This window comes from Methanobacterium sp. (genome assembly GCF_016217785.1).
Taxonomy (GTDB): Archaea; Methanobacteriota; Methanobacteria; order Methanobacteriales; family Methanobacteriaceae; genus Methanobacterium.
The window spans coordinates 230,687-288,357 of the sequence record NZ_JACRGA010000005.1; the positions used below are offsets into that span (position 1 = coordinate 230,687).

The window sequence follows — 57,671 nt, forward strand, 5'->3', positions numbered from 1 at the left end:
CCAATGTTGGATTCTTTAAGGGATTTGTCAATGATTTTTGTTCCCAGCATCTGGTATCCTCCGCAAATACCGAAAACAGGTATTTCACTGGACAAATCGCTGATTTCATCGGCAAGGCCAGCTTTACTTAGGGCCACCATGTCGCTGATGCTGTTACGTGTTCCTGGAATAATCAAAGCATCCACATTACCTAGTTCTTCTCCAATCTCAATAAGTTTCACACCCACTTCGGGCTCATATTCCAGGGGATCAATATCCGTGAAGTTGGAAATCCTTGGCAGCCGTATTACTCCCACTGTAATTCTCCCACTGCTACGGTACTTACGTTCTGATAGGGATGCTGAATCTTCTTCAGGAAGTTTAAGCCCGGGATCGTAGGGTAACACTCCCAGCACAGGAACACCCACGATATCTTCGATCTGCCGGATTCCGGGCATTAAAATATCAAGGTTACCCCTGAACTTGTTTATGATGATACCTTTGATCCTTTGACGGTCCTCAGGGGGTAACAGCTGGAATGTTCCAGCTATAGATGCGAATACCCCTCCTTTATCGATATCTGCTACTAAAATCACGTCAGCATCAGCCAGGCGGGCGATCTGCATGTTAGCCAGATCCACGTCCAGCATGTTTATCTCTGCAGGTGAACCAGCCCCTTCCATAACGATTATATCGTAATCATTTGAGAGAGCATCCAAAGACTCCTTGATAGCTCGCAGGGCCTGTTCTCGGAAGTTATGCTGGTAGTGGTAGAAGTTCATGTCTCCAGCCGGTTTGCCATGTACAATAACCTGGGATGTGAAATCCTCTTTGGGTTTAAGTAGAACTGGATTCATATGGTGGTGGGGTTCTACTCCGGCAGCTTCAGCCTGCAGCACTTGTGCCATGGCTATTTCCCTATTTTCCTGGGTGGTGAATGAATTCAGGGACATATTCTGGGATTTGAATGGACTAACGCGGTATCCTCTCTGGGAGAACATTCGACAGAGTGCAGCCACCACCACACTTTTCCCTGCATTTGAAGCAGTTCCCTGAACCATTATGCATTTAGTTTTATCTGAGGATGCCATTTTCTATCACTTTTTCCCATTTAGTTCCCATTTAGGTTATTTTAAGTATACCTAGTGGAAATTTCATTTATTTAATTCTATTTCTATTTCATATCGCAGTGATCAATTTTTATCATATTACAGTGATCATAATTTGTAAATACTTTAGATTTAGATGTAAAATACTTTAGAATTCAAGTGATCTATTTAACTGGTGATGCAACTAATTTTCACTAACTCTTTTAGTTTAATTAGGTAACTCTTATATTAGAAACTTTTAATTACAATGAAAAGATCAGATTTAATGCACCCAAAGCAAATGTTCTTATATAAGTTTTACTATATTCATTAGAGTATATACTATTATAAAAACAGGTTGATTTTTTATAAATCTAAAATTATGGAGGTTACAAAAGCCTATGGCAAATTATAACCCAGATTCTGAGGTTTCTCCCGATGAAACCCCTAAACTTAGCAGTTACAAAACTTCAGGAGACATAGAGGTCCCTGATAGAATCATAGATCAGATCATTGGCCAGAAAGAGGCCGTAGAAACAGTTAAAAAGGCAGCAAAACAGCGCCGTAACGTTCTTTTAATCGGAGAACCTGGTGTTGGAAAATCCATGCTTGCTAAAGGAATGGCTGAACTATTACCTCCTGAAGAACTTCAGGACATATTAGTATATCCCAACATGGAAGACAACCACAACCCCCTGATAGGTGTAATGCCTGCCGGTGAAGGAAAAAATGTGGTGACCAATTACAAGGTCAAGGCCAAAGGACAGGAAGAACGTAAAAACATGTTCATGATCGCCATAATCAGCCTGATCCTGGTTATTGGTTTTGTGATGCAGCAGTTCCTGGCAGCAATCATCGCCGCAGGTATAGTCTTCCTTGCCCTGCAGCAGATGAAACCCCGCAGTACGGTGATGGTGCCCAAACTTCTTATAAATAATAACAAAAGAAACATGGCTCCTTTTGTGGATGCCACCGGAGCCCATGCCGGAGCCCTTTTAGGAGACGTTAGACACGACCCCTACCAGTCTGGAGGACTGGGAACTCCTGCCCACGAACGAGTGGAAGCAGGTATGATACACAAGGCTAATAAGGGAGTGCTTTACGTTGACGAAATAGGGTCTTTGCAGATGAAAACCCAGCAGGAACTATTAACCGCAATGCAAGAGAAGAAATACCAGATTACGGGTCAGAGTGAGACCAGCAGCGGTGCTATGGTCCGTTCTCAGGAAGTTCCCTGTGACTTTGTACTGGTAGCCTCTGGAAACTTGCATGTCCTGGAAGGAATGCACCCTGCACTCAGAAGCAGGATAAGGGGTTACGGTTATGAAGTGTTCATGAAGGACTCCATGAAAGACAATGACGAAAACAGGGATAAATTGGTTCAATTTGTTGCCCAGGAAGTTAAAAAAGACGGACGTATCCCTCACTTCAGTAAAGAAGCCGTTGCTGAGATAATTCATGAAGCCCAGCGTCGTGCTGGTAAAAAAGACTCACTAACTCTTCGACTAAGGGATCTTGGTGGTCTGGTAAGGGCAGCTGGAGACATAGCCAAGGGAGAAAAGGCAGATTATGTGACAGTGGAACACGTACTCAGTGCTAAAAAACTGGCCAGAACCCTGGAACAGCAAATCGCCGATCGTTACATTGTCCAGAAGAAACGTTACCGGGTCTTCAAATCTGAAGGTGGTGAAGTGGGCAAAGTCAACGGTCTTGCTATAATCGGTGACCGTAGTGGTATTATAATGCCCATAGCTGCCGAAGCAGCACCAGCCCAGAGTAAAGATGAAGGTAAAATCATAGCCACAGGAAAACTGGGAGAAATCGCCAAGGAAGCAGTGCAAAACGTCAGTGCCCTGGTTAAAAAACACACCGGAACCGACATCTCCAATTATGATATACACATCCAGTTCCTTCAGTCCTATGAAGGAGTGGAAGGAGACAGTGCAAGTGTATCTGTGGCCACTGCAGTTGTATCTGCCCTGGAAAACATACCAGTCGACCAGTCAGTAGCTTTAACCGGATCTCTAAGTATTCGTGGTGATGTGCTTCCTGTAGGTGGAGTAACTGGTAAGATCGAAGCTGCAGCAGAAGCAGGAATACGCAAAGTATTAATTCCCAAATCAAACATGGAAGATGTCCTCATAGAAGAGCACTACCGTGAAAAGATAGAGATTGTACCTGTGGAAACTCTAAGTGAGGTGCTGGAACACACCCTTAGTGGTAAGGGTAAAAAAAGCCTCATGGACAAAATGCAGAAGATCACAGATATGGTCCCTCATGGAATCCTGCAAAAACCTGCAACCCATTAAGAGAATAAAAAATCAGGATCAAACTGGTTTTTTAGGGGGGATTAATTCCTCCTTTTAAAATTTTTTATAAATTATTTTTATAAATTGTTTTTAAACTGTTTTTAAGATTAAATAAATTTAATATTAGAATTATATGTAAATAGATTACTATAAATGACAATAACAACATAATCTATATACAGAAAAGTAAATGTGGATGTTCTTGATTATTTCGGCTATTTTTAAATACTAATTTTATAGCGTTATAATGAGATAGCCTGATTTTACTTGCATGAGTTGTTAAATTAATTTAGAATATTTCTTAATAGAATATTTTACTTGATATAACAAGGAAAATTACTAAAGAAAGGATAGAATAAGGAAGATACCATGGAAAGTTTATTATTTGAAGATTTGAAATTATCCCGTGAAATGAAACGAGCTATTGCAGATATGGGATTTGAAGAAGCAACACCCATACAATCACTGGCATTACCTCCAATATTAGATGGGAAAGACGTTATTGGTCAGGCACAAACCGGAACAGGTAAAACAGCAGCATTTGGAATACCTGTTTTGGAAAAACTGGACCCATCCAGTAAAGGTGTGCAGGCAGTTATCCTCTGCCCCACCAGAGAACTTGCCATTCAAGTGGCAGAAGAGATTAAAAAGTTATCAAAATATAAGAAAACCACAGTTTTACCAGTTTACGGTGGTCAACCTATTGAAAGACAGATTAAAGCCCTGAAAAGAGGAGTTCAAATCATCATTGGGACTCCTGGAAGGGTAATGGACCACATCCACCGTCGCACACTCCGTATGGATCAGGTGAAGATGATAATCCTGGATGAGGCCGATGAAATGCTGGACATGGGTTTTAGAGATGATATTGAATTCGTACTGGAACAGATACCTCAAGAGAGGCAAATGCTCCTTTTCTCAGCCACTATGTCTCCTCAAATCCTGGGAATAACTCGAAAGTACCAGAAAAATCCGGAAATGCTCAAGGTGGCTCATCAGGAAATCACTGTCCCTGAAATCCAGCAGATCTATTTTGAAGTTAAAGAACAGATGAAACTGGATTTATTAACCCGTCTTATAGATATGCATAATCTAAAACTGGCACTGGTATTCTGTAACACCAAAAGAAGAGTTGACCGTCTGGTGAGCAACTTACAGACCAGAGGATACTTCGCTGATGGACTGCACGGGGATATGAGTCAGAACCAGCGGGACAGGGTTATGAACAAGTTCCGAAAGGGTCAGATAGAAATTCTGGTGGCTACCGATGTGGCGGCCAGGGGAATAGATGTTGATGATGTGGAAGCAGTTTTCAACTACGATGTACCCAACAATGATGAATACTACGTCCACAGAATAGGCAGAACCGGCCGTGCCGGTAAAACAGGACAGGCATTTACCTTTGTATCTGGAAAAGAAATCTATCAGTTAAGGGATATCCAGCGATACACCAAAGTCCGAATCGAACAACACAAAATCCCATCCCTCAGTGAAGTGGAAGAAGTCAAAAGGGACCTGTTCCTGGAAAGACTTAAAAAAGAGATGGATGAAGGGAAAATGGATCGGGAGATTCACCTTGTAGAAAGATTAATGGAAGAGGATTACAGCTCAGTGGACATTGCTGCTGCCCTTCTGAAGATCTACGTGGGAGAAAAGGACGATTCCAGCAAAACTTCTGATTCTAAATATGAAAACACTGGGGCACAGCCAGGAATGGTAAGGTTCTTCGTTAACGTGGGTCGTAAACAGAAAGTCAAAGCTAAAGACATAGTAAAGGCAATTGGAGAAGTATCAGGACTCTCTTCAACCAGCATTGGACGTGTTGATGTTCTGGATAAATTTTCCTTTGTGGAACTTCCCCAAAAACACGCCCGAGAAGTAGTGGGTGCTTTACAGAGAAAGGGAATAAAAGGACTCAGAATAAACATGGAACCTGCAAATAAGAAGATGTAATTTTCGCAAAATTCTTCTTATTTCATTAATTCTTTTTTTACACACAATTCTTTATATTATTAATATTTTTACAATTTAAATCCATTTTTTAATTTAAATCCATAAAAAACCATCAAAAAAAACATCTTATTTTCATTCAAAATTACAAAATTTCAAAATTAATATTATTCAAATTAATATTATAAATTACAATATATTCATTAAAATTTCATTATAATTGCATTTTGTTGTGTTTCTAAATCAATCCAGAGTTTTAATTAGGGTAAGAATATTTTTTCCATCTTTAAACTGATAATGAACACTGTCCGTTACGGTTTTTAGGAAATGAATACCCAGACCTCCTGGAGATCTTTCTTCCAGGGGTGCTTGTAAATCAGGTTCATCTGCTTCCAGAGGATTAAAAGGTTCGCCCCGGTCCTGTATCTGGATTATGATCTTATCATTTTCTTTCCAGATGGTGAGGTGAATGGGGCCAGTTTGGTGGGTGTAACCATGCAGGATGATGTTGGAGGCTACTTCATCCACTGCCAGTTGAAGCTGAAAAACACCCTTTTCACTTAAACCCAGTTCACGGGTACTTGAAGTGATAAAATCAGCTATGCTGGTCAAATTCTCCAGATCTGAATTCACATTGAGTTTGAATTCATTACCCATTTTACATAACCCTCCTCAAAACCATAATGGTGATGTCATCAGCCTGGGGTGTGCCAGATGCAAAATCATAAACAGTGTCAATAATAAGTTTCTTCAGATCCTCAGATGACATGTCCCTATTATCTTTTATGAGTTTAATCAGTCGTTCCTCACCGAACTGGTCTTCTTGTTGGTTTATGGCCTCTGTAACCCCATCAGTGTATAAAACCAGAAGATCCTGAGGAGACATATCTATAGTTTTCTCCCCCATTTTAAGGCCCTTCATAGCTCCTAAAACCACACCTCCCGTACTTAATCGGATGATTTTCCCATTTTCATTTCTTAAAAGTAGTGGAGGGTTATGCCCTGCATTTACAAAGGTGAGTTTGTTTTGGGAGCTGTCCAGAATACTGTAAAACAGGGTTACAAACATGTTGGAATGAGGTTCTTCGTTAATGAAGTTATTAACGCTTTCTATCATTCTACCCACCCCTGGGTTGCGGCAAGCTTTGGCTCGGAGAAGTGTACGTGAAAATGCCATGAAAAGGGCTGCGGGTATTCCTTTACCAGAAACATCTCCAATGGTAAGTCCGGTTTGTTCACTGGAAATGGGTATGAAATCATAAAAGTCACCTCCCACCTCCTGGGCAGGTATGCTGCTGGCTGCCAGGTCATAATTCTCAATAAAGGGTATGGTGTGGGGTAGGAAACTTTCCTGAATTTGTTGAGCTATTTCCATTTCTTTTTTCCTTCTTTCAAGTTGAGCTGAGAGTTTATCCCTTTCTTTTTTGGTGGCCCGTTCCTTTATGAGGTTGGTGATCATAAAGGCAAAAATGAACATTCCCACTGCGTTGGCCAGTATCATGGGAATGTACAAGTCTTCAACCACTTCCAGGGCCTGGGCAAATGGAGATGCCAGTATGAGTGCCAGTATCATGTGGAAGGTTTCAAGTAAAATGGAGAACAAAACTGCCCCCCAGATGCCAATGAAACGTTTTTTGTTGGCGAGGTAGATGATACCTGCAAATAGTCCTGCCAGGATGGTGGATAATGAGCAGGGAATGCAGGTGAATCCGCCCATGGTTAATCGATGCAAACCTCCTATCAACCCTGCCCCGAGGCCAACAATTGGCCCTCCAACCAGTCCCGCTACCATTGGACCTAGATCACGTACATTGGCAATAGCCCCGAAGATATTAACTCCGGAATATGATCCATAGATGGATATACCTCCAAAAATTAAAATCATGATTAACTGGTTTCTGATGGTTAATTTACCATCAAGAACCTCGGTGAAATATTTGAGCCGTGTTAAGAGGTAGGCTATAACCACGATGACACAGACTTTCTCCACCAGATCAGTAAAAAGGCTTATGCTCAGGGAGTCCATGGAAATCTTATTCTTTAATTTTTATGGGGTTGGCACTCAATTTTTATGAGATTGGCAGTCAATCTATAATATGTTTAGAAACTAGCAATAGCCCCATCTTCTGAATCATAAATCTGGAAGAGCTGTGTAAAACCAGCAATCTCAAAGACTTCCATAACATAGGGTTGCAGGGAAGACAGTTTCAGAGTACCTCCCAGTTTATTCAACTTTTTAAGGGATGAAAGCATCACCCTCAGACCGGAGCTACTTATGTATTCCACTCCCGAAAGATCAGCAACCATCTTTATCTTACCAGAATCAATAAGCTCATCCAACTTGTTTTCCACCAGATTGGAATTATAGGCATCCAGCCGACCATTTAAAAATACTATTTCCACATCATTTATTGTTTTTTCTGTGATTTCCATTTCCACACCATCCAATAAATAGTTAAACCACTGTTTATACTCTTTTAGAAAGATTAACTTTTTTCTATTTTCTTTTTTATATTTTAATAGGATAACTCTATTTTCAAAGGATAACTCTATTTTCATAGGGTAACTCTATTTTTAAGGGATTACTTATTTTCATAGGGTAACTCTATTTTTAAGGGATAACTTAACCTTCTAAAGGATTAACTTAAAATTTTTAATCATCCTGCACGATAATGGTTCTTCCATTCACCCACCACGTAGTTGAATATTTCCTGGGCAAATTCTGAGTAAACATCCACGCTTTCAGGATCAAAGGCTACATTGTTTAGGTGCTGCAGGCGAATTGAATCTCCATCCAGATATTCGGGCATGATACCGCAGAAGAAAAAGTTCATTTTCTCAATTTCTGGGCACAAAATAGCAGTACCCGGGTCTTTTAGAGGTAGATCCAGCACTATTAGTTCAATTTTTCTCTCTTTCAAATCCTGGACCTGTAGTCGCAGTTCATCAATAAAGTCCACTCCGAACTCTTTAACCCTCAAAAAGGCACTGGCCATTTCTGGTAAGATATGGGAGTGAATATGGGAATGAGGGGCCAGATCCACCTTGGCCGGATCTGCTTGTTTGAAAACTCGGGGTAATTCAGTGTGTTTGTAGATTTTGTTAATGATTTCCCGGTGAGTGTTGGGCAAAAAGACAGTCTCTTCCCTGTCCGGAGCCACAGGCACATAGAAGAGGGCTACAGTTCGGCGGATATTCGCTATTTCGGTTTTCATTTTCTTGAAAATCGCAGTGGGAGGGGAGTGTGCCAGTACAAAACCAGTTTCCTTAGCACCCATCTTAACATTAGATTTTTGTGATGCCACATGAACGGTCACTGCCCGGCTATAAAGGCCGAGAAGGCCTTTTGATACCACTTCTTCCATCATCATCTTTTTCATCCGGGGAAAAAGTCCTCTTCCCCGATAGCGGGGATCGACTGCGGCCAGGGCAGATTCTCCCACATGGTCTTCAGGGGTTTCTAGGAAAACTCCCAAATGGCCTATGATTTCATCCTGTTCATTGACCGCTACACAGGATGTTACCAGTCCTGATTCTATGAGGGAAGCAAATTTTTCAGGATAGTAAATATCTTCATGGGGATAAGTGTAGCCATAAACCCGGTATATCAATCGTGCCAGGGACACAGTTTCATCCGGACGCATCATACGTAGAATAACTTTTTCAGATGCAGGTGCCAGTTCTACTTCACTGGACAGGCTTTTAGTGTTAGATGTTTCAATGTTATTGACAGATTCGAAGGGGAAATTTTTAACCAGTTCCACTACTTTCCCTCTTTTCCCTAAATATTTACTCCTAATTTCATCAGTACAGGCTCGCATTAGTTTTACACCAATGTCCGAGGGTTCTTCATCATTTAAGCGCTGGAGATTGAAGGGCATGCCTTGGTCTCGCACCGTAATCCGGAAACATGTGGGTTCACGATGAATTTTAACCTGGTAATAACCCTCTTCACCGGGTTCGTAGGCGTGTTCTATGACATTATGGCAAGCTTCTTCTGTTGCCAGTTCTAAATCCCTCACTGAAGCTTCATCAAGACCATATCTGCATGCAACATCCCGCACAGCACGTAAAACTATGGGAAGCAATTTCAGTTCAGCCTTGAACTTTAATGAAGCCAGAGTCTCTTTATCTACTTTATCTTTATCAACGGTATCAGAGTCCATGACTAACCCTCATTGAATGTATTGAATATGAAACATGACTTATGCTTGATTTAGAAATTGAATGCGAAATTGTTTTAAAGGATGTGAAAAAAGATGCAAAAATGAATATTAAGTAATTAAAATTGGTAATTGAATAGAGTTGAAGTGTAAAATTCAGTAAATGTCTTTTTATAAAAATCCCAAAAAAAGTTATTTCAAAGAAAAGTTCCTGTTTTATACTCCCCATACACATATTGTCCTTAAAAATAGGTTTCATCAAGACAACCCCTCCATATATTTATTTTGACCTATGTTTTATAATATAAGTTTTGGATTCCCTGCAGGATAAGAGACCAGTACTCAATAAATATGCTGTTGAGGAATATGTTGTTAAACTTGTATCTTAAAGCCCCCACACACAAAACTGGAAAATAATTTAGAAAAATGAATGAATAAATATAAAATAAAAATTGGACAAAATAGGGGTAAGTTTACACCGGAATCAGGTATCAGGTTCTTCAGGGGGAATTTCTTTTATTCCTTCTTCTTTTCCTTTGGCTAATATGCCTATTAAACCACCTATAATGCCCAGTATTCCACTAGTGATAAAGCTAATCACTGCATTTTCTGCAATAAACATCATAGTCCCTGGGAGGAAGATAATGGCCGCTATTAAAGAACCCATCCCTCCTGCAAGGCCCCCATTTACAACACCTTCTTTATAGGCTCCACCAGCCCAGTATGCTGCTATAAAACCCCCAATTACTGGTGCAAAAATGCTTGTGAATGTAGAAACTGCGGTATCTAAAGACAGGAAAAGAATTCCAATTGTTTCCAGTACAATTGTTGCCACAAAACCAATAGCCACTGCTGTCCAATTGACCATTTATTTATCCCTCCACCCTATTTTTTTTTAAAATAATTCATGGATAAGTTCATTATCTGCCTTTAACCAGTATTCCAATTGTTCCTCCGATAATTCCCAGTATAAGACCAATTATGAATCCTAGGGCTAGACCACCAATAAATGCAGTGAAAGCTCCTAATAAAACGAATCCCAGGAGAGCTCCTCCAAATGCACCTGCAATCCCACCGTTAACTGCACCATCCTTGTAGTCTCCCCCGGCCATATACGCTGCAACAAAACCACCAATTATGGGGGCTAAAATACCTAAAAATGGCACAAATATGCCAATTAAACCAATAATAATAGTTAAAACAATCCCTATAATTACCGGGGTCCAATCTGTCATTTTTTTCACCATTAACTTTTCATCTTGTATGGTACAATCAGGGGATTCATAGAAGTATATGGGGGGTATTTATTCATTAATTTTATCCTTTAAGGGGTCATCTAATTTTATTTCAATGCATCCGCCACTAAACTTGCCACAGAAACATTACTCACTTCAGATTTAAGGGTGTCTGTTCCCACCACATCGTCTGCTCCGGCAGCGAATATCTTAAGCAAGGCATCACCCACCAGTACCGGGTGCACACAGCTCACCACAATCCTACTGGCCTGATGTTCTTTCAGGATGCTGCAGGCATTGACAATGGTCCCACCGGTACTGATAATATCATCGATTATAACTGCATCTCTACCCTCAATATCCAGATTTTTGGGTTTAGTTTCCACTTTCTCCGGCGATAGCCGTATTTTTTCCAGATGATCACATTGACAGTTAAGTAAACTCGCAACCTCCTGGGCAAAGCCCAGAGCGCCTTTATCAGGTGCTATGATCACTGGATCTTCCACATTGTCCTTAACGTAATTAGCAATGGCGGGCATGGCTGACAGATTATAGGCAGGGATTTTGAAAAGGTCACAGATGCTTTGCTCATGAAGATTTATACTGTAGATGGAACTAGCACCTGCAAATTCTATTAACTGGCAAACCACCTCTGCAGAGACAGCTTCACCATAATTAAAACTTTTTTCCTGCCTACCATAACCAAAATAGGGGATCACGGTGCGTATGTTAGTGATGCCCATGTCACGAATGGTTTTCAATATCAGGAAGAGTTCCATGAGGTTTTCATCCTGGGGGTAGCCAGTGGACTGCACCACTACCACTCCCTCCTCAATTTCTCCTTTAATTCTTACGTAACGTTCTCCATCAGGGAATTTTCGACTTTCAAGGGGACAAAGTACATCACCCATCTCTTGGGCAATGTTTGCGGCTAGTTTCTGGGAAGAAGATCCTCCTATTATCATTAAAATCACCATAAATTAATTAAAATATTACTAAAGATTTCGAATAGCTTATTTCAACTCCCTGGGCAATTAATGCCATGGGAAGAAGCTGCCAGTTTTTTACTTTCACTTTTAATTATTTGTTAACTTTATTAATAAGCTTCCCATAACATAGGTTAAATACAAGCTTAGAGAGGTAGTCCAATGCACGAATTATCCATGGCCCAGGCCATAGTGGACACAGTACTAGATGCTGCAGAGAAAAATAACGCCACAGAGGTAGTGGAAGTCACTATTGAAGTGGGAATGCTCACCATGCTAAATCCTGAGCAGTTAAAATTCTTATTAGATGTTATAGTAGAGGACACACTCCTTGAAAACGCAGAAATCATTATCGAAGATGTTCCAGTGGAAATTAATTGTCGTGGCTGTGAATTCACAGGACTGGCAAATACTGATGGTTCGGACCATTATCTGGCCATTGTGGTGTGCCCTGAGTGTGGGGAAAGGAATGTGGAAATCTTAACTGGAAAAGAATGTAATGTTAAAACCATTAAAATAGAGAAGAGTGATGAGGATGCATAAAGTTGCAGAAGTGGAAGTTCAACACGATATAATGGTGGCCAACAAGAAACTGGCCCGAAAAAATCAGAGAATACTGGATAAAGACCGTGTTTTTTCAGTGGATGTTGTGGGAGCCATAGGATCCGGAAAAACATCCCTTATCGAAGCCATAATTGATGCTGTGGACTATAAAATCGGTGTTATTGCAGGGGACGTTATCAGTAAATACGATGCAGGTAGGTTTGAAAACCATAACGTGCCTGTGGTGGGGTTGAACACTGGTAAAGAATGCCATTTAGATGCGCACCTGGTGGAACATGCCCTCCATGACCTGCCCCTGGGTGATATTGATGTATTGTTCATTGAAAATGTGGGTAACCTCATCTGTCCAGTGGACTTTGACCTGGGCAGTCACATGCGAATGGTGGTAATCAGTGTCACTGAAGGAGATGACACTGTGGAAAAACATCCACTGATCTTCCAGGATGCTGATCTGGTGGTTATCAACAAGGTGGACCTGGCTGATGCAGTTGGTGCAGATGACGATAAAATGGTCAGTGATGTTGCGGAGATAAACCCGGAAGTACAAGTTATCAAGACCAGTCTTAAAACTGGAACTGGGTTTAATGATGTTATTGAAGCTATTAATGGTTTCATTAACGATAACTGATTATAGTCTATAATTGGAGTAAAGTCCATAATTTGAGTATAAAGTCTATAATTGACTATATCTAAACGATAGTTAATTATTAGATTTAGTATATTGGTTGATTATAAAAATCAATAAAACAATATCAATTAAAAGAAATTTAAGGATCTAAAAATCAATTAGTGAGCTGGTGATGGGTTGAAGGTATGGATCGACATAGTTAACTCCCCCCACGTGCGGTTTTTCCACAGTATAATCCGCTACCTGGAGGATCAGGGTGAAGAAGTTTTCATAACCGCCCGCCGTTTTGGTGATGTGCACAGACTCCTGGATCTATTCGGGATTGAGTACCACCTGGTGGGATGGCACGGAGTGAGTCTGGAGGAAAAGCTCATCCGCAGCACACAGAGAGCTTACGAGCTTTCACAAATTATAAGCAGGGAAAAACCCGACGTCGCTGTTTCCAAACACTCTATTGAACTTCCCCGTGTTTCATATGGTCTTAAGATCCCCAGTGTTTATGTTCTGGACAATGAACACGCCATAGCTGCCAACAAACTCACATTACCCCTTTGTGATAAGATCGTCCTACCCGAAGTGATTGAAAAAGAGGCAGTGGTTCGTTGTGGTGCCGATCCAGACCACCTGCTCCCTTACAATGGCACATCAGAGATTACCCATCTGGTGGACTTTCAGTACAATCCTCACATATTCCAGGACCTTAAATTAGACCTTGAAAAGGAAAAAACAATACTTATGAGGCCTGAACCTGCATTAGCTTCCTATTTGGATGCTGATTGTAGGAAAACTGTCCTGTCTCCAATTGTTGAGGCACTGGAGGATCAGGCTAACATTCTGGTGATACCTCGCTTCCGGGAACAGCAACAGATATTCGAAAATGATGACCAGATCACTCTGATAAAACCTCCCGTGGACACTTTCAGCCTTATGAAAGCCTGTGACCTGGTTATAGGGGCTGGCGGAACCATGAACCGTGAAGCCGCTCTTCTGGGAACTCCGGTGATATCCTGTTATCCAGGACAGCTACTTTCTGTGGATTCTTACTACATCAAAAAAGGGCTTATGAAACGATCCACACGTTCTGAAGAGATAGTGGGAATGGCCAGGGAACTTCTTAAAGACGACCACCACTATTTGGAACTTTCAACTGATGATCTGTTTAAAATCATGATTGACAGTATTTACCAGTCTGCAAATGGTGAAAACAAATAATCATTTATGAAATCAAATGATTATTTGAGAATAAATCTTAATCTAACTATTTTTTTGTTTCACAATCATTCGTTCATTTTTAACTTAGTGGGATGTTTCATCCTTAATTTTGTTGAAATATGAAATAGAGTGTCACTTTTATTATCGATCATATACTATTCAGATCATATACTATTCATATTCTAAATTAAATCAGATTGAAAAAATCGGATTTATATTATTTCAAAATAAAAATCAGTGTTTAATTAGTGGACTGGCCGGGATTTGAACCCGGGGCCTCCGCCATGCCAAGGCGACGCTCTACCAACCTGAGCTACCAGCCCTCTAATACAGTTATCTTTTCCGGTATTTAAACTTAATGCTGTTCTTTAGTTGGAAAAGTATTACTATGGTTATGATGAAAGTAGATATTGGTGCAGATTTATTATTGAAATGCCAATACATTCACATCTAATGCCTAAAATTTATCAAAAATGGTGTTTGAAATGTTGTTAACTGATAAGACCATGGAATTCTCGTTATTTTTCCTGTTAAAGAATATAATGGGTCCATGGGATGATAAAGTGCTAGTTTCTATGATCATCTGATCTCTTCACAAAAGCTTTTAAATACATACCTTATAAGTATATAGAAATACGGATTATACATTAAAGATTATTAATTAATGTAATGAACGAGAATTATAAAAACTAACTTAATACGGTTGTTACTAAAAATTGTGTGGAAATATATTCAGATTTATCCATTAGAATTAATTCATAACTCATAGGTATAAATAACACATTTATACTCCGGATATGATTTTTTGTGAATTTTTAAGAATATAAAAACTATCCTTTTAGTAAATAAAGTCTGAAATTGGAGGAATTATATAATATGGCTTTAATTGCTCAGAATCACCTACAGTACATCATCGAAATTGCGGTTATACTTCAGCTGATGGTTTTCTTCATATTGAACCTGGCACCCATGGGTTTAAACCTGGTTCTCCTGGTGGCCATGATCGTAGCGGCAGGATTTGCCTTAATGTTTGGAGTAGACGCCCTTTTCCTTTTCATACCAGGATTCACTCACTCAGAATTCACCCATCCATACGGTCCCCTGGCATTACTGGCAGTGGTAACCATAATGGCGGCCATTCCCATGATGAAAAAGTCCGGCATAAACACCAGAAGTCTTCAAATATACATGGGAGGGATTATACTCTTCATAACCATAGCTGGAGGATTAATGCACCGGTCTTTCCTTTTACTATGGTTATTCGGACTTTTCATAGGATTCTTCATAATTTCCAAATCTTTCCGCCAGAAATCAATGTTTACAGTCAGAAGGATAACCCTAGTGGTAGTGGCGGCCCTGGTTGGTTTCGGATCCCTGGAAATACTCTCAAGGGTACTGGACATGAGTGTGCTCAGCCCACTTCTACGACTTTCCAGGATAGAAACCTATGCCACAGCCAGTATTGAAATGGTGCTTAAAAACACCAGCCTCCTTGGACATCAGTTAGGATCCTGTTTCTGGGGGGATGCCTGTCTCGGGGGCTCCGATGGATACATATCCCTTCCAGTGGCATTAATCACATTATTCGGCTTACCGTTCCCCGTATTTTATGGGATACTGGTAACTAAGAAAGACGTTATTGATTACATGCTCCCAGGTATCTTCGGTGTGGCTTTTGACTTTGGTTACCTGTTCCTTGTATTTTTACTGGGATGGTGCATCCTGGTGATGTACCTGGGATTCAGAATACTCCGCACCTACCGTAGACGTCGAGAAAATGGGGACAAAAGTTGCCTGGGGAGAGAAGCCCTGCTAATAGGATCATTAACTGCTTTCATTGCCCAGGGAACTCTTGGATTGTTTTTAATGAACCGTTCCATTAATGGAACTGCTCTTTTAACCTTCCTGTTGTTGAGTGCCCTGGTGGTAGGACACGTGGTACTGGTTAAGAAAAAATAGTATTGACAAGAAAATTGAGGAATACACTATGAAAAAAGCCATTATATTATTGGGATGTCCTGAATCACCTTCACAAACCCCCCTGACAATTTATGCTGCTCATAAGTTAACTGGGATGGGATACCAGGTCACAGTGGTCAGTACACCATCAGCCAAGAAACTGGTGGAAGTATCTGACCCTGAGGAATATTACATACAAAACAAGACAGACATAGAATCCTGCCTGGATGGATTGAATCCGGGTGATTATGATTTTCTTTTAGGATTTGTGGCTAAAGATGCTGCAGTAAGCTATTTTGTAACATTTTACCACATCCTCAATACCAAGAGCCTGGCACTGGTGTTCCACCGTGACCAGGAAAAACTGGATAACTTTGAAAAAACGGTCAGGGAGAACACGCAGGCGGATATTGCATCTGCAAGAGCATACCACAACCCCACACCCCTCAGGGTACGTTTGGACCGAGCACTGTTGAAACTGGAAAATTCTGATGAGCAATCCGGCGAAGTTGAAAAGAAGATGGAAACTCATAAAGAGGATGAACCTAACAAAATGAATAAACTTGATAAACCGGAGGATTCCTGATATGTTTTGCCTTGACACTTACCTTCGTGAATCAGAAGACTACGAGATACACATGACACGATCCGGGTTCAAAGACTGTGCTCGTTTCATAGAAAAGAACGCCCCGGAAGTAGTCCATGTCAATCCTGGGGAAAAAATAGTGGGAGCCCGTATCATCGGAATACCCCCAGTACCCATTGGTATCAACGAGGAAAAAGGTACCATAATACTCCCTTACACTAAACCCTGCTATGGGACAGCAACAGTTGAGGTACCGGTTCCTCCTGAAGAACGGGAGAAAATAAGGGCTGTTAAAATAGATTAAATACTATCTTTAGAATTCTCCGTTATAATTTACTACAATCTAAAGACTATTTAATGCATAAGTAAATAAATTATTACTTAAATCTTAAACATTAAATTAAATTTATCGCACATGTTTAAAAAATTAACCTTTAATTGACTTAACAAAAATAAAATAGGCTTATTTAGTATAGGATCAATATTATTTGAGTTTAATAACGATCTTTGATTCTATCTATTTCGCTTAAATATTTGGATATTAAATTTTTAGAAGTTGGTATTTCACTTTCACGCGCAACAAGTTCAATAAAAGGTGAATCTAATAATTTTCTTAACAATTTAAGTACTCTTTTCAAATCACGCTTATCATTGTTGAAAAATCGATTATTATTTTCTTTTAGATATTTTACATAAGCTTTGATTTTAGTAGGAGTACAACCATTTTTTTTAAGTTTATCCCACCCAAGTTGGTTGTCATGTTCTACGTTCCATTCTAAATATTTAGTTACATTTTCATGCAATGCTAATTTACTAAGTATTTCTATTTCTTTTGAGAACTCTTTTCCTATATATTCATAGTAAAATTGAATAGTATCCAAAATACAATCCATAGGAAGAACATTCCCTATTCCCGTATAAACAATTTTATTATTTTTTTCAATAGCTTGATATTCATGAACTATACCTATTAATTTAGATTTAATGCCATTAGTTCCTTCTAAAATTATGGGACTACCGCTGTTTCCGGGGGATACTTGTGCATCTATACTAAAGTCATTACTTATGCCTTCATATAATGATTTTATATCGTGTATCACTCCATTATTAGCTTTTGCATAATCTACCTTTTCAAGACTATCTGGATAACCAATACAATATACTAAATCGCCCTCTGAAACATTATTTGATTCTAAATCATCTTTTTTTAAAATTTGAGTTTTATAATTCAAAAAATGAATATTTACAGCAATATCTGTTTTAATTAAAAATATGCAAATATCGATTTCGTCATCGGGATGGCAAAAATAATTGAATATGTCACAATTTAATTCATACTTTTGTTTAGCTCTGGCAGCATCAAAATAAAACTGGATACTGGCATTTTTTAAATTTTTAGCTAAATGTTTATTAGTTACTACAAAACTGCTAAATCTATGTTTATTATATGCATGAGGCCCTATAAATAAGAATCCTGTTCCATTATGACTTTTACCTGATGTATCAATTCCTTTAAATAATACTGTAGTTTTAATAAATCTTTCATTCAATCCCATAATAATCATTTAATAATTCTTTGTAATTCATATTTTCATTCAGTGAAATAACAAATTCTATACTTCAAAATAGTTTAGTAAGTTATATTGCTTAATATCATTTAAAGATTCAGTTAATTCTTTATTGCTTTCATTTTTAATTAATGAAATACTTATTAAGTCCAGAAAATCATTTTTATCATTTATTATCATTAAAATGATGGATATTCTTAGATAATCAATTAAATAATTTAGTAGTTTATCTATTCCACCATATTTATCTAAGAATTCGTTATGCATCGTTTTTGAAATATTTTCGCCATGGGCATATTTATTCCTAACCCGAAATCCATCATACATTCTTTCTGAAACAATCTCAGGACCATAATTATTCATTAATATTTTTCTTATATCTTTGGCTTCACTATTTATCAATGAATCAAAGAGCCGGGCAATTGTCATTTTAACTTTATAAGATCCCCCTTCTTTATCTCCTTTTTTCATAAAAAGAGCTTCAAAACTCATTATAGTATCAACTATCTGTTTTTCAGAATTAAAATCAGAAACTAAAGCATTAGAAAAATGTTTATAAGAAATTTTTAAGTGCATAAATTCATCAGAAAACAACTTATTAAGGTCAATATCACTATTTATAAAATTTTTTAAAGGTTCTATAAGTTCATTTTCAAGAACATAACTCGATGATTGTAGATAATATAATTGAGATATATTATTTAAAAAATTATTATCTGAAAAAAGGAAGTCACGCCTAAAATTCTCATTTAAAATAGCATCTGATTTAAAACTATATCCAATAAAATTGATATTCCCTTTCTTAAAAAGTCTAAAAACAGCTAAAAAATACCTAATAATATTTTCAATGGGTAAATGCCCATTAAGCACTTCATAACCTCGAAATACTAAAATAGCAGATGGTGCTACCATTTGAGATTTAGAAAAGGGATTATCAATAAATTCCATATCACAATCTTCTTTTCTGGGCTTTAAAATTTCTAAGTCATCATTAATATTTATTTTATTAGATTTTAAAATAATGCCATTTAATTTAATAGTTAATTGACACTTAAGAGGTTTTCCCTGCAGTTCTTTCACAGAAATGTTGATTAATTCCTTAATATTCTCTTGAAATTTATTTAAATCATTTAATTTTAAATCATTGTCGCTTAACTCTAAAATAATTTCAATAACTTTTTTTCTAAAACCATCCAAAAATGAATCAGAAAGTATTGAAGTACTATCTAGATTATTTTTAACAGCATTCTTAACAATATTTGATAGTTCCATATATTTTTTAATAAACTGCTCAACACTTTTTTTAGCTTCTTTAAATTCATTGGAACCATTAAATTTTTCCAAAACCAAGAAATCAATGAAATGTTCGTCTATTTTTTTAATTCTATGCATTTCCCATCCAAAAGACTGATTATCATAATCGAATTTGTTTGTAGAATGATGAATATAACCTATTTTCAAAATATTATCTTTGGGTAAATTAGTGATTATTTCATTAATTGTATTTCCTAATCTTTCTAAATTCTTGCTTAATTCCTGCTCCATTAAAACACCACAATAATGTTAATAGAATGATCTCAATTATTATGAATGAGTCTTATTATGTATATTAATTCTTAACAGAATAAGGTTTTAATTTTTTTTAATCTAATGAAATAACTTAGGTTCTTTCGGTATCTAATATCCTTTTCTAAGGTGTTTCTATTTATTAAAGCTTTTTTGCAATTTTTTATATTCATTAGACTGTAAAAATTCTTCCATAGGATTTTGGTTATTTATCATAACTTATAATTTTCTAAAAACTTTTATATAATTTTGTTCAGTTATTACTCACTTATTAATAGTATTTATATCATTTAGCGGTTTTGGAGAATCCAAAAATAAATATTATAATTCTATTTTAAGATAAACTAAGATGTTAATGTTTTCAATATTGTTTAATGATTTATTTCATTAGTAATAAGATAGAAATTAAATTTGATAATCTTTAACCTAAACTTCAATTATCAAAAATAATTTAATTAGTATTTATTGGAAAATAAGATTATAAATTATTTAAATCAAGAAGGAGATATAAAATGAATTCAAATGATATTATGCCTTTTATTGCCCCATTTATATCAGGATTGGCATTATTAATTTCTATAATAAGTGTTTCGTACTCTTATTACCAAAATAGACGGTTTATCGAGGTTACTATTTTATCTGATACTGTAAAACAAGATACTATAATTAAATTAGTAGCATATAATCCAGGATATAGATCCGTAGCATTAACAAAACGTCAAATATTAGCAAATAATGAAATTAAAATTGAAGAGGGAAGTTTCAAGCTTGATGAAGTATTTTCTACTCGCATAGAACCCATAGGTGCTTTGAGAATTCCTTGTGTGCTTAAAGAGGGGACTGTTGATGTATATCAATTTAATGCAGAAAGAATTGCTACTTTTTTACGATCTAAAGGTTTATCTGGTGAAGTTCAACTTTCAGGTTATTATGAACTACCTCGAGGCAATATTTACAAAAGTAATACTCTTAATTTTAATTTAGACGATTATCCACAACATAAATAAATCTAAAATTGAAAAAACTATAAATTAGAAAAAATTTTTATTAGTTTATTGTAACGTGAATGTTTATTTTCGGTGTGAAAATATTTAATAGATTATAATAATAAAAATTTTTACTTATTTTTATCTAAATATTCCGCAATTGCTTGACGAATATGAAAACTTACCGGATTATAAGTTTTTTCTGACAATTTTTTTAGCTCCTCTATTATTTTTGGAGGTAATTTAATAGTAATTTGTTCCATTTTATTTTTTGATTTAGGACGACCTCTTTTAAGAGTTTCTGGCATAATTTTCACCTAAAAATATTAAGTTTTTATAATTTATAAATGTTTTTAAATATTTTTTGAACTTCGTAAAATCCTATATATGGCGAAATAAAAATTATTTAGAAATTTAATTTAAATTTAGAAATAATTAATTTTGTGAGATCAATTGCTCTATAACCGTTCCAATTTCAATTAAATTATCAAAAGGAATATACAATTCATTGGATAAATTATCTAACGATGAATTTTCTATTTTTGTAATATAACTTAAAATAATGTCACTATTAGGATCATTATCTCCATTATTAAACTCATTTATTAAAAATTTTTTAATATTTAGAGTATTTTCTTTTAAAACACTTAATTTATTGTTCAAAGTAGCCATATACTTATTATATAATTTAATTTCATAATTTTGAGATTCTTTAAGCACTTTAATTTCATTTAACCATCCTATAATCATTTGGATCTCTGTTAATATTGTAATGATTCCCGTAAGTTTTAAAAACGGTGAATTTTGAAAATTAAATTCTTCTAAATGACTTAATAATTTTTTATCAATTTTATGGGGCATTAGAGCCCAAATGTTATCTTCAACTCGCCCTTTTACTATATCCATAATTTGATTAGAACTTATCTGATAGCCCCCATCATAGATAGATTTTCGATGATATAGTGGTATTATACAAAAAAAGTCGGCAATATCAATAATTTGAGTTAATTTCTCAATTATCATACCAAAAGCATCATTAAGGATTTCGAAATCTTCGATAGAATAAGCAAAAGACAAATATCTTAGAGGAGGATCAAAATAAATATCCTTTGGAAGGATAATATTAATACCTTCATTTTCTAGGGGTTCAAGAGCATCACGAGCACGTTTTAATAATAAATCACGTTTTTCACCTTTATTTACTTTTATGTATCTCTTTATATCGTTAGGCGGGTTTATTGATGGATTATTAAGCCACATTGGTGGACTAAGAATCCATAAGCTCAATAAATCACATAATAACTCATACTCTTTAATTTCATTTTCATTTAAGAATTGAAAATTGAAATATATGGGATAATTATCAAAAATAGGTCTAAAAACAGTTTTTAGTTCTTTTAAATATTTAAAAACGTCTTGAAAATTTAATAAAACTAATTTTCCAATTTTAATATCTCCAGAGATTATATATTCTGGAAGTTGATTAAAGAAGTTTATAAAACTACCCGACCACTTTTTAGCTAATTTGAAATTCTCTTGTATCTCTTTTGACGCTTGAGGAGGAAGATCGACCTCATATTTGACTATATTGTCTAATATAGACATTAAGTCATTATTTTGGTAAATTTCTTGAAAATTATATTTTTTCCTTAGAAGTAAGTTTATTAACTGTCTAGAAAATTGTTTTACAAATTTTAGAGTATTTTCTCTAAGAATAAACCATGATTGTTCAAATATATAGAAGCTATCGGGTAAATAATGTTCATCAAGGATTCTGCCTAAAACTGCATTTTTATTAATATCACTCTCAAAAGGCAATTTTTCTTTAGACATATTAGCTATAGTATCATCTTCTGGAGGTATGAATTCAAAAGGTAATGTCCACTTTCCTTTAGACTGATACTCTTTGCAAAAAGGAATTGATGATCTTAAACCTCGAAGCCTAGACATTTTTTGTTCATAAATATCAGTATCATCTGGAATAAACTCCATATAAAGGATATTTTCATTTATTTCTAATTTAATACATTCTAAATTAAACTTAAGATAACCAATTATGGATTCTTGATTTTCTGAAACCCAATTGCAATAGGTATTCTTTTCATATCTGTAAAGACCTTGTGCAAAACAACTAAATTCATTTATTGATTTTTCAAAAATATTAGAATGAATTAAATCATCTTTAACAAATGGCCAAACATCCATTTCAAGTTCACATAATGAAAACCAATCAAGTAATATACCTACTTCCTTATAATTATCATTAAACTGTTTAGGATCAATATTTTCATTTATCCGTATTAAAAAATCTTTGCATAAATCTAATCCTCGAGGAACAATTTTAGCACGTTCTGCAATTTCTTTTAGTTTGTAAAAATTTTGACCTTTATCACCTGCAGAATCCCCTAATTTTTTCAATGAGATATCTATGTCAGTAAATTCACAAAATTCAACATGCATAAAGGTAATAGCCGGAGAACCCATAAAATCATAACCTTCATCAAAAATATTTTCATTTATTAAAAAGAATTTTCGCTCTCCAGCTTCGAAAATACCTTCTAAAATGTATAAAATATAATTAATATTCAAATCCTTTTCTGCAATCCCATTTAAAAATGTTTTTTCATTCAAACCTTCTTTACAAAGAGCGTTTGAAACAAATTTTGAAATGTCTTCAGATTGTATAGCATCAAATGTTTTTAATCCTGTTTCTGCTAATCCTGGATAGTATTCGTGAAGTATTTCGGTAAGATGCTCTGAACGAACCCAATGATGTCCTTTAATTAATTCACCTTCGATTTCAATATATTCATTTAATAAAGATTTCAATAACTCTTGTTTATCATCTCTTGATTCAATATTATCTAATAATTTCTTAATACGAACCGGAGTTCCTAAAGTATTGGCTAATGAACTTCTTCTTAATATTTCAATTTTGGACTGATCTTCTCCAAGCCTTGTAAATTCTCTGATCTGATCTCTTAGTTTTTCTTTGAGCATTTTACCTTGAGTAATTAAATAAATATATTCTAAAAGTAATTTAGGTTCGTCTATTTTTTCATATGCGTGTTCTGGTGAATTAATTTCTTGATTAACTTTTCCCTCTAATTTAAAAACTTTATAAATTTCTTTAGCCTCTTCAAAATTTAATTTAGGTTCTATAACCTCATATTTTGTAGTACCTTCCTTTAAGAAACGATACCAATCTTCATTACGGATTGTTGCCAGAACATTTATCCCTAAAGAAACACATTCTTGGATTATTAATGATGATAACCTTGTATGTGACCCTATGTCATCAATCAATAATAGAATAGGTACACCTAAACTAGTTCTAAATTTAAGATAATTACGAACAAGCTCAATTTGTTCCCTGTTTTCAGCTAATCTCAAAATAAAAATATTTTCCTCAGGCCAAAAGCCATATGCATATCGATATAAAAGAGCAGACTTACCTTGTCCACTTGAAGATTTAATAATACAAATTTTGGCCGTAGAAATAGCTTTATTTATTTTATCTAACCAAAATTCTCTTTTAAAATCAGCTCCAGCCACAATATGCCCTGGACGAGTTTTTTTACCTTCAAAAAAATCAGATACTTTTTCATCTTTACTCCAATTTATCCTGCCAATCAGTCCTTGTCCATAAGCTTTTATTTTCTCTTGGAATTCTGTTTCTTTTGATATACTCTCTGTAATATTTAATTTAATCTCATTAAGATCTGATAATGTAATTATTTTACGATCTTGAGCCCATTCTAAAAATTTAGCAATTAAAACTAATATATAAAAATTAACTGATTCTCCTATCAAATCAAAATTATCAGCAGTTAATAACCTTATTTGGTTTAAAATATCTTTTTCATCTGTCTGTATTATATTTAATTTTTGTAAAAGTTTATTTACTTCCTCAAAAGATAATTTTAAATCTTTAGACATTTTTCTAATTTTTCTTGAAATATGTTTTTGTTCTCCAGAGGGCAATGAATCTAAATTAATTAATTTTTCAACATTTCCATCCACTTCTGCCCCTATTATTAAAGAAAAATTAGAGTTTGGTTCTTTTTTAAGTACTTCCATAAAATTTGGAATTATCTCTTTGAGTTTACTCCAATTCCATTTATTTATAGATGTTTTCACTTGAATATATTCATTTTCTAAGCTTAAACCTATAAGATCTAAATCTTCAATCCCTTCAGGTCTAATAAAATTAATATTATTTGTATAAAGATCAAAAGAACGTAATACTGAATATAATATCTGAAATCTAATGCCCCGAATGTTACTAGCTCCATGATATCTCATTTTAAAAATATTGTCGAGACTACTCCCTAGTTCTTCTTCATTGGATTGCATTTACACACCAATTTTGAATTTTAATTTAACACAATTTATACTTTAACTATTAAAAACAGAAATAACCTCTAATTTAAAAAAAAGAAACTAAATTAAAAAAAGTTTATAATTCTTTAATCCCCAAACTCGATAATCTCTTTTGGTTTCAAATTACTCTCCCAGTCCCAGAAGTGGGCTTCCCCCTTGGAAATCCGGAATACAACCAGTTCGGGACCTTCTGCAGTGAGACCGAACTCACCTAAAAAGGGTCGGTCAGCTAAAACTTTCTTTTTAACTTCCACATCATCCAGGAATTCAATCTCACCAGCCACCCTTAGCATGGTTCCCACTGCTTCATCCGGATGGTAAAAAGCCAGTTCCACCTTACCATTTTTCTCAAGCTGTCCCACCATCTCTTTCATGGTGGCAGTCTGGAAATAAAAACCAGTTTCATCCGCGTACCACATTCCCATACCCCTCACGCGGGGCTGGTCACCCTCAGCAGTTGCCAGCCAGGCAACTGGGTTTTCATTGGCAAATTTCACACAATCTGTAAATTCCATATAAAACATCCTCCTATTCCCTTAATTAACTTCATATCTTATTGTGCAGTGATTTATTTTATGTTTTTACATTACTATATAATGGCAGGACCGAATTAGTATTGTATTATATGTTGAAAGAGCCATATTCAGTGATTGGATATGTTCATTAGGAAATAATACATTTAATAAATAAAAAATACATTAGGGAATAACAATAAAAAGACCCTAGAATAAGAATATTTATAACCATAAAAACATATAATGAGGTTTTCAATGCTAACCACTGTAGTTGGAAGTTACCCTTCACCACCACAGGAACCATCATCCTTCCTTTCCAGGATATCTTCTCTTCTGGCAAGTTACGACTCTTATCAGGCTGCTGTAGAGTTTGCGGTCCGGGAGCAGATAAAGGCTGGTGTGAATATCATATCCACCGGACAGGTGCGCGGGGACATGGTGGAGATATTCGCCCGGGATATAACTGGAATGGTCTGGGAAGATGGAACATCCAAGATCAAGGGCAGAATACTCCCAATCAACTATTCTATAGGTGCAAAAGACATTAAAATTGCCTTAAAAACTGCAAAGAATATATCTGAAGATTTCAAGACCGGGAGCACAGTTTTACATGGTGGTGAATTTAGGGAAGATGCCCGGGGTGTTAAGGGCATCATAACCGGCCCCACCACTCTGGTCTTGTCATCAAGAATGGAAGGATTCTACACCCTGGAAAAAAGGGATAAAGCAATAATTGACATGGCACAGGCCCTTAATCGTGAGGCGAAATACCTGGAAAATGCAGGTGCGGCCATGATACAATTCGACGAACCATTCCTCTCCACTGGAATGGCTGATATCAAAACAGCCTATAAGGCCATAAAAATCACCCAGAACGGTTTGAAAGTACCCCTGGCAATGCATGTATGTGGAGATGTGGGACAGGTCTTTGGGAAACTTTTGAAATTCCCGGTGGACATAATTGACTGTGAATTTGCAGGAATAGAAAAGAATCTTGAAATTCTTCAAAACACTGATCTGGGTGGTAAGAAGATTGGTTTTGGATGTGTGGACACCAAAACTGAGAGAGTGGAAAGTCCAGAGGAAATTCGCACCTTAATTGAGAAGGGAGTAGAAATTATTGGAGCAGAAAACATGATTGTTGACCCGGACTGTGGAATGCGTATGTTGCCAGCGGAGGCAGCTTATCAAAAACTTAAAAACATGACGGAGGCATCTGGATGGCTATCCTGATTAAAACTCCCACCATAAAATCTGGATGGGAAACACTGGTTAAGCGGGTAATGCAGAAAGGTTCTGAAATAAAGGATGAAAGAGGCTCCCTAACACTTGAGCTTCGCAACACTGTGGTCACCATGAACCGACCACTGGAACTGGAGATCCCTGATGGATACTTTTGGAGTGGGGAGAAACTGGAGATATACGCTGAACAATTCCTGAGTGATGATAAACAGGGATTCGTCTACACCTATGGCAACCGCCTGCGGAAACATTTTGCGGGAATCGACCAGATAGGGGAAGCAATCAGGCGTCTTAAAAACTGTAAAGAATCCCGAAGGGCCATATCTGTCACCTGGGACCCTACCACAGACACCAAACAAGAAGAAGTACCTTGCATGATCCTGGTGGACTTCAAAATCCGAGACGGTAAACTTCACACCACTGGATTATGGCGTTCCCATGATATTTATGGAGCATGGTTCCCCAACGCAGTGGGATTAACTCATCTATCAAAATACGCTGCAGAAGAAGTGGGAGTGGAAGTGGGAAGTCTAACCATACACTCAATCAGTGCCCACATATATCAGGTGAACTTTGAAGAAGCTTTAAGAGTGTAACTAATGATGTTATAGTGTAAGCGATTGAATAATGTGATTAGTGTAATTTGCAAGTTTTATTAGGTTTAACAATCCATTTTATAAATTTTTTTAAAGACATATGAAAACCAAATAAAAAAACTTAAAAATCCTGATAGAGTAAAGTGAGTTTAATGGATAATTTTTACATTATCCATTGGATCTCACTTTCATTGGAGATGATCAGATGGTAAGTGTCAATTTAGAAGCTAAAAAAACAGTAGACTTAATGATTGAGAATGCAGACGACCTTAATATTGCAGTTCACAAACTGGAAAACGGTTCAACAGTTATAGATGCCGGAGTGAATGTAACTGGAAGTTTTAAAGCAGGAGAACTTTATACTAAAGTTTGTCTGGGTGGACTGGCTGAAGTGGGAATATCCATCCCCGGAGACCTCTCTGAAGGCTTTGCATTACCCTCAGTAAAGATAAAAACACATCAGCCAGCCATTTCAACCCTGGGATCACAGAAAGCAGGATGGTCTGTCAGTGTGGGTGACTTCTTTGCCCTGGGATCTGGTCCGGCAAGAGCACTGGCCCTGAAACCTGAAGAAACCTATGAAGAAATTGGTTACATGGATGAGGCAGATCTGGCCATCATCACCCTGGAATCAGACAAGCTCCCTGGAGCTGATGTCCTCGATTACGTAGCTAAAGAATGTAAAGTTGCTCCTGAGAATGTTTACGCCCTGGTAGCCCCTACATCATCTCTGGTTGGTTCTATCCAGATAGCAGGAAGGGTAGTAGAAAACGGAACCTACAAGATGCTGGAGGCCCTACACTTCGACGTTAACAAGGTCAAACACGCAGCAGGAATAGCTCCAATAGCTCCAGTGGACCCTGACGGCTTAAAAGCCATGGGAAAAACCAATGATGCAGTTTTATTTGGAGGCCGAACCTACTACTTCATTGAATCAGAAACCAAGGATGACCTAAAAGCACTGGCTGAGAACTTACCCTCCTCTGCTGCAGATGGATACGGAAAACCATTCTATGATGTTTTCAAAGAAGCCAATTTCGACTTCTTCCAGATCGATAAGGGAATGTTCGCACCAGCAGAAGTAGTAATCAATGATCTTACCACTGGAGAATTATTCCGCGCAGGATACGTTAACGTGGAATTATTAAAGAAATCCTTTGGATTATAGGGTGAATCACACCCCCTTCTTTTTTAATTTCTTTTTCAGAATCTTTATTTAGACCCTTTTTTATAGGTCAATATAGGATATTAAAAATTTCTGGAAATTATTCTATTATTCAATTAATTTGTATTCCTTCTTTTACAAAATATTCATATAAAACCAGTACCAAGAACAATATGCAAAGACAAAAATTATCATTAAACTTGAACTGTGCTTAATCTTTAGAATGATAACTTTTTATAGTGATAACTTTTCAGTGTGATAAAATGAAAATAGGAATCTGCGATACTACTTTTGCCCGTTACGATATGGCCTCTGCCGCTATAAACGAAATAAAACAACAAGTAGCTAATAATAAAATAATCCGAAGAACAGTACCGGGTGTTAAGGATCTTCCAGTGGCCTGTAAAAAACTCATTGAAGAAGAGGGTTGTGAAGTGGTTATGGCCCTGGGAATGCCCGGACCTGAGTTAATGGATAAAACCTGCGCCCACGAAGCATCTACTGGACTCATACAGGCCCAACTCATGACCAACACCCATATCCTGGAAGTCTTTGTCCATGAGGATGAAGGAGTTGATGAGAAGGACCTCAAATTCCTGGCAGATAACCGTGCCCGGGAACATGCTCAGAACCTGGTTAAAATGTTCTTCAAACCAGGTGCACTTGAAAAAGAGGCAGGAATGGGGATGAGGGAAGGACATCCTGATAAAGGACCTTTATAACATCCTATTAAACTTAAGATTTATTTATAATAATTAAGAGAATTTTAAAAAGAAACAAGGGAAAATAAGGAATTTATCTAAAAAATTCCAGCCCTTATTTCATTAGACCTTTATTTTCCCATCTAAGACCTCAATGGTCCTTTCTGCCAGGTTAGCCACTTTCAGGTCATGAGTGACCATGATTAAGGTGACCTCCTCTTTATCATGGAGATCCTTCAGGCGTTTAAGGATCATCTCACCATTTTTAGAGTCCAGGGACCCGGTGGGTTCATCTGCCAGGATTATGGATGGATTATTGGCCAGGGATCGGGCAATGGCCACCCTCTGCCTTTCACCACCAGAAAGCTCAGTGGGCTTTCTTTTAACTTTATCCGAGAGATTCATGTAATCCAGTAGTATCAAAGCTTTTTCTCTCATTTTCTTACCTGATAAACCACTTTCAAACATGGGTATTTCCACATTTTCCACCACACTGAGGTTGGGGATCAGGTTGTGGAGCTGGAAAATGAAGCCAATTTCCCTGGAACGAAATTCACTGAGATCCTTCCTACCCTTAAGATCGTAGCCAGCCACATTTATAGTGCCTTCATCTGGCCGGTCCAGGGCTCCGATCATGTTAAGGAGGGTGGATTTCCCGGAACCAGATGGTCCGATAATGGAAACAAATTCACCTTTTTTGATGGTAAGATCAATACCGTTCAGGGCGGTTATCTTTCCTTTGTCAAAACCTTTTTTGAGACTTTTAATCTCCACGATGTTCTCATCATTCATAACGCAACGCCTCGGTTGGTGGTAAGCGACTGGCCCGGTAGGCAGGATAAAATCCTCCAATAAGGCCGACTATAAGGGCTACTAAAAGGCCCCGTAGGAACACGTCAGGGGAGTACACTGGTTGTATGAATCCGCTCATTCCCAGTGCCAGGAGCACTTGGATGGCCACCAGTCCCATGATTATTCCCACTACCCCTGCGGCCAGGGTCAGTACTATGGATTCTCCCAGTATCATGGATAATATTCTCCTATCCTTCCATCCCACTGCTTTCAAGACACCTATTTCTCGGGTACGTTCATATACCGACATGATCATGGTGTTTATCACACCAATTCCACCGATGACAATGGCCAGGAGTGAAATCGCCCAGGAAGCTGTGTCTATGGTGTTTAAACCCTGGTCAACGCTTTGTAGGTCCTCCAGTGAGGCTATGGTGGTGATGTCCTTTCCATATTTATCTTCAATGGATTTGGTTATTTCATCCACATTGGCGTCATTTTTGATCTTAACGTAGATCATGGTGACTTTACCCTCTTTTTCCTCAATTGCCTGGACATTCTTGAGGGACATGTAGGTACCCCCATCCTGCTGCAGGTCACCGGTTTCAAACACTCCCACAACTTTGTAATCCTCTTTACCCAGGGTTATGGTGTCTCCCACAGTCTTGTTTAACTTTTGGGCGCCAACTTTACCAATTATCACTTCTTTAGCATCAGGCGAAGAAAATTCCGTCCCATTGGTGATTTTCATTCCACTCATAGTTAATTTGGCCGGGTCAATGCCTATAATAACAAAATAAGGATTATCTCCCACCGGTTGTATGGCAGTCAGGATCCCCACAGCATCATCCACCCCCTCAACCTCTTTTATTTTATTAACGTAAGATTCATCTATCTCACTGAGAAACATATCTGATACATTGGTCTCCACAACCGTGAAATCTGCTCCTCCTGCTTTCAAAGTTTCCTCTGTAGAAGATTTCAATCCATCAGTGATGATCCCCAGAGCCACAATAGTGGCAATGCCAATGGCAATCCCCACTACAGCCAGCGCAGTTCTGGTCTTGTTACGGAATGGATTTTTAACAATCAAACCTAAAAATGACATTATATTCGCCCCATTTCTTTACAACACTTTTTAATCTGAATTTTCTTTTTTTCGTTTTGATTTTTTAATAAATTAGGAGTTCTAATTTATTTTTTTTCTTTCATCCCAAATTTCATCTCATTTTTCTTTAGAAACTACAATTCATCCCATTTTTTTCAAATAACTATTCCATTTTACTTTATTTTGTTTCCAAATTTTGTGTTTATCTTATTCATCCCTCTACAAGCTATGTAAATGTTAAATTTGGATTTGTACGTTATAAAAGTTTCCTTAGGGGGTTCTAACAATTTTAGGGCATTCTAACATTTTTTATTTTATCTAAAATTCATAATACTTGATCAGTTGGTGCTAGGTGATGTACAAGGGGTTTTTGGGGATGAATGTCAGGAATGACATGACTTTAATTTTTGTTTTTCATGGATTTTATAGGTGGTGAATCACTGGAGGGGGCTGTTTTAATAGATTGGAAGAATCATTTTAAGAGCTGAAGAAAATCATTTTAAGAAAATTCGGAACTTATATATGAAAAAAATAACATATTTTAAAGGTGATAAAGAGTATATTCGGAGGGAAAAAGATGAAAGAAGACGTTTTTTATGGTAAAGGAATGGTTCATGTTAAAAAAGACTATCCTGATATCTATAAAGCAGTAGTTGAGCTTAACGAAGCAGCTTACTCTGGAAAAGTCTTGGATTACCGTACACAGAAGCTGATTGCCCTGGGTATAACTGCAGCAGCCTCTGATGACCGGGCAATGAAGAAGCAGATGGTAAGTGCCATGAAAGAATTCGATATAAGCCGGGATGAAATTGTTGATGTCCTGCGGGTGGTTCTTTTAACTTCAGGCAACCCTCCATTCACCAAGGCCATGAAAATATTATACGATATCAGTGAGTAAATTTTTTTTTACTCATCTTTTTTTTAGAAAATTTTTATTCTTTTTAAAATTCATTCTTTCTAAATCCAACAAATGTAAACACTATAATACTTCCAACAAAAATAGTATCCTATTAACAAACTAAATCCATCTTAAAACAATAATCTAATGAAATGGTCACAAGTTAACCGTCTTTAATGGGTTGACATAAAAATAATAATGGTCTAGAGGAATTATATATGAGTGCTCAACATTCTTTTTTAGGGATCATATTGCTTATCAGTGCCATAATACTCCTCTACCTATCTTTTTACAGTCTCAGGAAGCGTTCTTCCAATTTGTATTTCTATTTCTCCCTACTTACCCTATCTGTGTTTTTCTGGTGTTTGGGTTCTGCCATGGAGTTTTTCAGTCTCCAGATGTGGGCCAAAATATTCTGGATAAAAATCAGTTACATTGGAGTGGCTACTGCGGCACCCTTATGGTTTATGGTAATCTTAGAATACGCTCAACATGAAAAATACCTTAAACCAGCGTATATTGGGATGTTAATGGTTTTACCCCTGGTCATCATCCTCCTGGCGTTTACCAATGATTTGCATGGACTCATCTGGCCCAGCATCACCCCTGTTTCCAGCATGACTGGTTCACTTTTAATATACTCCCATGGAGTGGGATTCTGGGTGAACATTGCCTACAGTTTCATACTCATAATCCTGGGACTGATAATCCTGTTAAGACTCTTAATGAAATCTCCCAGAATATACCACACTCAAATATTGATCCTAATCTTAAGTGGACTAATACCCTTGTTTTGCAGTGTTCTGTACAACACGGATGCACTGGGCATCCCTGGACTGGATATAACCCCATTTGGGTTAACTATTTCAGGATTACTCCTGGCCATATCAATCTTTAAATTTTCTCTCTTAGGTATAAGGCCCATTGCTTATGAAAAACTCTTTGAAACAATAAAAAATGGGTTCATGGTTTTTGACACCAATGACACGTTAATTGATGTTAATCCTGCTGCAGAAATGATTGGGATAACTGCTGTTTGTGTGGGTAAACCGGCAACAGAAGTACTGGATGAGTTTCCTGAATTAAAAGAGTTCTATCAAAAAGCTGGTGAAGAAACAACAGTACATATAGGAGATCCTTGGAATCTGTGGATTCGGATGCAAATCACATTCCTTTACGATCAAAATGAATTTAAAGGACGTTTATTGACAATTCAAGATATAAGTAAACTTAAAAGAATAGAAAAAGATTACAGTGACAGTGAAGAACGTTATAAAAACTTATCTGAACTTTCTCCCGATGCAATTCTGGTGGTTATTGGGGAGAAAATAGTTTTTGCCAACAAGGCTTCTGCCACTATATTTGGCCTGGATGACCCCCAGGATCTTTTAGATAAAAATCTTTTCAGCTTTTACCATCCGGATTCAGTGGAAGTTGCTAAAAAACGTTTACACGAAGTTTTAACTGAAGATAAAACTTTAGACTTTATTGAAGAGAAAATAATATCCCTTAATGGTCAACTTAAGGATATTGAAGTAGGGGATGCTCCCATAACTTATGATGGTCAGCGGGCTGTTCAGATAGTAGCCAGGGATATCAGCCAACGAAAAAAACTGGAAGCTGAACTGAAAAATTCCCTGAAAGAGAAGGATCTGATGATGAAGGAGATCCATCATCGTGTAAAAAATAATTTGATGGTTATCCAGAGCCTTCTCAACCTGCAATCCCGGTATATTAAGGATACAGATGCTCGGGATATTTTTAAAGATAGTCAGAACCGTGCAAAATCCATGGCCATGATCCATGAAAGCCTTTACCAATCCAGTGATCTTAAGAGGATCGAATTCAGTGAATACATAACCACTCTGGCCAAAAACCTCTTCTACAGTTATGCTGCTGACCCTAAACGGGTGAAAATGAATGTCAATGTAGATGAGGTTATGCTGGATATAAACACAGCTATTCCACTGGGACTCATTTTAACAGAATTGATATCCAACTGTTTAAAGTACGCATTCCCTGATGGGGAAAGTGGTGAGATAAAGGTTGATTTCCATTCTGATACTGATGATGGTACTCATAAATTTAGGTTAACAGTCAGTGATAATGGGGTTGGTCTTCCCCCTGACTTTGACCCTAAGAAATCTGATTCACTGGGGATAATGTTGATTTACAGTTTATCTGAACAGATCAGTGCTGAACTTAAACTGGACACCACTGGTGGGACTAAGTTCGAAATAACATTTGAAGAAAAGTTGGATCATTCCAAATAGTGATAATGTATCTATTTTTTCACACAAGTTTTTCATGATCAATACCTTTCATAATATTTCATTTTAGTTGTTCGGACAATTGTTGCATTGACAACATATATATGGTAGAAAACCCTACTAAATATGTATAGGATAATTTTTGCAGAGTCAAATTTCAAACTTTATACTATTTAACTTTAATTCAAGTTTTAATTTAGATTTTACTTGTTATAAATTAATATTAACCTTAAAAAAATTCAAAATACCTATTAGGAGTGAAAATCATGTCTTTAGACATCCCATTCAGGGGAATTGTATCCATAGTAGTCCGTAACCACTTCATATTCATGAACCGGGAGCTGAAGCATCTAGAACTTACTGAAGGACAGGTTCCCTGTCTAATGGTCCTTTCCAAGAAATCGGGAATTACCCAGGATGATCTGGCAAAAATGTTCCATATCGATAAAGGGACCATCGCCAGAGCCATAAGAAAATTAGAAGAAAAAGGGATGGTCAATAAGGTTCAGGACCCTGTGAATCGTCGGAGATATTTATTATCCCTGACTGGGAAAGGGAAAGAAGTAGTTCCTGTAATTCTTCGTGCTGAGAAGAAATGGGAAGATATCCTCTTTAAAGGTTTTTCAGATGAAGAACGATCTTTTATGATTGAAGGAATGAATAGACTGGCAGAAAATAGTCTTGGAAGTGATTGTAATCAATTTAATGATAAATAAATGAGAAAATTCAATCTATTGATATTTAAAAGCTATTTCAAGATTAATTTTGTAGGGGAGTAATTGAGAGTTAGTTTAGAGTAATCCAAATTTAGGAGAGAGTGAAAAATAAATGAAAAATAACAGTTCATCACCATTACCCACTGGACCAGATGCCGATGATTCTAGTGGTAATTTAGGAGAAAAAACAGAAGGAGTCACTTTGATAACTGGTGACCCTAAAAAAGCCATAATAAAATTATCAGGCCCACTCATTGTGGCCATGATACTGATGTCAGCCTACAACCTGGTGGATGCCATCTGGGTATCCGGGCTGGGTGGAAATGCCCTGGCAGCAGTGGGATTTGTAACACCACTATTCATGATACTGGTTGGTCTTTCCAATGGAATAGGAGCTGGAGCAACCTCAGCCATCTCCCGATGCATAGGTGCTCGAAACCAGGAGGGTGTGAATAACACTGCCATGCATACCCTGGTCATCACCATCATTATTTCCGTGATCCTCACCATTCTACTGGAAATATTCTTAGAACCCCTGCTCATGTTTTTGGGGGCAGGGAACACCATTGACCTGGCAGTTTCCTATGGTAGGGTTACCTTTGCCGGTACCATACTCATGCTGTTTACTGGTGCTGCCTACGGAATCCTTCGTTCAGAAGGAGATACCAAGAGAACCATGAATGCCATGATCATATCCTCAGTGGTAAATATAGTTCTGGATCCTGTACTGATCTACCTGGCAGGATGGGGCATTGCCGGAGCAGCATGGGCCACAGTAATCTCCCAAGCACTGGTTTCAGTGGTTATATTATACTGGTTCCTTAAAAAGAAGGATACATTCACCACTTTATCCTGGAAATACTTCAAACCAGATCTTAAAGTCTCTAAATCCATATTAGGGGTGGGATTACCTGCAAGTGCAGAATTTCTGGTGATGTCTGGAGTAACTGCCATTTTAAATGTAATCCTGGTTATGGTTGCTGGAACCGATGCAGTAGCAGTCTACTCTGCAGGATGGAGAGTGGTAATGATGGCTATAATACCTATGGCCGCAGTGGGAACTGCAGTGGTCACTGTTAGTGGTGTTGCCCATGGTTCACGAAAATATAAAAACCTGCGCATAGCCCACAACTACTCCATAAAGGTAGGAACAGTAATAGCCCTCATTACCAGTGTTATAACATTCGTATTTGCACCGTACATTGCTAAAATATTCGCCTATTCTCCTGAAACCGCCTATCTGGCACCCACCATAGCTTCATTCCTCCAAGTGATGTGTCTATTTTACCTCTTTGTACCTCCTGGAATCATGTCCAGTTCCATTTTCCAGGGAGTGGGAAAGGGAGTAACCTCCCTCATCCTGACCGTGTTCAGACAGCTACTATTTATAGCCATATTTGCCTATATCCTGGCTATAACCCTTAAATTAGGTCAGCAAGGGGTATGGTGGGGTATAGTTGCAGGGGACATTGCTGGGGGCATAGTTGCCTATGTATGGGCACGATTGTACATAAGCCGGATTGAAAAGCAAGTTTAACCATATGGTGAGCTACTAATTGATTAGAACCACACTAAAGGAACAGACATAATAAAATAAGAAATACAATTTTATACTAATGAACTGCAGTATTTAATGAGGGAATACAGTATCTTATCGTGGGAATATAGTATTATGTGGAAAATACCGTATATGCTATGAGTTAAGTAGGAGTGACAATGATCATTATAACAATGATCATAATTTAATCATTCTTAGTTAATCATTCTAGTGTTCGATTTTTACCCCGGAACACAACCTTTTTAAGGGCATGTGATCAACATTGTGTTACCGCCAATATGGCGTATGTGACCTACTTTTTTTGGGACCAATGATGATCCCATGGATGTGGCGAAAGCTGAACAAAAAGAGGTGTATTTAATGTACAGTTATATAAAAGAAGCCTGGAAAAATCCAGATGAATCTTACGTAAAAGAATTAATGCAACAGCGAGCTCCCCAGTGGAGAAAAGAAAGTGTAATTACCCGTGTTGAGCGACCAACCCGACTAGACCGTGCACGATCCCTTGGATACAAAGCCAAAAAGGGATACGTAGTTGTCAGAACCCGTGTACGTCGTGGTGGACGTCGAAAAACCCGATTTACTGCAGGCCGAAAGCCCAAAAGGCAGGGTGTTAAAAAAATAACCCCTAAAAAATCCATTCAGCGTATGGCTGAAGAAAGGGTAGCCCGCAGATACCCCAACCTACAGGTCTTAAACTCCTACTGGCTCTGGGAAGATGGGAAGTTCAAATTTTTCGAAGTGATCCTGGTGGACCCTAACCATCCTGTAATCAAGAACGACCCTAAAATTAACTGGATCTGTGATAAACATCACCGTGGAAGAGTATTCCGTGGTCTGACCAGTGAAGGTAAGAAAAACAGGGGCCTCAGGAATAAAGGTAAAGGAGCGGAGAAATTAAGGTAATGATACATAACCTCTCCTACCGGGCCTTTGTTTACGGAACTGAAAACGAAGAGAAGGTGAGGGAGGCCCTATCTACCCTCCTCCCCACAGCCCAACCTCTTAAGGAAATCACCGAAGGTTACCATAAGAATCAGGTTATCATTCTCCAGGGAAAAATCACCAAAAAAAGAGAAATCAAAGACTTCCTGGAAAAACTACAGACACTAACTCCCTCAGCCAAAAAAAAGATATTAACAGAACTTGAAGGCAGAATGGATGCGCGAGGGAACCTTTTTCTTAGATTTGATAAACAACGTGCCTATCTAGGAGATCTTCTGCTAGTGGAGCACGGCGATGCCCTGCACCTGAAACTGAAAATAGCTGCCTACCCCGCCCGGAAGGAAGAAGCCCTAAAGGTTGCCCGGCAGATATTCAAGGAATAAGGTGGAAGGATGTTTTTTGATTTTCACGTCCACGGAGGCCCTGAACTGGCCATAGATGCTGGAAAAATGGGATACAGTGGAGTGGTGTTAACGGTCCACTCCCGGAATTGTATCAATCAGCCCGAGATCCTTAAGAACCTACGTGAAAGTATAAGTAACCTAACTGGATCTAGTAAAGAGCTAACTGAATCTGGTAAAGAGGAAAATAAATACCCTCTCATCCAGATCGGTGTGGAAATAGAGGCCAAAAATCAGGAAGATCTTAAAAAACAGGTACAAAAATTTCGCAAAAAGGCCGATGTCATCCTGGTTCATGGTGGAGATCTTAAGATAAACAGAGCCGCCACTGAAGATCCTCGTGTTGACATTTTAAGTCATCCCTATCGCAGCCGGTTTGATAGTGGTATTAACCATGTCTTAGCAGTTAAAGCTGCTGAAAACAGGGTTGCAGTAGAAATAAACCTGAAATATTTCCTTTTAACTCGGCCAAACCAACAATACCGGGTTTTAAGTCAGTTTAGACAGATTATGAAGTTGCATCGTAAATACGAGGTCCCGGTTATCATAACCAGTGATACCAATTCTATTTATGGCCTGCGCAACCCAAAAGACGTGACAGCTCTGGCAGCTTGCTTTGGAATGACGAAGAATGAGGCCTTTGATGCATTGTCAAAAACTCCACAGGAGATTATCCAGAGAAATAAAATAAGAGATGCGGTCATAGTTCCAGGGGTACGTTTGATAAAATAAATTAAAAAAATGTACTTGGTAAGCAAAATGTACTGGATTTTATTATAATAATGATTTTATCTTTAATTTCTTGATTGAAATATTCTTCCTTAATTAAGGAGCATATCCCTTTAATATTAAGATCACATCACTCTAATCAATTATTAAATAAGAAATAGTGAATTATAAGATTAACTCAAATAATTAAACTCAGATATGGAGATATAAGGGTTTATGAAGCTTAAAATATTACCCACTCACCTTAGGGATAAGAAAAGATACCTGGCATTTGTGGCTTTTTCAGAAATCCCCCTCCAGCGGGATGATGTAATATCCCTGGTTACAGAGTCATCCGGAAACCTTTACGGGGCATGTGGAGCCAGCCAACTGGAATTGTGGGTGGTAAAGGTGTGGAATTATCCGGCACCTGGAAAAAATATGGTTAAGGGAATCATTCGATGTAACCGGGATGAAGTAGACCGGGCCCGTGCTGTAATCCCCACCATAACTAAATTTCGCGGAAAAAGAGTAGTTTTCCAAACTTTGGGAATTTCCGGAACCATCAAAGCGGCAATAACAAACTTTATTAAATTGAAGGCAGCAGATGAATAAAATGTATAAATGGTTTTATTAACTTCTAAACCAATATTTTATTGAAGTTCATTGTTTTATCAAAAAATTTAAAAGAGGTATAAAGATATGCAACCGTTCCCAGCAGCAGGATATGATAAAGGTATATCTATTTTTAGCCCAGATGGAAGGCTATTTCAGGTTGAATACGCTAGAGAAGCTGTAAAAAGAGGTACAACTTCATTAGGAGTTAAATCAGCAGAGGGGATTGTGCTGGTGGTAGATAAAAGACCCAGCAGCAAACTGGTGGAACCCACATCCATTGAAAAGATATTCCAGATCGACGAACACATAGGAGCCGCCACATCAGGTTTAGTGGCTGATGCTCGTAAACTCATTGAACAAGCTCGAATGGAATCCCAGATCAACAAGATCACCTTCAACGAATCCATACCAGTGGAAATGCTGGCCAAGAAGATCTGTGACATGAAACAGATGTACACCCAGCATGGTGGAGTTCGACCATTCGGTTCAGCACTGATCATCGGAGGAGTCAAAGACAATGGATGTCGATTGTTCGAAACAGACCCCAGTGGTGCCTTAATTGAATACAAGGCCACTGCAATTGGAGCTGGAAGAGCAATGGCCATGGAAGTCTTTGAAAAGGGCTACAGCGAAGATATGAAAATCAATGAAGCCATGGAACTGGCACTAGATGCGATCTACGAAGCAACCGAAGGTAAAACTACCAAAGAAAGCGTAGAAATCGCGGTCATAGAAGAAGCCACTCACAAATATCGCAAACTCACAGAAGATGAAATAGAAGAACATGTAGAAGAACTCCTCATCCGCAAATCAAAGGAGGATGAGGAAGAAGAGGAATAATTTATGATCACCCTGGAAGATGCCGTTATAGCCCGCCTGGAATACTACGGGGAAAGATTCGAGATCCTGGTGGATCCAGATCTAGCATCTGATTTTAAAAGGGGAGAAGATATCCAAATTGAAGAGATATTGGCTGTTGAAGAGGTTTTCAAGGATTCTAAAAAGGGGGATAAAGCATCAGAAGAGGCAATGAATAAAGCCTTTGACACCACTGATCCCCTGGAAGCTGCTGCCATCATTATCCGTAAAGGACAGGTTCAACTCACTGCCCAACAACGGAGGGATATGCAGGAGGATAAAAGGAGAATGGTCGTGGCTAAAATTGCCCGAGAAGCCATAAATCCTCAGACAAAGCTCCCCCACCCTGCAAGAAGGATTGAAATAGCCATGGAAGAGGCTAAGGTCAGGGTGGATCCCTTTAAGAGTGTGGATGAACAGGTGAACATCACGCTAAAGGCTATCCGTAAGTTAATACCCATAAGACTTGAAAAAGTGAGGGTGGCCATCCACATACCTGGAGAGGACACCGGAAAGGTTTATGGAGTCCTACCTGAATATGGGAAAACCATGAAAGAAGAATGGCAACAGGATGGGTCATGGGTTGCTGTAGTTGAAATCCCGGGTGGTATGCAGGAAAGTTTCTATCAGAGACTCTCAGAGATTACCCATGGACAGGTGGAAACCAAACTCTTAAAATAAAACTTCTTTTTAGCCTATAAAGGAGGCAAAACGTGTTATTAGTAGAAGATAAACAGATAGTAGTTCCGGGTGAGATCTTAGCAGAAGGGGACTATCACTCAGGAAGAGGAACTTTCACAGAAGAAGACAAGGTATGTTCTTCCCTGGTTGGTCTGGTGGCTGTACGGGATAAAAAAATTAGTGTCATACCATTACAGAGCAAATACATCCCTAAAAGAGGAGATGTGGTTATTGGTAAAGTATCTGACATCCGCTTCTCCATGTGGAACCTGGACATAAACTCACCTTACTCCGGGATATTACCCGCAGCAGAAGTTTTCGGTAAGGAAAAAAGAGATTTAAACCGTGCTTTCAATGTGGGAGATGTGCTTTTCCTGCGCGTGGTGGACGTTGACGAAGTTAAAAAGGTGAAACTTGGTCTTAAAGGTAGAGGGCTTGGTAAATTCCGTGGAGGAATTCTCATCAACATAACCCCCACCAAGGTACCCCGACTCATAGGTAAGAAAGGATCCATGATCAACATGATCAAAGACCAAACCCGATGTGAAGTAGTGGTAGGTCAAAACGGAGTTGTCTGGGTTAAAGGAAAACCAGAGATGGAAAGAGTAGTGCAGAAGGTTGTTAAAACCATTGAAGATGAAGCACACACATCTGGCCTCACCGACAGAATAAGGGACATGTTACTGGAACTTCTCGGTGAAAAAACCGAAAAACCTGATTCTGAAAAACCAGATACCGAAAAACCTGATTCTGAAAAATCAGATACGAAAGATGAAGAAGATGAATATGAGGAAAAATTGATTCAGTAAGGGGTGATTATTATTCTAACCAGCAAATCAATTGGAGATAGTAATAAGGGAAGTTTAATAACTTCTGTCACTAAAAAAAGACCAGACGGAAGAGCTTTCGATGAACTGAGGCCTTTGAAAATAGAGGCAGGAGTCTTGGAAAGAGCCGATGGATCGTCTTATGTAGAAATTGGTGATAACAAGGTTCTAGCAGCTGTTTATGGTCCCAGAGAATTACACGTGCGCAGATTGTTAAAACCCAACATGGCAATCCTTCGATGCCGCTATAACATGGCACCATTCTCGGTGGAAGACCGTAAAAGACCAGGACCAGATCGTAGATCAGTGGAAATATCCAAGATCACCGCAGAAGCATTAAACCCTGCAGTTTTCCTGGAAAAATTCCCCAGATCAACCATTGATATTTTCATAGAAGTCCTGCAGGCAGAAGGAGGAACCAGATGTGCCGGTATAACCGCGGCCTCTGTGGCCCTGGCCGATGCAGGCATACCCATGAGGGATATGGTGGCAGCCTGTGCCGCAGGTAAAGCGGATGGTAAGGTTATCATGGACTTATCAGAATGGGAGGATAAGGAAGGAGAAGCTGACTTACCCATTGCCATGATGCCACGCACCGGGGACATAACCCTGCTGCAGATGGACGGACACCTCACTGGCGATGAATTCGAAAAAGCACTGGATCTGGCTGTAAAAGGATGTAAAATCATCAGCGAAGAACAGAAAAATGCCATAAAGAACAGGTACGGTGATTAAAATGGTGCAGAGCGTAGTACCACAGATCATAAAGGAAAGTGTTGCCAATCTCATCAAAAATGGGGAAAGAGCAGATGGAAGAGCCCTGGACCAGTACCGGGAAATAAGTCTGGAAACCGGTGTAATTAAAAAAGCCGAAGGTTCTGCCCGGGTGAAAATAGGTAAAACCCAGATAGTAGTGGGTGCCAAACCCCAGATCGGCGAACCATTCCCTGACACACCAAACGTGGGTGTTCTGATAACCAACTCCGAACTCCTGCCAATGGCAGCCCCTAACTTCGAAGCAGGACCACCCAATGAAACTTCAGTGGAACTTTCCCGTGTAACCGACCGTTGCATACGAGAAGGGAAAACTGTGGACCTGGAAAAACTGGTCATCATACCTGGTAAGAAGGTGTGGATGATATTCCTTGATCTGCACATTGTAGATTACGATGGCAACCTCATGGACGCCGCTGTTCTGGGCAGTTTAGCCGCCCTCATGAACACCAAAATACCAAGCACAACCATTGAAGGTGATGAAGTCGTAATTGACTATGAAAAGATGGTTCCCATCCCAATCAAGGAACAACCCCTCATGTGCACCCTGGCCAAGATCGGTGGAGAACTGGTGGCAGATCCTTCCCTGGAGGAAGATGATGTGCTGGACGCCAGAATATCCATTGGTATGCGGACAGATGGAAGTATCTGTGCCATGCAAAAAGGAGGATCAGTTCCCCTCACACGTGAAGAAGTCTTGAAGGCTGTAGGAATGGCTCAAAAGAAGACGAAAGAACTTCGTGAAAACATTACTAAACTGTAAACTGGGCACAAAAAATTGGCTATGATAAGAGCCAAAATCAAAAGACTAACAAAAATATACAGTAACCAGGTAATTTGGATGAATAACCATCCGAATTCCTTTCAATTTAAAAAAATAACAACTAATAAGGTGATAATTATGGCAAGAACTAAGAAAGTAGGTGTAACAGGCAGATTCGGTGCCAGATATGGTAGGAAAGCAAAAAGAACCGTGAAGGCCATCGAAGATAACATGAAGAAGAATCACATCTGTCCTAAATGTGACCGAGAGGGAGTTAAAAGGACTGCGGCAGGAATATGGAAGTGCCGTAAATGTGGTGCAGTCTTCACTGGCGGAGCATACATGCCCCACACCCCAATGGGTAAAACCGCAACCAGGAACATTAAGAGGATTGTTGGAGGTTTATAATTGTATAAATGTGATAAGTGTGGTACACTGGTAGATATCAAAGGTTACACAGAATCTAAATGTCCCAGTTGCCGTTACAGGATTCTCTTTAAGGAGATCCCTCCAGTCAGGAGACAAGTGGAAGCCCGATAAAAATCCTTTTTCAGGGTATCATTTGATATCCTCTCTTCATATGGTATTTAATATCCAATTTATGGGTATCATTGAAAATCCATCATTATAAGGGCATCATAGGATATCCATCTTATAAAGGGGTATCATTTAGTATCCCATCTTAGGGGTATCATTTGTTATCCATTTTCATAAGAGCATCATCTGAAAATCCATCTTCATATTTTTGGTTAATTCATGTTAATCACCACTTCCCGAAAACCATCCCAGAGAACAAGGACATTCTGCCGTGGCCTGGAACGAGTGTTAAAAGCTCGCTGCACAAACCGTGGGAAAATGAGCCTCAGGGATGTATTTTTAAAGGCAAATGAAATCGGAGAAGACAGGGTTGCCGTCGTATCTGAAAGAGACGGAAACCCCAATGGGATGGAATTTTATCAGGATGGAGAACTCTTCATAAGTCTCCAGTTAACTGTAGACTTTTCCCTTTCCAAGGGAAGGATGAAGAAGGATAACCTCCATATCAGGTGTGAAGTGGATGAATTAAAAGATTTATCTCCTGAAATCTTTGAAATTCCCCTTGAAGAACCTCAGGAATATTCTGATGAAAATCTCATACTCATCCGGACCAGTAAATCCCGACCATTAATCGAATTTTTCGATGGAAAGGGCCTGGCCACTGGACCACGCATTTACCTTCAGGGATGGGAAATAGCAGGTGATGAGGATAAAAGCTCTTAAACAGGTCAAAAGCCAGATAGAACTTGAATTTCCTTCTCGAGAGGATGCAAAAATAGTTCTAAGGTCAATTGAACCAGAAATAAGAGGATCACCATCCGAGCGAACCAGTACTGAGATTGAATGTCAGAAAAACATTCTAAAAATCACCATCACAGCGCGTGACACTCCCTCCCTTAGAGCATCCCTGAATTCTTACCTGCGATGGATACTGCTTTCACAGCAGATTTTAGAATTAAAACATTAAATTAAACTATTAAATTAAACATTAAAATTATTTAAAAATATTCATTGAATAAACGTTCATTGAATTAACGGATCATAGACTTATAATATGTAGAGGTGAAAATATGGAAGTTCCCCAAAATATCCAACATCAACTAGCACAATTCCAGCAGATGCAACAACAGGCCCAGGCCATAACCATGCAGAAACAGAATGTGGATCTGCAGATAAGAGAAGCTGAAAAGGCCCTTGAAGAACTGGAAAAAGTGGAAGATAATGCTGAAGTTTACAAAACTGCAGGAACCCTGTTAATTAAAATGGCTAAACCCGAACTAACTGAAGAACTAACCGAAAAACTGGAAACCCTACAGCTCAGGGAAAAAACAGTTAAAAGACAGGAAGAAAGGGTCATGAAACGGTTACAGGAAATGCAGGAATCCTTACAGGAAGCCATGCAGATACAGCAGCAGCCCGGACTCGGCAACTAAAGTTTAGTATCTTGGGGCCAATTACTATTGATTGGTACCATACCCTAAGTTACAGAGGTTTAAAGTTTGAAAACATTAACCGACCTTGAAATGGAGAAAATATCCGAAGCTGCAGCAGTAGTTGCAGAAAAATATATTTTTTCCAAGGTCTCTAAAAAAGAAGTCCAGGATATGGAGTTAAGAGTTGAATTCAACCAAGAAGATGGTCTTGATGTTGATGTAGAAGTAGAACTCTTCCTGGATGAACTTTGCAAAGCAGATGAAAACCTGGCTGATGAAGCTGCACAAGCTGCTCTGGAAGAGATTGACAGACAGATTGAGAAGCTGTCTGAGTAATCTTAACTCTTTTTTTATTTTAGATCCTTTTATTCCAGATCCTTTTTCTATTTCAAAACTACTTCCAATCAAATACATCATTTCTGATTTTGCTAATTATCGCATAATTAAATGTGGTTATTCATTTTTAACGGCTATTTAATAATATTTCCAGACAGATCAGTATGATGGAAAAGTATATAAGCATATACTTATATAACATGTGTTATGCTTAGGATTAATTCCAAGTCAACATTGGAGTCTACCGAAGAACTGGAGGAAGTGCTTAAAGCCCTGGCCAATGTCAATCGGTTGCTACTTATCTACTATCTGGCTTCAGGTGAAGTGGATAAAGTCAGTGTAACGGAAATGTCAAAGGACATGGGCATAACACAGCCAGCAGCATCGCAGCATCTGAAAATCCTAAAAAATGCCAACATACTCGTTGCCAAAAAAGAGGGAAACTACATTTACTACAGATTCAACAGGCCCTCCATGCAAAAACACCAGAAAAGAATTGATTTTTTATTTACATGTGCATTTGCCAAGTGTAGTCAGCTGGAAAGATCCAGTTGTAAACATTCGGAAAAAAAGGAAGAATATTAGCCCCCCAAGTTGTGGGTTAGAATTTTTTTAAAGTCTTCCCATCATTTACTTCAATATTTCGAATTTAAAGTAATATATTGAGTATTAAATTCATCATTAAACTTCAAATCATAAACCAAGCCCTGTGAGTGATAATATGAGTGATATAAAAGCAAAAGAAGAATTACCTGTGTTAGTTTTACCAGACATGGTTTTATTACATGAAACTAACATGAATCTTAAAATCGGTAAAAAAAATGGGAGTGAAATACACAACCGAGTTAAAAACGATGATTATTACGGGATTGCCGTAGCATCCAAAGACGGAACACCCGCCAGATACTACGCAGAATCAGATATTAACAAAATAGGAACCTTAATCAGAGTGGAAAACGCCAAAGAAATGAGAGATTTCTATCATTTAAGGGTAGAAATCATAGAAAGAGTCCAGATTAAAGAATTAATCCCGGATGGTATAAACTACCGGGCTAAATATGAGTTAATCCCTGATGAAATTGATCTAGACCCTGAAGACCAGGCAGACATGGTTAAACATGTCAGGTACATTGTCTCTGAAATAAGTGAAAACTTCAAAGACTCCAAGGCCTATGTAGATCAGATCAATCAACTGGATGATCTCCGAAAGGTAATAGCCAACCTATTCCCTTACACAAGACTCTCCCATGAAGAAAAACAAGCTTTACTGGAAATACGTTCCTTAAAAGAGAAAAGCCTGAAATTCCTGGACATCTTGATTGAACAAAAAGATTCAATAAAGTTCCAGATGGAAATGGCTGCCAAGCTCAACGATGAAATGAACAAAAAACACCGGGAAAACATGCTCAAAGAACAGCTCCGAGTCCTGCAGGATGAACTAACCGACTCAGAAGGAGGGCATGGTAAGAAAGATTACCGGGAGTTAATCGAAGAAGCAGACATGCCAGAAGAGGTGAAAGAGATTGCCCTGGAAGAACTTCACAAACTGGAACGCCAGGGACCACACAGCTCTGAAGAAAACGTCATCCGAAACTACCTGGACCTTTTAACCAGCCTTCCATGGGGTGAAAGTCAGGTCAAAGATATCGACATTGAAGCAGCACGAAAAATCTTAAACGAGCAGCATTATGGCCTGGATAAAGTAAAAGACAGGATCATCCAGCACCTGACAGTGATGAAACTCAAACAAAACAAACAGGGTTCCATACTCCTCCTGGTAGGACCACCCGGAACAGGTAAAACCAGTCTGGGTAAGAGTATTGCCGAAGTACTCCAGCGTGAATACGTCCGCATCAGTCTCGGTGGTGTGAAGGATGAATCTGAAATCAGAGGTCACCGAAGAACCTACGTGGGAGCCCTACCCGGAAGGATAATCCAGGGAATGAAACGTGCTGGTGAAAGAAACCCAGTGTTCATCATGGATGAAGTAGATAAACTAATGGCATCCTACAGTGGAGACCCTGCCAGTGCCCTCTTAGAAGTTCTGGACCCTGAACAGAACAACACCTTCTCTGACCACTACCTGGAAGTACCCTACGACCTGTCTGAGGTGTTCTTCATAGCCACTGCAAACTCCCTGAAGGGAATACCAGGCCCACTAAGGGACCGAATGGAAATCATACAAATCGGCAGTTACACCAGCCATGAAAAATTCCACATAGCCCGGAATCATCTGATTGCCGAGGTCTTAGAGGAGAATGGTCTGGATGAAACTCAAATCCAGTTTGATGATGAAGCTATAAAAACCATCATTGAAAAGTACACCCGGGAAGCAGGAGTAAGAGGACTTAAACGTCAACTGGCAACTGTAGCCAGAGTGGCATCAGAGAAAATCGTACTGGGTAAAGTAGACCTGCCCTACGTAGTTAAAGAAGACATGCTCTACGACCTACTGGGACACGAACTCATACAGATCAACATGGCCGGGAAACACAACCCACCCGGAGTGGTAACTGGCCTGGCCTGGACACCTGTAGGTGGAGACATACTGTTCATTGAAGGAGCATTCATGCCCGGAACCGGGAAACTCCTCCTCACCGGACAGCTGGGGGATGTGATGAAGGAATCTGCCAAGATATCCCAGAGTCTCATCCGCTCCAGACTGGCCTTCAACCTAAAACAGGTGGAATTCGACAAACAGGACCTGCACATACACGTACCATCCGGGGCCATACCCAAGGACGGGCCATCTGCAGGAGTAGCCTTACTAACCACCATTGCCTCTCTGGTAACCGGACACACTGTGGACCCCAAACTGGCCATGACTGGTGAAATCTCCCTCCGTGGAGCAGTCTTGCCTGTGGGAGGTATTAAAGAGAAGGTCTTAGCCGCCCACAGAGCAGGAATAAAAAGGGTCATCCTACCTGAAGAAAACATGAAGGATTTGGATGATGTTCCAGACGATGTCAAGGAAGAAATGGAATTCCTACCAGTTAAAACCGTGGAAGACGTTATAAAAGAAACCATCGGCATTGAACTACCCAAACCTCTCCTGATGGACATGTCCACTGACACTTTAAGTGGAGGAGCAGGTACTTAAATCCATCAATATTCCATAAAACCATTAAATAGCCATCCTTCATCCCATTTGTGGGATAAGGGTGGATTTTTTTTTATTTTCGAATAATTTATACGATTTTTATAAATACTAAATTTTTAACCCAAATTTTATATTTCATAATAAAGAAATAATAAATAACAAAGGGGGGTTGTAATGAACACTGAAGGTGCCCACTATTACATTGAAAAGGGTATAGAAACATGGTTAGACCATAAAAACTATTTTGAAGCAATTGACCTTTTCTCCAGAGCATTGGAATTCGAACCACATAACCCTGATGCCCATCTTTTAAGGGGAGCAGTATATGTTGATGTTGGAGACCTTCACCTGGCTTTGAAGGATTATAACAAAGCTTTAGAATACAACCCTGAAAACATAAGATTATTTTTTGATAAAGGAACCGTACTATTCTATTTAGGGAAATATGATAAAGCTATACGTTCCTATGAAAAGTTCCTCTCTGAAGAACCTCATGATGTTGATGCACTGTATTTTAATGGGTTATCCTATCATTTCATTGGAGAGAATGAAACTGCCCAGAAATTAATTGACGAAGCCCTGGCATTAATTGATAAATCTGATGACCTGTACCCTGATCTGTGTAATGCCAAGGGAGAAATACTCTTTGATCTAAAAAATTATCCGGAAGCAATTGATTATTTTAACAAAGCAGTGGAATCAGATTCTGCCTCTTTTATTGCCCTTTACAATGTAGGGCGGGCATACTATGAACTGGGAAAACTAGAAGATGCACTGGAATACATTGATGCAGCTTTAAAAATTGAACCTAAAGAGTGGGATGTTATAAATTATAAAGGCCTTATCTTAATGGATATGGGTCGCAAGGAAGAATCTCTCCAGTGCTTTGATAAGATCATTGCCTTGCATCCCATCTACTTCCCGGCGTGGTACAATAAAGGAGTGGTCCTCAAACAACTTAAAAAAACTGAGGAAGCACTGGAACATTTTGATGAAGCAATCAAACTCCTTTTAGATAAAAAACCTGGAATGACCAGGGGAATGTGTTTAAAAGAGTTTAAATGTGAATAAATTTATCCAAACTTGATATAAATCCTTGATCTCTTATCTAAACTTGATAAATGTATGATTTGTTATCTAAACTTGATAAAATCCCTGATTTGAGATTTTACCAAGGGATAGTTTTACCTAAACAACTTCCATATTCATGTCTTTTTCAGTTCCACCACAATGATCTGGGGCCTTGCAAAAAACCGTATGGGGAGTATGGTTGTTCCTATACCATTACTCACAATCAACGTGCTGTTGTTTTCTTCAATTACTCCTGTCCGGTATTTATTCCCGTAATCTGAATGAGTACTGGGTGCCCAGAGGCCGAAAAAGGTTACCTGTCCTCCATGTGTGTGACCTGAGAAAACCATATCAACCTTGGATTTATTCACCTTGGGGAAGTAATCCGGGTTATGGCTAATCAGTATGACAAAATCCTGGGGTGTGACCACTGATGTGGTGGCATTCTGGATCTGGGCGCCATTATTATAGTCCCCCACTCCTCCCAGACGAATCCTGGAACCATTTTCTTCAATCCAGGTGCCCTTATTCCCTATATAGGTAATTCCATAGTTTGGAATGGCATCCAGGGTATAATCCTGGGGATCTTTATTCCCTAGAACCGCATAAACACCCAGGGGTGCTTCTAATTTGGATAAAGACTCGAATGTTGAATTAATATATGCAGAATCTCCATCAATGTAGTCCCCTCCCAAGAGGATGAGGTCCGGGTTCATGGCATTAACCTGGCTAACCAAACTATCAATTCTATCCTGACTGAAAAAGGGGCCAGCATGAATATCACTGAGGAAAACGATTGTTTTCCCATCGAACTGGGCTGGTATCTGGTCAGATTCAAGGGTTATATGCTTGGTTTCAATCCAGTAGGGCTCCACCAGCATGTAAGCCACCAGTAGGATTAATGCTATGATAACGAATATAAAACCTTTTTTCAAGTTGACACCTGTAATGAACTATTTTTCATATATATGAACTATTTTTAATTTCAGTTAAAATGTAAAATGTTAATCTGGATTAATTATATTTTTTAATTATAAAGAGTTGGCACTTTGGAATAGATAGGATTTTCAAATAAATAAGCTTTCGGGTTGGGCGGGAATGATTTTTAAAGAGATTTCAGAACCCTCTCCAGGGATCCATCAGTAGTAATACTTTTATTTAAAAAATTATTTATAATAGTGGGATCATATTATTATCAATAAAAGTAGGAGATTATCTTAAAAGTAGGAGGCATAAAAATATGGAAGAAGATCTAAAAAATCTGGTTTTAGGATTCAGAAAACACACCGGAAAAACTCAAACAGAACTGGCAAGTGAACTGGAAGTACCCACGGATATTGAAACTGCACTGGAGATGGGAACTTACCGACAACCCACAGAACGCCTTAAAGGGAAAATAGGTAATTTAGTCTCTGAATGTGATGAAAATGAACTGATTCAGATTGGAAGAGGGTACCGGATCATGGATGAATTGGGCCCCGACTTTAAGTACTACATCCGAGGACTAGAACAGGCAAGGGGTATTGATCATGAAGAACTCCACAGTCAACCTGAAGAAGAGTTCTACCGGATCATAGGAAGTGTAAATCTGGATGAGTTTGAAGTAGTCAACATGGGCAGACAGGCTTAATTAATGATTTAGTAAGGTGTTAATTTAAGTATAAGGAATTATTTTTCCATAAACTTCACTTTTTTTTATTTTTTTAGGTTTATTTTACATTATGTTAATGAACTGCACTAGGAGATGATTACAGGATCATCAAAAAAATAGCTATCCCTGAAGAGTTTTTCAACAGCCCACTTCTATCTCTTTCACCATTCTGCAGAATTAAATATTTCAAGTAATCACTTAGTTTACTAAAACAATCTAAAAACAGTAAATAAATCTATTATGGTGATTAATAAATAATTAAAGGTATTGGATATTTAAATAATGTTTTTCGTAAATCTTTAGCCCATTTGAATGTCATTTTCCGATTGATTTTTTAAATTCTTTAGCAATTAGATTTTTCTTTTCTTCTTCAAGAATGTGGAGCATTTCATGATATTTCTCCTCACCAAGGGTGTGCAGTAATTTATGATGACACTGGTCTTTAACCATGTGCAGGAGATTGTGATAGGAATCTTCACCCATACCATGAAGGATCTCATGATAGGCCTCTTCAACTGTTAACTTGACACCAACTGACATTCCATTGGTCTTAAGGCGGTGTAACAATGCCGCTGCAGTGGGTTGTTTTAGGCGTGCTTTTTTAATGGTTTCTGGATCATTAAATATGTCCTCGGGAGTGCCCTGGTGGATGATCTGGCCCCCGTGGAGTACGAAAATCTTGGTTGCAAACTCAGTAACCATCTCCACGTCGTGTGAAGAAATGATTATGCTCATATTTCTGTTCTGATTAAGATCATAAAGGATGTCCATAACCTGTTCTGCTCCGTGTGGATCCAGTCCGGTGGTTGGTTCATCCAGAACCATTATATCCGGTTTCATGGCCAGAATACCGGCAATAGCCACCTTCTTCTTTTGACCTCCACTCAAGTGGTGAGGTGCTTTTCTTTGAGATCCCAGCATTCCCACAGCGTCTAATGATTCTTCAACCCTCTTTTCCACCTCATCATCAGGAAGACCCAAATTCATGGGCCCGAAAGCCACATCCTCTGCCACTGTGGGTGAAAAAAGCTGGTCATCCGGGTTCTGAAACACCATACCTACTTTCTGTCTGATCTTTATCAGATCATCCTTCTTGTAACTGGCTGGTTCCCCATCAATTTTAATCAAACCTGAGGTGGGTCTTGAAATACCGTTAAAATGAGAGAATAATGTTGATTTACCAGCACCATTGGATCCAATGATGGCAGCTCGTTCACCCTCTAATATTTCCATATTTATATTTTGAAGTGCAGAAGTTCCATCAGGATAGGTGAAACTCATATTTTCGGTTTTAATAACTACTCTGGCCATTGAAATTTCCTCTATATCAATATGGTAGGTCAAATTAAAGTACCATCGTAGTCAGTAATTGTAAGGATAATAATATAAATATGGTGGTTCCTATAAAAGCAAAATCTTTCTTATCCAGTTTGGCTTTGGCCCGGTAAATACGAGTATTTTCAGAATAACCCCGGCACATCATACTCATATACACAGTTTCGCCCTGTTCAAATGCCCGGAGGAACATCATTGTGATAGTTTCTCCCACTTTTCTCAATCTCCACTTGTATGGTGTTTTTTTGCTGAATATATCAAAACAGCGGGTGGATTGGGCGTTTAAAATGTTGGTTAGTTGATCGTAAAAGAAGAATAGGTAGCGAACAGTGAGGTTTAAGAGCATGGCTAACTGGTGGGGGACTCCTAATTTCTGGGCAGAGGCCACCAGATCCTGCATGGATGTGGATGAAGATAAAAAGACAATGGAGGTGACTGAAACCGTGACCCTGAAGAGGAGTAATGTTCCAAAGTAAAGACCGTAATCAGTCATGTGTAACAATCCAAAGGCCCCGGTCCAGATCACATTTCCTGGTTGGAAGAATGGTTGTATGAGGGCCACGAAACCTCCAAATGGAATAATAAGAGCTATACGTTTCAAGGCATACATGGGGGTTACATTGGACAGTGAAATCAGGATTAAAAGGTACATCTCCATTATAACCAGTATCATAAGGTTGGTACTGGAAACTGCGTATATGATGATTAACAGGGAGGATATTAGTTTTATCCTTCCGTCTAAACTGTTCATGAAGCTGTCTTTACCTGCTTCCCTGTCGATTTCAGCTAGTCCTTGCATGTTATAGTCTCATTAACTTAATTTTTATTGGTTGTTAGTTTTAAATTGTTTTTTAAAATAAGAAAAGTGGAGCTTAGAAAAAAAGCTCCTTTATTCATTCAGTTCCATTTTCCTTCCTTTTCCGGAATAGGGCTGTAACTCCGAGTACAGCCAGAAGAACCACAATAGTTCCCACTACCAAGGCGATAACACCACCTAATGGATTTTCTTCCATTCCAGGTATGGCATAGTCCGGTAATGGGGCAGTGTAGTGTGCTTCAGACTCAGGTACTTCGAGAGTTCCCGCTGTACTTTCCAGTCCGTCGGGGTTGCCTGATGCCAGGAAAGGTGCCAGAACAGCAATTATTATGGCAATGATAAGTCCGCCAATTAATAGGTTGCGGTTTTTAGTGTTCATTCTACCGCCTCCTGCTTTCTGCTGCTTACCCATGCGGGTAACAGGTCGGGCCGCACATTATCAATACCCAGAATAACCACTACAGTGATTATGCCTTCTATACAGCCTATCACAGCATGGTATAATCCCATGAATATGAGTCCTTCCACCAGTGGGAAAGTACCGGCCAGTGACATTTCAATGGAACAAGCTATAGCTGCCAGGAATATGGATGCCCATGCGGCAATGAAGATTGCCGGTATTCTCCCTATTCCTTTTAGGGTTTTGTAGGCGTAGAATCCAACGAAACCACCAATAAGTCCCATGTTAACAATATTTGCTCCGAGAGCGGTCATTCCACCGTCTCCAAAGATAAGTCCTTGTAGTATTAATACTATGGATAAAACCAGCACTGCAGCCCATGGGCTGACAAATATGATTGCTATTAATGCTGCGCCTACCATATGTCCACTGGTTCCCCAGGGTATAGGTATGTTCATGGCTTGAATGGCAAATATTCCTGCTGCCAAAACGGCCATAAGGGGTATATTTTTTTCATCCAGGTTTTCTCTAGCCCATTTTAGGGAATAGCCGAGTACTATTAAAGCAATGATCCAGTATATGGCACACTGCCATAATGGGATGAAACCATCGGGTATATGCATATTCTGCCTCCGTTTATTTTTATACAGGCTAAATGTTTATTTGTAGTAATACTTAACTCCTGATTTTGAAGGCAATTGTAATACTACACCTAAATCATTGTTTAAAGCCTTAAATTTCTATACTTGTGTACGAAAACTTATAATATAAACGTTTCCATCAGTATTACAAAAGCTTTGATTTTTTGGATTTGAGTAATAAAATTGATGAATTAGTATTCCTGATGAATTACCTCTGAACGCTTCTAGATTAAATGGGAAAGTTATAAAGGGCATCAGGGTGGATATGATACATTTGAGCGATTTAAATTGATAACTTAGATGCCCCTTATAAGTTTGTCCAGGAGGGATCTTGAGATCCCAACTGGAGACGTCTTGCAGGAGGAAATGGCAAGTTCATCGATTAATACAAAAACACCTTTTTACACCACTTAAGTAATACTTTATCTGGTGTTATTCGTACAATCATGGAATGGGGGATGCTTCTATTTAAGACTTTCCATTTATTTGTTATTATTACTCTTGGGGTTATGGGGAGTAACATAGCCCTACATATGAAAAATATTTGTGCGAATGTTGCTAATTTTCTTAAATTGGTTGATTTGGGTTGATTTAAATGGTTTTAGGATAAGATAATTTTTATATATTGGAACATGATCGTGTGACTTTGGAATGATATGTGGCTTTTATGAAGTTTACTTTCAAAAATAGGGTTAAAGCGATTTTAAGGGATTTAAAATTAAAAATTTTATATTTAACCTTATTTAGTTGGTTTCAAGTTATTTTAATTCATTACAGGCAATTCTATCTGAATTAAAATCAGATGAGCAATGGATCATATTTCTTAAATAATACTTTTTTAGAGATTTTCAAGAAACTTGTAATAACACAAATCATATATACTATATTACTATTATTTTTTATACAAATTTGAAGGAGATAATTTGAAGGAGATGATGTTGATTAAACTCATGAAAAAAGATGGAATTATTTTAATATTAATGATTGCAGTTTCTTTAACGCTTTGTGGGGTAGTTACAGCACATCCGGGACATGGAATTCCAATTGAAGAGACTACCGACCCGGGAACAGGTGATGGCACTGATACTGGTACTACCGACGTTGGTTCAAGTGATACATCTGGAAGTTCCCAGTCCTCAAGTTCATCTGGTTCAACTTCTTCTGGCTCTACTTCAACCAGCAGTGGTTCAAAGTCTAGCACAACTGGAGGAACTGGATCAGACCAAACAGCACCTGACACCCCGACAACTGACAACAGCAACGCCACCACTACTTCTGCAAGTGGTCCTGAAGAAGTTACCGGAAACACGGTATCAACCAACTCACCAGGCGGACCAGTGGCAATGATTGGTTTAATGATAGTAGTTGGTTTAATTGCTATGTCATTCCCTTACAAGGAAGGCAGTACTTTAAGTAAGCTACAAATGAGTCTATTTGGCAGATAAAAAACTTATTCACGTTCGAGGAGAAACCAGGGACTGAAATAAATTTTATGGGATTCTCAAGTATTATTGGATTCTCAAGTAGTTTCATCCTTCAGTTATCATCCAATCAGAATTTAAAAAAATATTAAAGGAGGTTATTACTTTGCATTTACCTGATGGCCTGTTACCATTATGGCAGGCTGCAATCTACTGGATTTTAACCATTGCCATAATGGCAGTGTACATGTACAAACTTTCTAAAACAGAAGAAAAGGAGAAAGTTATTGTTAACACTTCTATTCTCGCGGCGGTAACCATTGCTGCATCTTCCATATCCATACCCTCACCTTTCGGGGTGCCCATACACTTATTTCTGATACCCCTGGTGGCAATTATATTAGGCCCTCTAAGTGGGGTTACAGTGGCATTCTTATGTTTCATAGTACAGTTTTTCATCCTGGGAATGGGCGGCATAACTTCCTTAGGTGCTAATGTGGTAACTATGGGAATTGTGATGAGTTTTTCCACCTATTATTTCTACAAATTCACGAGAGAACTGGATGATCGGTTGAGCATATTTTCAGGAACCTTCATGGGAATCATCATGGCCACTATAGCTCAGGTTGTAATAATGTTGGTTGCAGGTGTTGCCACATTAGAGGTTTTAATGGCCACGTTGGTACCGTTTTATCTGTTTGTGGGAGTTATTGAGGGTATTATCAACATCTTCATAATCCTGTCACTATTTAAACTAAAACCGGAACTGGCAAAGGTGGAACAAATTTAAAGTGGGGTTATAAGATGACTAATCTGAAACAAATAGGAATTTTAATCCTGATAATTGCTGGGCTTATGGTGCCGGTGAGTGCCCATGGAGTGCATGTAACCACCAATGAGTCAACTATTATCATAGCTGATAACTCCACAAGTAAACTGGCCAGATCCGTGGTGGATGAAATGGGAGTTAACGTAACTGTCTATAAGTTCGCATCTGCAGATGATGTGGCCCATGAGCTGGAACACGCCCTCAATGATTCAAACAAGAAAATTCTGGCAGTGGCTTACACGGATACAGTTCAAGAATTCATAAGCCAGCATCCTGAAGTCTCTAGCCGGATTTTAGCTGTAGATGCCAATCAAAATTCCATCCAGCAGGGTTTAACCAAGTTGAATGTGGCTGGGTCTACCAGTTCCGGCTTCTTAACTCCACTGTTATCTGGTCTCTTAATTGGTTTGGTATTTGGTCTGGGAATCGGTGCTGTGTGGATGAAGAGGAAATTGGTTTAAGTGAAATATCCTATTTCAGTGGTAATATCCTTCTCTTGAGATTTTAGATTATCCTTTGACTTCAAAAGAGTTAATGGAATTTTTCTAGTAATTCTGGCTCAAGAGTACCACATTCCACTATCCTAATGCAAATTACGATCTGGACAATTACTATCTGAAACTTTCTATTAATCATGTTAATTTAGTATTCAGGAGAGATTTATAGGTGATTAGAATTAGTATGTCTTTACCCCGAAAGTTGCTTAAAGAATTCGATGAGATTCTGCATGATAGGGGTTATAATTCCAGATCTAAGGGAATTAGAGACGCTCTGGAGGATTACATAATACGTTATCAGTGAA

General features: G+C 38.3%; 59 protein-coding genes, 1 tRNA gene and 1 pseudogene (2 of these 61 running past the window's edge). 40 read left to right on the forward strand and 21 right to left on the reverse strand.

Annotation, left to right across the window (positions count from 1 at the left end):
• Positions 1-1,070: the 5' portion of a cobyric acid synthase CobQ gene (gene cobQ / locus HY987_RS02555; RefSeq protein WP_292755311.1), read on the reverse strand. It extends 463 nt beyond the left edge of the window; the window shows 1,070 of its 1,533 coding nt (coding positions 1-1,070); the start codon lies at positions 1,068-1,070; its stop codon lies beyond the left edge, outside the window.
• A 398-nt stretch (positions 1,071-1,468) separates the two neighbouring features.
• On the opposite strand from cobQ, the gene lonB reads away from it, so the two are divergent.
• Complete coding sequence (gene lonB / locus HY987_RS02560) at positions 1,469-3,376, forward strand: ATP-dependent protease LonB (RefSeq protein ID WP_292755313.1); 1,908 nt, start codon at positions 1,469-1,471, stop codon at positions 3,374-3,376.
• Positions 3,377-3,745: 369 nt separating this feature from the next.
• Positions 3,746-5,329, forward strand: coding sequence for a DEAD/DEAH box helicase (locus tag HY987_RS02565; protein WP_292755315.1), 1,584 nt, complete (start codon positions 3,746-3,748; stop codon positions 5,327-5,329).
• A gap of 240 nt (positions 5,330-5,569) precedes the next feature.
• Here HY987_RS02565 and HY987_RS02570 read toward each other — a convergent pair whose 3' ends face one another.
• The 7 genes from HY987_RS02570 to HY987_RS02600 all read right to left on the reverse strand — a co-directional run bounded on the left by HY987_RS02570 (position 5,570) and on the right by HY987_RS02600 (position 11,689).
• Positions 5,570-5,983, reverse strand: a complete 414-nt coding sequence (locus HY987_RS02570; RefSeq protein ID WP_292755318.1) for an ATP-binding protein — start codon at positions 5,981-5,983, stop codon at positions 5,570-5,572.
• A gap of 1 nt (position 5,984) precedes the next feature.
• Entirely contained in the window at positions 5,985-7,352 is a 1,368-nt protein-coding gene (locus HY987_RS02575) for a SpoIIE family protein phosphatase (protein WP_292755320.1), read from the reverse strand.
• Positions 7,353-7,426: 74 nt separating this feature from the next.
• Positions 7,427-7,759, reverse strand: a complete 333-nt coding sequence (locus HY987_RS02580) for an STAS domain-containing protein (protein ID WP_292755322.1) — start codon at positions 7,757-7,759, stop codon at positions 7,427-7,429.
• A 224-nt stretch (positions 7,760-7,983) separates the two neighbouring features.
• A complete protein-coding gene (locus HY987_RS02585; protein WP_292755324.1) occupies positions 7,984-9,492 on the reverse strand; it encodes a GNAT family N-acetyltransferase in 1,509 nt (502 codons plus the stop codon).
• A 481-nt stretch (positions 9,493-9,973) separates the two neighbouring features.
• Positions 9,974-10,357 (reverse strand): DUF5518 domain-containing protein, encoded by a 384-nt coding sequence (locus tag HY987_RS02590; protein ID WP_292755326.1) that lies wholly within the window; start codon positions 10,355-10,357, stop codon positions 9,974-9,976.
• A 52-nt stretch (positions 10,358-10,409) separates the two neighbouring features.
• A complete protein-coding gene (locus HY987_RS02595) occupies positions 10,410-10,724 on the reverse strand; it encodes a DUF5518 domain-containing protein (RefSeq protein WP_292755328.1) in 315 nt (104 codons plus the stop codon).
• A 107-nt stretch (positions 10,725-10,831) separates the two neighbouring features.
• Positions 10,832-11,689: a ribose-phosphate diphosphokinase gene (locus HY987_RS02600; protein ID WP_292755332.1), complete on the reverse strand. Its 858-nt coding sequence runs from the start codon at positions 11,687-11,689 to the stop codon at positions 10,832-10,834.
• A 183-nt stretch (positions 11,690-11,872) separates the two neighbouring features.
• Here HY987_RS02600 and hypA point away from each other — a divergent pair, with 183 nt between their 5' ends.
• From hypA to HY987_RS02615, 3 genes are all read left to right on the forward strand, one after another.
• Positions 11,873-12,253 carry a hydrogenase maturation nickel metallochaperone HypA gene (gene hypA / locus HY987_RS02605; protein ID WP_292755334.1) on the forward strand — a complete coding sequence of 127 codons (381 nt, stop codon included), beginning with the start codon at positions 11,873-11,875 and terminating at the stop codon, positions 12,251-12,253.
• On the forward strand, positions 12,246-12,902 hold the full coding sequence (hypB, locus tag HY987_RS02610; protein WP_292755336.1) for a hydrogenase nickel incorporation protein HypB: 657 nt from the start codon (positions 12,246-12,248) through the stop codon (positions 12,900-12,902). Before hypA ends, hypB begins: the two co-directional genes overlap by 8 nt.
• A gap of 177 nt (positions 12,903-13,079) precedes the next feature.
• Entirely contained in the window at positions 13,080-14,114 is a 1,035-nt protein-coding gene (locus HY987_RS02615; RefSeq protein WP_292755338.1) for a DUF354 domain-containing protein, read from the forward strand.
• A gap of 249 nt (positions 14,115-14,363) precedes the next feature.
• On the opposite strand, the gene HY987_RS02620 is transcribed toward HY987_RS02615, so the two are convergent.
• A tRNA-Ala gene (locus tag HY987_RS02620) sits at positions 14,364-14,437 on the reverse strand.
• Between the two features lie 553 nt (positions 14,438-14,990).
• Here HY987_RS02620 and HY987_RS02625 point away from each other — a divergent pair.
• Genes HY987_RS02625 through HY987_RS02635 form a run of 3 tightly spaced genes read left to right on the forward strand, consistent with a single transcriptional unit; the run spans position 14,991 to position 16,963 of the window.
• Positions 14,991-16,073, forward strand: coding sequence for a hypothetical protein (locus HY987_RS02625; RefSeq protein ID WP_292755340.1), 1,083 nt, complete (start codon positions 14,991-14,993; stop codon positions 16,071-16,073).
• Positions 16,074-16,101: 28 nt separating this feature from the next.
• Positions 16,102-16,659: a DUF1890 domain-containing protein gene (locus HY987_RS02630; protein ID WP_292755342.1), complete on the forward strand. Its 558-nt coding sequence runs from the start codon at positions 16,102-16,104 to the stop codon at positions 16,657-16,659.
• A gap of 1 nt (position 16,660) precedes the next feature.
• Positions 16,661-16,963, forward strand: a complete 303-nt coding sequence (locus tag HY987_RS02635; RefSeq protein ID WP_292755344.1) for a DUF1894 domain-containing protein — start codon at positions 16,661-16,663, stop codon at positions 16,961-16,963.
• A gap of 190 nt (positions 16,964-17,153) precedes the next feature.
• Here the strand turns inward: HY987_RS02635 and HY987_RS02640 are convergent, their stop codons facing one another.
• Together HY987_RS02640 and HY987_RS02645 are read right to left on the reverse strand one after the other, a co-directional pair.
• Entirely contained in the window at positions 17,154-18,215 is a 1,062-nt protein-coding gene (locus HY987_RS02640) for a serine protease (protein ID WP_292755346.1), read from the reverse strand.
• Between the two features lie 57 nt (positions 18,216-18,272).
• A complete protein-coding gene (locus HY987_RS02645) occupies positions 18,273-19,772 on the reverse strand; it encodes a HEPN domain-containing protein (protein ID WP_292755348.1) in 1,500 nt (499 codons plus the stop codon).
• A gap of 533 nt (positions 19,773-20,305) precedes the next feature.
• On the opposite strand from HY987_RS02645, the gene HY987_RS02650 reads away from it, so the two are divergent.
• Positions 20,306-20,800, forward strand: coding sequence for a hypothetical protein (locus HY987_RS02650; protein ID WP_292755350.1), 495 nt, complete (start codon positions 20,306-20,308; stop codon positions 20,798-20,800).
• Positions 20,801-20,910: 110 nt separating this feature from the next.
• Here HY987_RS02650 and HY987_RS02655 read toward each other — a convergent pair whose 3' ends face one another.
• From HY987_RS02655 to HY987_RS02665, 3 genes are all read right to left on the reverse strand, one after another.
• A complete protein-coding gene (locus HY987_RS02655; RefSeq protein WP_292755352.1) occupies positions 20,911-21,087 on the reverse strand; it encodes a ribbon-helix-helix protein, CopG family in 177 nt (58 codons plus the stop codon).
• 127 nt (positions 21,088-21,214) lie between these two features.
• Complete coding sequence (locus tag HY987_RS02660; protein WP_292755354.1) at positions 21,215-25,135, reverse strand: hypothetical protein; 3,921 nt, start codon at positions 25,133-25,135, stop codon at positions 21,215-21,217.
• A 113-nt stretch (positions 25,136-25,248) separates the two neighbouring features.
• Positions 25,249-25,677, reverse strand: a complete 429-nt coding sequence (locus HY987_RS02665) for a pyridoxamine 5'-phosphate oxidase family protein (RefSeq protein WP_292755356.1) — start codon at positions 25,675-25,677, stop codon at positions 25,249-25,251.
• 255 nt (positions 25,678-25,932) lie between these two features.
• On the opposite strand from HY987_RS02665, the gene HY987_RS02670 reads away from it, so the two are divergent.
• From HY987_RS02670 to ribC, 4 genes are all read left to right on the forward strand, one after another.
• The gene (locus HY987_RS02670) at positions 25,933-26,910 is read left to right on the forward strand and encodes a methionine synthase (protein WP_292755360.1); all 978 of its coding nucleotides are present in this window, start codon (positions 25,933-25,935) and stop codon (positions 26,908-26,910) included.
• The gene (locus HY987_RS02675; protein ID WP_292755362.1) at positions 26,898-27,515 is read left to right on the forward strand and encodes a thymidylate synthase; all 618 of its coding nucleotides are present in this window, start codon (positions 26,898-26,900) and stop codon (positions 27,513-27,515) included. Before HY987_RS02670 ends, HY987_RS02675 begins: the two co-directional genes overlap by 13 nt.
• 205 nt (positions 27,516-27,720) lie before the next feature.
• Positions 27,721-28,683 (forward strand): methenyltetrahydromethanopterin cyclohydrolase, encoded by a 963-nt coding sequence (gene mch, locus HY987_RS02680; protein WP_292755364.1) that lies wholly within the window; start codon positions 27,721-27,723, stop codon positions 28,681-28,683.
• 260 nt (positions 28,684-28,943) lie between these two features.
• Positions 28,944-29,402, forward strand: a complete 459-nt coding sequence (gene ribC / locus HY987_RS02685) for a riboflavin synthase (RefSeq protein ID WP_292755366.1) — start codon at positions 28,944-28,946, stop codon at positions 29,400-29,402.
• A gap of 102 nt (positions 29,403-29,504) precedes the next feature.
• On the opposite strand, the gene HY987_RS02690 is transcribed toward ribC, so the two are convergent.
• Both HY987_RS02690 and HY987_RS02695 read right to left on the reverse strand, forming a co-directional pair.
• On the reverse strand, positions 29,505-30,173 hold the full coding sequence (locus tag HY987_RS02690; protein ID WP_292755368.1) for an ABC transporter ATP-binding protein: 669 nt from the start codon (positions 30,171-30,173) through the stop codon (positions 29,505-29,507).
• Positions 30,166-31,281, reverse strand: a complete 1,116-nt coding sequence (locus HY987_RS02695; protein ID WP_292755370.1) for an ABC transporter permease — start codon at positions 31,279-31,281, stop codon at positions 30,166-30,168. The genes HY987_RS02690 and HY987_RS02695 overlap by 8 nt, the downstream gene beginning before the upstream one ends.
• Positions 31,282-31,858: 577 nt before the next feature.
• Between HY987_RS02695 and HY987_RS02700 the strand changes: the two genes are divergently transcribed.
• The 22 genes from HY987_RS02700 to HY987_RS02805 all read left to right on the forward strand — a co-directional run bounded on the left by HY987_RS02700 (position 31,859) and on the right by HY987_RS02805 (position 49,775).
• Positions 31,859-32,179 (forward strand): carboxymuconolactone decarboxylase family protein, encoded by a 321-nt coding sequence (locus HY987_RS02700; protein ID WP_292755372.1) that lies wholly within the window; start codon positions 31,859-31,861, stop codon positions 32,177-32,179.
• A gap of 218 nt (positions 32,180-32,397) precedes the next feature.
• Entirely contained in the window at positions 32,398-34,452 is a 2,055-nt protein-coding gene (locus HY987_RS02705) for a histidine kinase N-terminal 7TM domain-containing protein (protein ID WP_292755374.1), read from the forward strand.
• Positions 34,453-34,715: 263 nt separating this feature from the next.
• A complete protein-coding gene (locus HY987_RS02710; protein ID WP_292755376.1) occupies positions 34,716-35,165 on the forward strand; it encodes a MarR family winged helix-turn-helix transcriptional regulator in 450 nt (149 codons plus the stop codon).
• Positions 35,166-35,277: 112 nt separating this feature from the next.
• Complete coding sequence (locus HY987_RS02715) at positions 35,278-36,702, forward strand: MATE family efflux transporter (RefSeq protein ID WP_292755378.1); 1,425 nt, start codon at positions 35,278-35,280, stop codon at positions 36,700-36,702.
• A gap of 381 nt (positions 36,703-37,083) precedes the next feature.
• The gene (locus tag HY987_RS02720; protein ID WP_292755771.1) at positions 37,084-37,629 is read left to right on the forward strand and encodes a 50S ribosomal protein L15e; all 546 of its coding nucleotides are present in this window, start codon (positions 37,084-37,086) and stop codon (positions 37,627-37,629) included.
• The gene (locus HY987_RS02725; protein WP_292755380.1) at positions 37,629-38,051 is read left to right on the forward strand and encodes an RNA-binding protein; all 423 of its coding nucleotides are present in this window, start codon (positions 37,629-37,631) and stop codon (positions 38,049-38,051) included. Before HY987_RS02720 ends, HY987_RS02725 begins: the two co-directional genes overlap by 1 nt.
• Before the next feature lie 9 nt (positions 38,052-38,060).
• Entirely contained in the window at positions 38,061-38,801 is a 741-nt protein-coding gene (rnp3, locus tag HY987_RS02730) for a ribonuclease P protein component 3 (protein WP_292755382.1), read from the forward strand.
• A 213-nt stretch (positions 38,802-39,014) separates the two neighbouring features.
• On the forward strand, positions 39,015-39,392 hold the full coding sequence (locus tag HY987_RS02735; protein ID WP_292755384.1) for an Rpp14/Pop5 family protein: 378 nt from the start codon (positions 39,015-39,017) through the stop codon (positions 39,390-39,392).
• Positions 39,393-39,479: 87 nt separating this feature from the next.
• A complete protein-coding gene (psmA, locus tag HY987_RS02740; RefSeq protein ID WP_292755386.1) occupies positions 39,480-40,235 on the forward strand; it encodes an archaeal proteasome endopeptidase complex subunit alpha in 756 nt (251 codons plus the stop codon).
• Between the two features lie 3 nt (positions 40,236-40,238).
• The gene (locus HY987_RS02745; RefSeq protein ID WP_292755388.1) at positions 40,239-40,934 is read left to right on the forward strand and encodes a ribosome assembly factor SBDS; all 696 of its coding nucleotides are present in this window, start codon (positions 40,239-40,241) and stop codon (positions 40,932-40,934) included.
• 32 nt (positions 40,935-40,966) lie between these two features.
• Positions 40,967-41,743 (forward strand): exosome complex RNA-binding protein Rrp4, encoded by a 777-nt coding sequence (rrp4, locus tag HY987_RS02750; RefSeq protein ID WP_292755390.1) that lies wholly within the window; start codon positions 40,967-40,969, stop codon positions 41,741-41,743.
• 30 nt (positions 41,744-41,773) lie between these two features.
• Positions 41,774-42,496, forward strand: coding sequence for an exosome complex exonuclease Rrp41 (gene rrp41 / locus HY987_RS02755; protein ID WP_292755773.1), 723 nt, complete (start codon positions 41,774-41,776; stop codon positions 42,494-42,496).
• Between the two features lies 1 nt (position 42,497).
• Complete coding sequence (rrp42, locus tag HY987_RS02760) at positions 42,498-43,298, forward strand: exosome complex protein Rrp42 (RefSeq protein WP_292755392.1); 801 nt, start codon at positions 42,498-42,500, stop codon at positions 43,296-43,298.
• A gap of 138 nt (positions 43,299-43,436) precedes the next feature.
• Positions 43,437-43,706: a 50S ribosomal protein L37Ae gene (gene rpl37A / locus HY987_RS02765; protein ID WP_292755394.1), complete on the forward strand. Its 270-nt coding sequence runs from the start codon at positions 43,437-43,439 to the stop codon at positions 43,704-43,706.
• Positions 43,707-43,838, forward strand: coding sequence for a DNA-directed RNA polymerase subunit P (locus HY987_RS02770; protein WP_292755396.1), 132 nt, complete (start codon positions 43,707-43,709; stop codon positions 43,836-43,838). It begins immediately after the preceding gene.
• A 216-nt stretch (positions 43,839-44,054) separates the two neighbouring features.
• On the forward strand, positions 44,055-44,558 hold the full coding sequence (locus tag HY987_RS02775; RefSeq protein ID WP_292755398.1) for a Brix domain-containing protein: 504 nt from the start codon (positions 44,055-44,057) through the stop codon (positions 44,556-44,558).
• Positions 44,539-44,802, forward strand: coding sequence for a KEOPS complex subunit Pcc1 (locus HY987_RS02780; RefSeq protein WP_292755400.1), 264 nt, complete (start codon positions 44,539-44,541; stop codon positions 44,800-44,802). The genes HY987_RS02775 and HY987_RS02780 overlap by 20 nt, the downstream gene beginning before the upstream one ends.
• A 103-nt stretch (positions 44,803-44,905) precedes the next feature.
• Positions 44,906-45,268 carry a prefoldin subunit beta gene (locus HY987_RS02785; protein WP_292755402.1) on the forward strand — a complete coding sequence of 121 codons (363 nt, stop codon included), beginning with the start codon at positions 44,906-44,908 and terminating at the stop codon, positions 45,266-45,268.
• A gap of 66 nt (positions 45,269-45,334) precedes the next feature.
• Positions 45,335-45,604 (forward strand): DUF3194 domain-containing protein, encoded by a 270-nt coding sequence (locus HY987_RS02790; RefSeq protein ID WP_292755404.1) that lies wholly within the window; start codon positions 45,335-45,337, stop codon positions 45,602-45,604.
• A gap of 207 nt (positions 45,605-45,811) precedes the next feature.
• Positions 45,812-46,189, forward strand: coding sequence for a helix-turn-helix transcriptional regulator (locus HY987_RS02795; RefSeq protein ID WP_292755407.1), 378 nt, complete (start codon positions 45,812-45,814; stop codon positions 46,187-46,189).
• A 136-nt stretch (positions 46,190-46,325) separates the two neighbouring features.
• On the forward strand, positions 46,326-48,704 hold the full coding sequence (gene lon / locus HY987_RS02800) for an endopeptidase La (RefSeq protein ID WP_292755409.1): 2,379 nt from the start codon (positions 46,326-46,328) through the stop codon (positions 48,702-48,704).
• 174 nt (positions 48,705-48,878) lie between these two features.
• Complete coding sequence (locus tag HY987_RS02805) at positions 48,879-49,775, forward strand: tetratricopeptide repeat protein (RefSeq protein ID WP_292755411.1); 897 nt, start codon at positions 48,879-48,881, stop codon at positions 49,773-49,775.
• Between the two features lie 134 nt (positions 49,776-49,909).
• On the opposite strand, the gene HY987_RS02810 is transcribed toward HY987_RS02805, so the two are convergent.
• Positions 49,910-50,710 (reverse strand): metallophosphoesterase, encoded by an 801-nt coding sequence (locus HY987_RS02810; protein ID WP_292755413.1) that lies wholly within the window; start codon positions 50,708-50,710, stop codon positions 49,910-49,912.
• A gap of 305 nt (positions 50,711-51,015) precedes the next feature.
• Between HY987_RS02810 and HY987_RS02815 the strand changes: the two genes are divergently transcribed.
• Positions 51,016-51,405, forward strand: coding sequence for a hypothetical protein (locus HY987_RS02815; protein WP_292755415.1), 390 nt, complete (start codon positions 51,016-51,018; stop codon positions 51,403-51,405).
• A gap of 336 nt (positions 51,406-51,741) precedes the next feature.
• On the opposite strand, the gene HY987_RS02820 is transcribed toward HY987_RS02815, so the two are convergent.
• The 4 genes from HY987_RS02820 to cbiM all read right to left on the reverse strand — a co-directional run bounded on the left by HY987_RS02820 (position 51,742) and on the right by cbiM (position 54,601).
• Positions 51,742-52,737 (reverse strand): ATP-binding cassette domain-containing protein, encoded by a 996-nt coding sequence (locus tag HY987_RS02820; RefSeq protein WP_292755417.1) that lies wholly within the window; start codon positions 52,735-52,737, stop codon positions 51,742-51,744.
• Positions 52,738-52,771: 34 nt separating this feature from the next.
• The gene (gene cbiQ, locus HY987_RS02825; protein WP_292755420.1) at positions 52,772-53,560 is read right to left on the reverse strand and encodes a cobalt ECF transporter T component CbiQ; all 789 of its coding nucleotides are present in this window, start codon (positions 53,558-53,560) and stop codon (positions 52,772-52,774) included.
• Between the two features lie 94 nt (positions 53,561-53,654).
• Positions 53,655-53,957 (reverse strand): PDGLE domain-containing protein, encoded by a 303-nt coding sequence (locus tag HY987_RS02830; protein WP_292755422.1) that lies wholly within the window; start codon positions 53,955-53,957, stop codon positions 53,655-53,657.
• A complete protein-coding gene (cbiM, locus tag HY987_RS02835; RefSeq protein ID WP_292755424.1) occupies positions 53,954-54,601 on the reverse strand; it encodes a cobalt transporter CbiM in 648 nt (215 codons plus the stop codon). Before cbiM ends, HY987_RS02830 begins: the two co-directional genes overlap by 4 nt.
• A gap of 941 nt (positions 54,602-55,542) precedes the next feature.
• Here cbiM and HY987_RS02840 point away from each other — a divergent pair.
• The 4 genes and pseudogenes from HY987_RS02840 to HY987_RS02855 all read left to right on the forward strand — a co-directional run.
• On the forward strand, positions 55,543-56,064 hold the full coding sequence (locus HY987_RS02840; RefSeq protein WP_292755426.1) for a hypothetical protein: 522 nt from the start codon (positions 55,543-55,545) through the stop codon (positions 56,062-56,064).
• A gap of 142 nt (positions 56,065-56,206) precedes the next feature.
• Positions 56,207-56,830, forward strand: a complete 624-nt coding sequence (locus HY987_RS02845) for an ECF transporter S component (protein WP_292755428.1) — start codon at positions 56,207-56,209, stop codon at positions 56,828-56,830.
• A gap of 14 nt (positions 56,831-56,844) precedes the next feature.
• Positions 56,845-57,330, forward strand: coding sequence for a hypothetical protein (locus HY987_RS02850; protein WP_292755430.1), 486 nt, complete (start codon positions 56,845-56,847; stop codon positions 57,328-57,330).
• Between the two features lie 220 nt (positions 57,331-57,550).
• Positions 57,551-57,671, forward strand: a pseudogene (locus tag HY987_RS02855) (ribbon-helix-helix protein, CopG family) (it continues 276 nt past the right edge of the window).

What these genes read in the sequence shown, in the direction of transcription:
- HY987_RS02660 (WP_292755354.1), bottom strand. Translation starts at nt 25,135, where the DNA reads ATGCAATCCAATGAAGAAGAACTAGGGAGTAGTCTCGACAATATTTTT.
- HY987_RS02850 (WP_292755430.1), top strand. Translation starts at nt 56,845, where the DNA reads ATGACTAATCTGAAACAAATAGGAATTTTAATCCTGATAATTGCTGGG.
- mch (WP_292755364.1), top strand. Translation starts at nt 27,721, where the DNA reads ATGGTAAGTGTCAATTTAGAAGCTAAAAAAACAGTAGACTTAATGATT.
- HY987_RS02725 (WP_292755380.1), top strand. Translation starts at nt 37,629, where the DNA reads ATGATACATAACCTCTCCTACCGGGCCTTTGTTTACGGAACTGAAAAC.
- HY987_RS02570 (WP_292755318.1), bottom strand. Translation starts at nt 5,983, where the DNA reads ATGGGTAATGAATTCAAACTCAATGTGAATTCAGATCTGGAGAATTTG.
- HY987_RS02585 (WP_292755324.1), bottom strand. Translation starts at nt 9,492, where the DNA reads ATGGACTCTGATACCGTTGATAAAGATAAAGTAGATAAAGAGACTCTG.
- HY987_RS02655 (WP_292755352.1), bottom strand. Translation starts at nt 21,087, where the DNA reads ATGCCAGAAACTCTTAAAAGAGGTCGTCCTAAATCAAAAAATAAAATG.
- HY987_RS02580 (WP_292755322.1), bottom strand. Translation starts at nt 7,759, where the DNA reads ATGGAAATCACAGAAAAAACAATAAATGATGTGGAAATAGTATTTTTA.
- HY987_RS02565 (WP_292755315.1), top strand. Translation starts at nt 3,746, where the DNA reads ATGGAAAGTTTATTATTTGAAGATTTGAAATTATCCCGTGAAATGAAA.
- HY987_RS02645 (WP_292755348.1), bottom strand. Translation starts at nt 19,772, where the DNA reads ATGGAGCAGGAATTAAGCAAGAATTTAGAAAGATTAGGAAATACAATT.
- HY987_RS02630 (WP_292755342.1), top strand. Translation starts at nt 16,102, where the DNA reads ATGAAAAAAGCCATTATATTATTGGGATGTCCTGAATCACCTTCACAA.
- hypB (WP_292755336.1), top strand. Translation starts at nt 12,246, where the DNA reads ATGCATAAAGTTGCAGAAGTGGAAGTTCAACACGATATAATGGTGGCC.
- HY987_RS02780 (WP_292755400.1), top strand. Translation starts at nt 44,539, where the DNA reads ATGAGGATAAAAGCTCTTAAACAGGTCAAAAGCCAGATAGAACTTGAA.
- HY987_RS02715 (WP_292755378.1), top strand. Translation starts at nt 35,278, where the DNA reads ATGAAAAATAACAGTTCATCACCATTACCCACTGGACCAGATGCCGAT.
- HY987_RS02720 (WP_292755771.1), top strand. Translation starts at nt 37,084, where the DNA reads ATGTACAGTTATATAAAAGAAGCCTGGAAAAATCCAGATGAATCTTAC.
- HY987_RS02665 (WP_292755356.1), bottom strand. Translation starts at nt 25,677, where the DNA reads ATGGAATTTACAGATTGTGTGAAATTTGCCAATGAAAACCCAGTTGCC.
- lonB (WP_292755313.1), top strand. Translation starts at nt 1,469, where the DNA reads ATGGCAAATTATAACCCAGATTCTGAGGTTTCTCCCGATGAAACCCCT.
- HY987_RS02590 (WP_292755326.1), bottom strand. Translation starts at nt 10,357, where the DNA reads ATGGTCAATTGGACAGCAGTGGCTATTGGTTTTGTGGCAACAATTGTA.
- rpl37A (WP_292755394.1), top strand. Translation starts at nt 43,437, where the DNA reads ATGGCAAGAACTAAGAAAGTAGGTGTAACAGGCAGATTCGGTGCCAGA.
- HY987_RS02820 (WP_292755417.1), bottom strand. Translation starts at nt 52,737, where the DNA reads ATGGCCAGAGTAGTTATTAAAACCGAAAATATGAGTTTCACCTATCCT.
- cbiM (WP_292755424.1), bottom strand. Translation starts at nt 54,601, where the DNA reads ATGCATATACCCGATGGTTTCATCCCATTATGGCAGTGTGCCATATAC.
- rnp3 (WP_292755382.1), top strand. Translation starts at nt 38,061, where the DNA reads ATGTTTTTTGATTTTCACGTCCACGGAGGCCCTGAACTGGCCATAGAT.
- HY987_RS02775 (WP_292755398.1), top strand. Translation starts at nt 44,055, where the DNA reads ATGTTAATCACCACTTCCCGAAAACCATCCCAGAGAACAAGGACATTC.
- HY987_RS02650 (WP_292755350.1), top strand. Translation starts at nt 20,306, where the DNA reads ATGAATTCAAATGATATTATGCCTTTTATTGCCCCATTTATATCAGGA.
- HY987_RS02710 (WP_292755376.1), top strand. Translation starts at nt 34,716, where the DNA reads ATGTCTTTAGACATCCCATTCAGGGGAATTGTATCCATAGTAGTCCGT.
- HY987_RS02815 (WP_292755415.1), top strand. Translation starts at nt 51,016, where the DNA reads ATGGAAGAAGATCTAAAAAATCTGGTTTTAGGATTCAGAAAACACACC.
- HY987_RS02795 (WP_292755407.1), top strand. Translation starts at nt 45,812, where the DNA reads ATGCTTAGGATTAATTCCAAGTCAACATTGGAGTCTACCGAAGAACTG.
- HY987_RS02735 (WP_292755384.1), top strand. Translation starts at nt 39,015, where the DNA reads ATGAAGCTTAAAATATTACCCACTCACCTTAGGGATAAGAAAAGATAC.
- HY987_RS02640 (WP_292755346.1), bottom strand. Translation starts at nt 18,215, where the DNA reads ATGGGATTGAATGAAAGATTTATTAAAACTACAGTATTATTTAAAGGA.
- psmA (WP_292755386.1), top strand. Translation starts at nt 39,480, where the DNA reads ATGCAACCGTTCCCAGCAGCAGGATATGATAAAGGTATATCTATTTTT.
- HY987_RS02595 (WP_292755328.1), bottom strand. Translation starts at nt 10,724, where the DNA reads ATGACAGATTGGACCCCGGTAATTATAGGGATTGTTTTAACTATTATT.
- HY987_RS02635 (WP_292755344.1), top strand. Translation starts at nt 16,661, where the DNA reads ATGTTTTGCCTTGACACTTACCTTCGTGAATCAGAAGACTACGAGATA.
- HY987_RS02705 (WP_292755374.1), top strand. Translation starts at nt 32,398, where the DNA reads ATGAGTGCTCAACATTCTTTTTTAGGGATCATATTGCTTATCAGTGCC.
- HY987_RS02700 (WP_292755372.1), top strand. Translation starts at nt 31,859, where the DNA reads ATGAAAGAAGACGTTTTTTATGGTAAAGGAATGGTTCATGTTAAAAAA.
- HY987_RS02675 (WP_292755362.1), top strand. Translation starts at nt 26,898, where the DNA reads ATGGCTATCCTGATTAAAACTCCCACCATAAAATCTGGATGGGAAACA.
- HY987_RS02575 (WP_292755320.1), bottom strand. Translation starts at nt 7,352, where the DNA reads ATGGACTCCCTGAGCATAAGCCTTTTTACTGATCTGGTGGAGAAAGTC.
- hypA (WP_292755334.1), top strand. Translation starts at nt 11,873, where the DNA reads ATGCACGAATTATCCATGGCCCAGGCCATAGTGGACACAGTACTAGAT.
- rrp42 (WP_292755392.1), top strand. Translation starts at nt 42,498, where the DNA reads ATGGTGCAGAGCGTAGTACCACAGATCATAAAGGAAAGTGTTGCCAAT.
- cbiQ (WP_292755420.1), bottom strand. Translation starts at nt 53,560, where the DNA reads ATGCAAGGACTAGCTGAAATCGACAGGGAAGCAGGTAAAGACAGCTTC.
- ribC (WP_292755366.1), top strand. Translation starts at nt 28,944, where the DNA reads ATGAAAATAGGAATCTGCGATACTACTTTTGCCCGTTACGATATGGCC.
- HY987_RS02785 (WP_292755402.1), top strand. Translation starts at nt 44,906, where the DNA reads ATGGAAGTTCCCCAAAATATCCAACATCAACTAGCACAATTCCAGCAG.
- HY987_RS02600 (WP_292755332.1), bottom strand. Translation starts at nt 11,689, where the DNA reads ATGATAATAGGAGGATCTTCTTCCCAGAAACTAGCCGCAAACATTGCC.
- HY987_RS02830 (WP_292755422.1), bottom strand. Translation starts at nt 53,957, where the DNA reads ATGAACACTAAAAACCGCAACCTATTAATTGGCGGACTTATCATTGCC.
- HY987_RS02625 (WP_292755340.1), top strand. Translation starts at nt 14,991, where the DNA reads ATGGCTTTAATTGCTCAGAATCACCTACAGTACATCATCGAAATTGCG.
- HY987_RS02690 (WP_292755368.1), bottom strand. Translation starts at nt 30,173, where the DNA reads ATGAATGATGAGAACATCGTGGAGATTAAAAGTCTCAAAAAAGGTTTT.
- HY987_RS02805 (WP_292755411.1), top strand. Translation starts at nt 48,879, where the DNA reads ATGAACACTGAAGGTGCCCACTATTACATTGAAAAGGGTATAGAAACA.
- HY987_RS02670 (WP_292755360.1), top strand. Translation starts at nt 25,933, where the DNA reads ATGCTAACCACTGTAGTTGGAAGTTACCCTTCACCACCACAGGAACCA.
- HY987_RS02745 (WP_292755388.1), top strand. Translation starts at nt 40,239, where the DNA reads ATGATCACCCTGGAAGATGCCGTTATAGCCCGCCTGGAATACTACGGG.
- lon (WP_292755409.1), top strand. Translation starts at nt 46,326, where the DNA reads ATGAGTGATATAAAAGCAAAAGAAGAATTACCTGTGTTAGTTTTACCA.
- HY987_RS02695 (WP_292755370.1), bottom strand. Translation starts at nt 31,281, where the DNA reads ATGTCATTTTTAGGTTTGATTGTTAAAAATCCATTCCGTAACAAGACC.